55 protein-coding genes and 1 tRNA gene (1 of these 56 cut by a window edge) are annotated in these 56,920 nt (G+C 70.4%); 12 read left to right on the plus strand and 44 right to left on the minus strand.

What is annotated here, in order from left to right:
- Window positions 1–676, plus strand: a 676-nt coding sequence (locus tag VFV67_RS04670) for a thiamine pyrophosphate-dependent enzyme (protein ID WP_326467474.1), incomplete at its 5' end; no start/stop codon positions are given.
- A 10-nt stretch (window positions 677–686) separates the two neighbouring features.
- On the opposite strand, the gene VFV67_RS04675 is transcribed toward VFV67_RS04670, so the two are convergent.
- From VFV67_RS04675 to VFV67_RS04755, 17 genes are all read right to left on the minus strand, one after another.
- The gene (locus tag VFV67_RS04675; RefSeq protein ID WP_326467476.1) at window positions 687–2,027 is read right to left on the minus strand and encodes a hypothetical protein; all 1,341 of its coding nucleotides are present in this window, start codon (window positions 2,025–2,027) and stop codon (window positions 687–689) included.
- A 155-nt stretch (window positions 2,028–2,182) separates the two neighbouring features.
- Window positions 2,183–3,199 (minus strand): polyprenyl synthetase family protein, encoded by a 1,017-nt coding sequence (locus tag VFV67_RS04680; RefSeq protein ID WP_326467477.1) that lies wholly within the window; start codon window positions 3,197–3,199, stop codon window positions 2,183–2,185.
- 68 nt (window positions 3,200–3,267) lie between these two features.
- Window positions 3,268–4,860 carry an NADH-quinone oxidoreductase subunit NuoN gene (gene nuoN, locus VFV67_RS04685; protein WP_326467552.1) on the minus strand — a complete coding sequence of 531 codons (1,593 nt, stop codon included), beginning with the start codon at window positions 4,858–4,860 and terminating at the stop codon, window positions 3,268–3,270.
- Between the two features lie 10 nt (window positions 4,861–4,870).
- On the minus strand, window positions 4,871–6,457 hold the full coding sequence (locus VFV67_RS04690; RefSeq protein WP_326467478.1) for an NADH-quinone oxidoreductase subunit M: 1,587 nt from the start codon (window positions 6,455–6,457) through the stop codon (window positions 4,871–4,873).
- Window positions 6,454–8,409, minus strand: a complete 1,956-nt coding sequence (nuoL, locus tag VFV67_RS04695; RefSeq protein ID WP_414636178.1) for an NADH-quinone oxidoreductase subunit L — start codon at window positions 8,407–8,409, stop codon at window positions 6,454–6,456. Before nuoL ends, VFV67_RS04690 begins: the two co-directional genes overlap by 4 nt.
- 28 nt (window positions 8,410–8,437) lie before the next feature.
- Complete coding sequence (gene nuoK / locus VFV67_RS04700) at window positions 8,438–8,737, minus strand: NADH-quinone oxidoreductase subunit NuoK (RefSeq protein WP_326467480.1); 300 nt, start codon at window positions 8,735–8,737, stop codon at window positions 8,438–8,440.
- Entirely contained in the window at window positions 8,734–9,576 is an 843-nt protein-coding gene (locus VFV67_RS04705) for an NADH-quinone oxidoreductase subunit J (protein ID WP_326467481.1), read from the minus strand. The genes nuoK and VFV67_RS04705 overlap by 4 nt, the downstream gene beginning before the upstream one ends.
- On the minus strand, window positions 9,573–10,121 hold the full coding sequence (gene nuoI / locus VFV67_RS04710) for an NADH-quinone oxidoreductase subunit NuoI (protein ID WP_326467482.1): 549 nt from the start codon (window positions 10,119–10,121) through the stop codon (window positions 9,573–9,575). The genes VFV67_RS04705 and nuoI overlap by 4 nt, the downstream gene beginning before the upstream one ends.
- Window positions 10,121–11,431 carry an NADH-quinone oxidoreductase subunit NuoH gene (gene nuoH / locus VFV67_RS04715; RefSeq protein WP_326467483.1) on the minus strand — a complete coding sequence of 437 codons (1,311 nt, stop codon included), beginning with the start codon at window positions 11,429–11,431 and terminating at the stop codon, window positions 10,121–10,123. The genes nuoI and nuoH overlap by 1 nt, the downstream gene beginning before the upstream one ends.
- Window positions 11,428–13,908 carry an NADH-quinone oxidoreductase subunit G gene (locus VFV67_RS04720; protein ID WP_326467484.1) on the minus strand — a complete coding sequence of 827 codons (2,481 nt, stop codon included), beginning with the start codon at window positions 13,906–13,908 and terminating at the stop codon, window positions 11,428–11,430. Before VFV67_RS04720 ends, nuoH begins: the two co-directional genes overlap by 4 nt.
- Window positions 13,905–15,227 (minus strand): NADH-quinone oxidoreductase subunit NuoF, encoded by a 1,323-nt coding sequence (gene nuoF / locus VFV67_RS04725; RefSeq protein WP_326467485.1) that lies wholly within the window; start codon window positions 15,225–15,227, stop codon window positions 13,905–13,907. Before nuoF ends, VFV67_RS04720 begins: the two co-directional genes overlap by 4 nt.
- A 10-nt stretch (window positions 15,228–15,237) precedes the next feature.
- Entirely contained in the window at window positions 15,238–16,119 is an 882-nt protein-coding gene (nuoE, locus tag VFV67_RS04730) for an NADH-quinone oxidoreductase subunit NuoE (protein WP_414636174.1), read from the minus strand.
- 94 nt (window positions 16,120–16,213) lie between these two features.
- Complete coding sequence (locus VFV67_RS04735; protein ID WP_326467486.1) at window positions 16,214–17,581, minus strand: NADH-quinone oxidoreductase subunit D; 1,368 nt, start codon at window positions 17,579–17,581, stop codon at window positions 16,214–16,216.
- Entirely contained in the window at window positions 17,581–18,351 is a 771-nt protein-coding gene (locus tag VFV67_RS04740) for an NADH-quinone oxidoreductase subunit C (protein WP_326467487.1), read from the minus strand. Before VFV67_RS04740 ends, VFV67_RS04735 begins: the two co-directional genes overlap by 1 nt.
- 18 nt (window positions 18,352–18,369) lie before the next feature.
- The gene (locus VFV67_RS04745; RefSeq protein ID WP_326467488.1) at window positions 18,370–18,918 is read right to left on the minus strand and encodes an NADH-quinone oxidoreductase subunit B family protein; all 549 of its coding nucleotides are present in this window, start codon (window positions 18,916–18,918) and stop codon (window positions 18,370–18,372) included.
- Window positions 18,919–18,930: 12 nt separating this feature from the next.
- Complete coding sequence (locus VFV67_RS04750) at window positions 18,931–19,332, minus strand: NADH-quinone oxidoreductase subunit A (RefSeq protein WP_326467554.1); 402 nt, start codon at window positions 19,330–19,332, stop codon at window positions 18,931–18,933.
- 292 nt (window positions 19,333–19,624) lie between these two features.
- Complete coding sequence (locus VFV67_RS04755; protein ID WP_326467489.1) at window positions 19,625–20,425, minus strand: Bax inhibitor-1/YccA family protein; 801 nt, start codon at window positions 20,423–20,425, stop codon at window positions 19,625–19,627.
- 268 nt (window positions 20,426–20,693) lie between these two features.
- On the opposite strand from VFV67_RS04755, the gene VFV67_RS04760 reads away from it, so the two are divergent.
- From VFV67_RS04760 to VFV67_RS04775, 4 genes are read left to right on the plus strand one after another with little or no spacing between them, the layout of a single operon-like run.
- Complete coding sequence (locus VFV67_RS04760; RefSeq protein ID WP_326467490.1) at window positions 20,694–21,800, plus strand: polysaccharide deacetylase; 1,107 nt, start codon at window positions 20,694–20,696, stop codon at window positions 21,798–21,800.
- A gap of 60 nt (window positions 21,801–21,860) precedes the next feature.
- Window positions 21,861–23,855 carry an SDR family oxidoreductase gene (locus VFV67_RS04765; RefSeq protein WP_326467491.1) on the plus strand — a complete coding sequence of 665 codons (1,995 nt, stop codon included), beginning with the start codon at window positions 21,861–21,863 and terminating at the stop codon, window positions 23,853–23,855.
- Complete coding sequence (locus tag VFV67_RS04770; RefSeq protein ID WP_326467492.1) at window positions 23,852–24,202, plus strand: VOC family protein; 351 nt, start codon at window positions 23,852–23,854, stop codon at window positions 24,200–24,202. Before VFV67_RS04765 ends, VFV67_RS04770 begins: the two co-directional genes overlap by 4 nt.
- A gap of 50 nt (window positions 24,203–24,252) precedes the next feature.
- On the plus strand, window positions 24,253–25,209 hold the full coding sequence (locus VFV67_RS04775) for a hypothetical protein (protein WP_326467493.1): 957 nt from the start codon (window positions 24,253–24,255) through the stop codon (window positions 25,207–25,209).
- 168 nt (window positions 25,210–25,377) lie between these two features.
- Here the strand turns inward: VFV67_RS04775 and VFV67_RS04780 are convergent, their stop codons facing one another.
- Window positions 25,378–26,181 (minus strand): alpha/beta fold hydrolase, encoded by an 804-nt coding sequence (locus VFV67_RS04780; RefSeq protein ID WP_326467494.1) that lies wholly within the window; start codon window positions 26,179–26,181, stop codon window positions 25,378–25,380.
- A gap of 97 nt (window positions 26,182–26,278) precedes the next feature.
- Here VFV67_RS04780 and VFV67_RS04785 point away from each other — a divergent pair, with 97 nt between their 5' ends.
- Window positions 26,279–28,660 (plus strand): cation-translocating P-type ATPase, encoded by a 2,382-nt coding sequence (locus VFV67_RS04785; protein WP_326467495.1) that lies wholly within the window; start codon window positions 26,279–26,281, stop codon window positions 28,658–28,660.
- Between the two features lie 152 nt (window positions 28,661–28,812).
- Here VFV67_RS04785 and VFV67_RS04790 read toward each other — a convergent pair.
- The 7 genes from VFV67_RS04790 to VFV67_RS04820 form a co-directional block, all read right to left on the minus strand.
- Window positions 28,813–28,889, minus strand: a tRNA-Leu gene (locus VFV67_RS04790).
- Between the two features lie 143 nt (window positions 28,890–29,032).
- Window positions 29,033–30,355, minus strand: coding sequence for an NAD(P)/FAD-dependent oxidoreductase (locus tag VFV67_RS04795; protein ID WP_326467496.1), 1,323 nt, complete (start codon window positions 30,353–30,355; stop codon window positions 29,033–29,035).
- Between the two features lie 90 nt (window positions 30,356–30,445).
- Entirely contained in the window at window positions 30,446–30,964 is a 519-nt protein-coding gene (locus tag VFV67_RS04800; RefSeq protein ID WP_326467498.1) for a hypothetical protein, read from the minus strand.
- Window positions 30,961–32,325, minus strand: a complete 1,365-nt coding sequence (locus tag VFV67_RS04805) for a DUF58 domain-containing protein (RefSeq protein ID WP_326467500.1) — start codon at window positions 32,323–32,325, stop codon at window positions 30,961–30,963. Before VFV67_RS04805 ends, VFV67_RS04800 begins: the two co-directional genes overlap by 4 nt.
- Complete coding sequence (locus tag VFV67_RS04810; protein ID WP_326467502.1) at window positions 32,322–33,308, minus strand: MoxR family ATPase; 987 nt, start codon at window positions 33,306–33,308, stop codon at window positions 32,322–32,324. Before VFV67_RS04810 ends, VFV67_RS04805 begins: the two co-directional genes overlap by 4 nt.
- Window positions 33,305–33,772, minus strand: a complete 468-nt coding sequence (locus VFV67_RS04815) for a hypothetical protein (RefSeq protein ID WP_326467503.1) — start codon at window positions 33,770–33,772, stop codon at window positions 33,305–33,307. Before VFV67_RS04815 ends, VFV67_RS04810 begins: the two co-directional genes overlap by 4 nt.
- Window positions 33,769–34,446 (minus strand): DUF4129 domain-containing protein, encoded by a 678-nt coding sequence (locus VFV67_RS04820; protein WP_326467504.1) that lies wholly within the window; start codon window positions 34,444–34,446, stop codon window positions 33,769–33,771. Before VFV67_RS04820 ends, VFV67_RS04815 begins: the two co-directional genes overlap by 4 nt.
- A gap of 104 nt (window positions 34,447–34,550) precedes the next feature.
- Between VFV67_RS04820 and VFV67_RS04825 the strand changes: the two genes are divergently transcribed.
- Entirely contained in the window at window positions 34,551–35,561 is a 1,011-nt protein-coding gene (locus tag VFV67_RS04825) for a methyltransferase (RefSeq protein WP_326467505.1), read from the plus strand.
- A gap of 15 nt (window positions 35,562–35,576) precedes the next feature.
- On the opposite strand, the gene VFV67_RS04830 is transcribed toward VFV67_RS04825, so the two are convergent.
- From VFV67_RS04830 to VFV67_RS04840, 3 genes are all read right to left on the minus strand, one after another.
- The gene (locus VFV67_RS04830) at window positions 35,577–35,891 is read right to left on the minus strand and encodes a hypothetical protein (RefSeq protein WP_326467506.1); all 315 of its coding nucleotides are present in this window, start codon (window positions 35,889–35,891) and stop codon (window positions 35,577–35,579) included.
- Window positions 35,807–36,232, minus strand: a complete 426-nt coding sequence (locus VFV67_RS04835) for a hypothetical protein (RefSeq protein WP_326467507.1) — start codon at window positions 36,230–36,232, stop codon at window positions 35,807–35,809. Before VFV67_RS04835 ends, VFV67_RS04830 begins: the two co-directional genes overlap by 85 nt.
- Window positions 36,233–36,384: 152 nt before the next feature.
- A complete protein-coding gene (locus tag VFV67_RS04840) occupies window positions 36,385–36,765 on the minus strand; it encodes an NADAR family protein (RefSeq protein ID WP_326467508.1) in 381 nt (126 codons plus the stop codon).
- A 62-nt stretch (window positions 36,766–36,827) separates the two neighbouring features.
- Between VFV67_RS04840 and VFV67_RS04845 the strand changes: the two genes are divergently transcribed.
- The 3 genes from VFV67_RS04845 to VFV67_RS04855 all read left to right on the plus strand — a co-directional run bounded on the left by VFV67_RS04845 (window position 36,828) and on the right by VFV67_RS04855 (window position 38,188).
- Complete coding sequence (locus VFV67_RS04845; RefSeq protein WP_326467510.1) at window positions 36,828–37,373, plus strand: hypothetical protein; 546 nt, start codon at window positions 36,828–36,830, stop codon at window positions 37,371–37,373.
- 25 nt (window positions 37,374–37,398) lie between these two features.
- Complete coding sequence (locus VFV67_RS04850) at window positions 37,399–37,782, plus strand: VOC family protein (protein ID WP_326467511.1); 384 nt, start codon at window positions 37,399–37,401, stop codon at window positions 37,780–37,782.
- A 151-nt stretch (window positions 37,783–37,933) separates the two neighbouring features.
- Complete coding sequence (locus VFV67_RS04855) at window positions 37,934–38,188, plus strand: alpha/beta hydrolase (RefSeq protein WP_326467513.1); 255 nt, start codon at window positions 37,934–37,936, stop codon at window positions 38,186–38,188.
- Window positions 38,189–38,224: 36 nt separating this feature from the next.
- Here the strand turns inward: VFV67_RS04855 and VFV67_RS04860 are convergent, their stop codons facing one another.
- From VFV67_RS04860 to VFV67_RS04870, 3 genes are all read right to left on the minus strand, one after another.
- On the minus strand, window positions 38,225–39,121 hold the full coding sequence (locus tag VFV67_RS04860) for a hypothetical protein (protein WP_326467515.1): 897 nt from the start codon (window positions 39,119–39,121) through the stop codon (window positions 38,225–38,227).
- A gap of 194 nt (window positions 39,122–39,315) precedes the next feature.
- A complete protein-coding gene (locus tag VFV67_RS04865) occupies window positions 39,316–39,591 on the minus strand; it encodes a hypothetical protein (protein WP_326467516.1) in 276 nt (91 codons plus the stop codon).
- A 267-nt stretch (window positions 39,592–39,858) separates the two neighbouring features.
- Window positions 39,859–40,560 carry a uracil-DNA glycosylase gene (locus VFV67_RS04870; RefSeq protein WP_326467517.1) on the minus strand — a complete coding sequence of 234 codons (702 nt, stop codon included), beginning with the start codon at window positions 40,558–40,560 and terminating at the stop codon, window positions 39,859–39,861.
- A gap of 51 nt (window positions 40,561–40,611) precedes the next feature.
- On the opposite strand from VFV67_RS04870, the gene VFV67_RS04875 reads away from it, so the two are divergent.
- On the plus strand, window positions 40,612–42,093 hold the full coding sequence (locus VFV67_RS04875; RefSeq protein WP_326467519.1) for a S10 family peptidase: 1,482 nt from the start codon (window positions 40,612–40,614) through the stop codon (window positions 42,091–42,093).
- Between the two features lie 59 nt (window positions 42,094–42,152).
- On the opposite strand, the gene VFV67_RS04880 is transcribed toward VFV67_RS04875, so the two are convergent.
- From VFV67_RS04880 to eno, 11 genes are all read right to left on the minus strand, one after another.
- Window positions 42,153–43,844: a S8 family serine peptidase gene (locus VFV67_RS04880; protein WP_326467555.1), complete on the minus strand. Its 1,692-nt coding sequence runs from the start codon at window positions 43,842–43,844 to the stop codon at window positions 42,153–42,155.
- An 80-nt stretch (window positions 43,845–43,924) separates the two neighbouring features.
- Window positions 43,925–45,001, minus strand: a complete 1,077-nt coding sequence (locus tag VFV67_RS04885; RefSeq protein ID WP_414636175.1) for an ABC transporter ATP-binding protein — start codon at window positions 44,999–45,001, stop codon at window positions 43,925–43,927.
- Window positions 45,002–45,095: 94 nt separating this feature from the next.
- Window positions 45,096–46,097 carry an ABC transporter ATP-binding protein gene (locus tag VFV67_RS04890; RefSeq protein WP_326467520.1) on the minus strand — a complete coding sequence of 334 codons (1,002 nt, stop codon included), beginning with the start codon at window positions 46,095–46,097 and terminating at the stop codon, window positions 45,096–45,098.
- A 3-nt stretch (window positions 46,098–46,100) separates the two neighbouring features.
- Window positions 46,101–47,063 (minus strand): ABC transporter permease, encoded by a 963-nt coding sequence (locus VFV67_RS04895; RefSeq protein ID WP_326467521.1) that lies wholly within the window; start codon window positions 47,061–47,063, stop codon window positions 46,101–46,103.
- Entirely contained in the window at window positions 47,056–47,985 is a 930-nt protein-coding gene (locus VFV67_RS04900) for an ABC transporter permease (RefSeq protein WP_326467522.1), read from the minus strand. Before VFV67_RS04900 ends, VFV67_RS04895 begins: the two co-directional genes overlap by 8 nt.
- Before the next feature lie 83 nt (window positions 47,986–48,068).
- Complete coding sequence (locus VFV67_RS04905) at window positions 48,069–49,727, minus strand: ABC transporter substrate-binding protein (RefSeq protein ID WP_326467524.1); 1,659 nt, start codon at window positions 49,725–49,727, stop codon at window positions 48,069–48,071.
- 176 nt (window positions 49,728–49,903) lie between these two features.
- A complete protein-coding gene (locus VFV67_RS04910; protein ID WP_326467526.1) occupies window positions 49,904–50,857 on the minus strand; it encodes a Ppx/GppA phosphatase family protein in 954 nt (317 codons plus the stop codon).
- Between the two features lie 29 nt (window positions 50,858–50,886).
- On the minus strand, window positions 50,887–52,128 hold the full coding sequence (locus VFV67_RS04915) for a lytic murein transglycosylase (protein WP_326467527.1): 1,242 nt from the start codon (window positions 52,126–52,128) through the stop codon (window positions 50,887–50,889).
- Between the two features lie 167 nt (window positions 52,129–52,295).
- Window positions 52,296–52,808, minus strand: coding sequence for a DUF501 domain-containing protein (locus VFV67_RS04920; RefSeq protein ID WP_326467558.1), 513 nt, complete (start codon window positions 52,806–52,808; stop codon window positions 52,296–52,298).
- Window positions 52,808–53,359 (minus strand): FtsB family cell division protein, encoded by a 552-nt coding sequence (locus tag VFV67_RS04925; protein ID WP_414636176.1) that lies wholly within the window; start codon window positions 53,357–53,359, stop codon window positions 52,808–52,810. The genes VFV67_RS04920 and VFV67_RS04925 overlap by 1 nt, the downstream gene beginning before the upstream one ends.
- A 5-nt stretch (window positions 53,360–53,364) precedes the next feature.
- Window positions 53,365–54,651: a phosphopyruvate hydratase gene (gene eno / locus VFV67_RS04930; protein WP_326467528.1), complete on the minus strand. Its 1,287-nt coding sequence runs from the start codon at window positions 54,649–54,651 to the stop codon at window positions 53,365–53,367.
- A 157-nt stretch (window positions 54,652–54,808) separates the two neighbouring features.
- Between eno and VFV67_RS04935 the strand changes: the two genes are divergently transcribed.
- Window positions 54,809–55,195 carry a tetratricopeptide repeat protein gene (locus VFV67_RS04935; protein ID WP_326467530.1) on the plus strand — a complete coding sequence of 129 codons (387 nt, stop codon included), beginning with the start codon at window positions 54,809–54,811 and terminating at the stop codon, window positions 55,193–55,195.
- A 19-nt stretch (window positions 55,196–55,214) separates the two neighbouring features.
- Here VFV67_RS04935 and VFV67_RS04940 read toward each other — a convergent pair whose 3' ends face one another.
- Both VFV67_RS04940 and VFV67_RS04945 read right to left on the minus strand, forming a co-directional pair.
- Entirely contained in the window at window positions 55,215–56,012 is a 798-nt protein-coding gene (locus VFV67_RS04940) for a murein transglycosylase (protein ID WP_326467531.1), read from the minus strand.
- A 41-nt stretch (window positions 56,013–56,053) separates the two neighbouring features.
- Window positions 56,054–56,920: the 3' portion of a MazG family protein gene (locus VFV67_RS04945; protein WP_326467532.1), read on the minus strand. The gene runs 84 nt beyond the window's last position; the window shows 867 of its 951 coding nt (coding positions 85–951); its start codon lies beyond the right edge, outside the window — the gene reads right to left on this strand; its stop codon occupies window positions 56,054–56,056.

Here is a 56,920-nt window from a genome sequence, read left to right on the forward strand (position 1 = left end):
CAACGTCAACCTCAAGATCCTGCTGTTCAACAACCGGATCTACGGCCTGACCAAGGGCCAGTACTCGCCCACCTCCGAGGAGGGCAAGGTCACCAAGTCCACCCCGATGGGCTCACTGGACCACCCGTTCAACCCGATCTCGCTGGCCCTCGGTGCGGACGCCACGTTCGTCGCCCGCACCCTGGACAACGACCGGGCGCAGCTCACCGAGATCCTCACCGCCGCCGCGCAGCACCGGGGCAGCGCGTTCATCGAGATCTACCAGAACTGCCCGATCTTCAACGACGGCGCGTTCGACGTGCTCAAGGAGGCCGGCGAGAAGGAGCAGCGGCTGATCCCACTGGCGCACGGCGAGCCGATCCGGTTCGGCCCGAGCGGCGAGTACGGCGTGGTGCGCAGCGGGTTCGCCGGGCTCGAGGTGGCTAAGGTGTCCGAGGTCGGCGAGGACGCCCTCGTGGTGCACGACGCCCGCATCGCCGACCCCAGCTATGCGTTCGCCCTGTCCCGACTGTCCACACAGGACCTGTCGCACACGGTAACCGGGATCTTCCGCAACGTCACCCGGGCCACGTACGACGACACCGCACGGGACCAGGTCGACGCCGCCCGCACCCGCCGGACGGCGGACCTGCAGGGCCTGCTGCGCGGCAAGGACACCTGGACCGTCGCGTCCTGACGCGCTCCGCTCAGCCGACCGGTCGGAAGCCGACGCGTTCGGCATCGGCCGCGGTGCGGAACCAGACTTCGGCGACGGTGCGGCCGAACTGGGCGGACTCCGGGGTGCAGTAACGCAGCGCGGTGACGCTCGCCTTGATGGTGAACTCCGGGGAGGGCGAGGCGCCGCCGGGCAGCGGCATGGCGGAGCCCGGGCCGAACGGGCCGGGAGGGCTCGGTCGAGACGGGGCGGGTGCTGGGGTGGACGGCGCGGCCGTCGTCTGTAACTTGCGCGGGGGCGGCGGTAGGGAGTCGTCGCCGCCCTCGGCGGGAACGATCGGCTCGAACAGGGCCCGGGTCGGCTCGCCGCCACCGTCGACGGCCGGGGTCGCTGGGGACGAGACCGCCACGCCGAACGGGTGGCGGTGCTGCGGCTTGGCCGGGATGCGCTTGGGCAGGGCGGTCGGGGAGCGCTCCGGCTCCACGGCGATGCTGGGCGCGCTGCGGGACGACTCGAACGCGGTGGCCCGACTTGCCCGGCTGGGCCGCTTCGGCAGCGGCGGCGCGCTCGGCGGCGCCGGAGGTGGTGGGGGTGGCGGCGCGGGGGTGCCGGCGTCCACCGGAATGTCCACTTCGGACGATGCGGCCAGCACACCGTTGCCGGCGGCGGGCTCGTAGCGGTGCTCCGGCTCGGCGGGCTCGACGACGGTCGGCAGGAACGTGGTCGGATCGGCCGGGGGCTCCCGGTCCGGCACCGCGTCGTCCGGCCGGGCCTCGCCCAGCCGGTGCGCGGCGCGGGACGGCTGCCCTTCCGGTTCGGGCTCGGGTTCCGGCTCGGCGGCGGGCTCCTCGGCGCCGTCCAGCCTGCGGATCAGGTCCCGGGAGATCGGGGTGGTCCGCTGCGCGAAGATCGTGCCGCGTTCCTCCTCGTCGTAGTCCTCGTCCTCATCCCGCAGCGCGTGGGCGGGCTGGGCCGGGCGCCGGTCGTCGAACCAGTCGCTGCACTCCTCCGGCGGGACGGCCGGCTCCGGCTGGCCGGCCGGCACGGGCGGCACGGCGGGCAGCGAGGGAGCCGGATCCACCGGATAGGGCGTCGACGGAACGTTCGCCACCCCGGGCAGCGCATAGGCCCGGGTGAGCGTGTCCGGTCGGATCTCGTCCTCCGGCTCGCTTGGCGGGGCGTCCGGGCGCGCGGACAGCCGCGAACGCTCCGTCGCGGCGCTCACCTTCGCGTCGGCGCGCAGCGCGGCCAACCGGCTCTCCAGCACGGCGATCCGCCGCCGCACCGGAAGTACCACCAGCACCCAGCAGAGCACCGCGCCGAGCAGGAAGGCCAGCAGGCTCCATAACCAGACCTGCCCGAAGATCGGCATCGCCCAACTCCCTTCAGGGCGCACCACTCGGCACGTCCTTGCGGTACTACGCCGGTGAAAAGGCTACTGCTGGCGGCCAATCACGCGGCACCGGCACGCCAGTTCACCGACAGGGACACGGTCGGTAGCCAAGGGGCGGGCCACGTCGTGTCGGTCTAGCGGGTCCGAGCGATCACGTAGCGCGACAGTAGCTCCAGCGCATCGCGAGCCGGACAGGGTGGCAGCATATCCAGCTCGGCATGAGCCCGCGCGGCATAGTCGGCCAGTGTCTGGGCGGCGCTGGTCAATCCGCCGGAACGGCGCAGCAGGGCCAGCGCCTCGTCGACCGCGGCATCGTCGGTGATCGGCCCGGACAGCAGTTGGCGCAGCCGCCCGCTCTCCGGCCCGTCCTCGGCGAGCGCGTACAGCATCGGCAGCGTCCGCACGCCCTCGCGCAGGTCGGTGCCCTGGGTCTTGCCGGACTCCGTCGCCGGCGAGGCGATGTCGATGACGTCGTCGGAGATCTGGAACGCGGTGCCGATGATCTCGCCGTACCGGTGCAGCGCCCGCACCTGCTCGGGCCCGGCGCCGGAGAACATCCCGCCGTACCGGCCGGCCGTGGCGATCAGCGAGCCGGTCTTCTGCCCGATCACCGACAGGTAGTGCCGCACCGGGTCCTCGCCGTCCCGCGGGCCGATGGTCTCCCGCATCTGCCCGGTGACCAGCTCCCCCATGGTCTCGGCGATGATCCGGGCCGCGTCGCTGCCGAGGTCGGCGACCAGCCGCGAGGCGTGGGCGAACAGGAAGTCGCCGGTCAGGATGGCGATCGTGTTGTCCCAGCGGGCATTCACGCTCACCTCGCCGCGCCGCATGGTCGCCTCGTCCATCACGTCGTCGTGGTAGAGCGTGGCCAGGTGCACCATCTCGACCGCGGTGGCCGCGGTGATCACGGCATCGGTGTTGCCACCGGCGAACTGCGCCGACAGCAGGGTGAACAGCGGCCGGAACCGCTTGCCGCCGGCCTTGACCAGGTGCATCGCCGCCTGGTTGACGAAGTCGACGTCGCTGTGCGCGACGGTCAACAACAGATCCTCGACCCGAGCCAGCCCCCCGGTCACCGCGTCGAGCAGTGCCGGGTCCGCGTTGTCCAGCCCGAGTGCGGCGGGCAGGGAAGCTGCCGTCTGGTTGGCCACCCATGGAGCGTAACGGGCGGGCCGATCCGCCGTTCTACCTGTGTAACGGGGTTCTCACCGCGGATCGGTTAGCGCAACGCGAAATTGCCGGCGTTGGCCCAGTCGAGGGCGAATGCCGGCGCGATCCCGAGCAGCAGGGTCACCAGCACGCCCAACGTGATCGCCGCCGTGGTGAACGCGCCGGGCACGGTGACGGTCGGGCCGTCGGTCGCCGGCTCGCTGAAGTACATCAGCACGATCACCCGCAGGTAGAAGAAGGCCGCGACGGCGCTGGCCACCAGCGCGATCACCACGAGCACCTCCATCCCCTCCGCGAACGCCGCCGAGAACACCACGAACTTGCCGATGAACCCACTGGTCAGCGGCAATCCGGCGAGAGCGAGCAGCAGGAACGCGAACACCGCGGCGACCAGCGGCGAGCGCTTGGCCAGCCCGGCCCACTGGGACAGGTGCGTGGCCTCGCCGTCGGCGTCGCGCACCAGGCTGATCACGCCGAACGTGGCCAGCGTGGTGAAACCGTAGGTGAGCAGGTAGAACAGCGTGCTGGACAGGCCATCCGGGGTGAGCACGACCGCGCCGATGAGCAGGAACCCGGCGTGCGCGATCGACGAGTAGGCGATCATCCGCTTGATGTCGGTCTGGGTCAGCCCGAGCACCGCGCCGATCACCATGGAGATCACCGCGATCGCCCACAGCACGCCCCGCCACTCCCAGTTGGTCGACTCGAAGCCGACCGCGAGCACCCGCAGGATCCCGCCGAACGCGGCCACCTTGGTGCAGGCGGCCATGAACGCGGTCACCGGGGTCGGCGCGCCCTGGTAGACGTCCGGCGTCCAGGTGTGGAACGGGCCGACCGAACCCTTGAACAGCAGGCCGACCACGAGCAGGCCGAACCCGCCGAACAGCAACGTGTCCGAGCGGTCGGTGCCGGCCGCCGCGTTGGAGATGTCGGACAGCCGCACCGAACCGGCGTAGCCGTACAGCAGCGCCAGGCCGTACAGGAAGAACGCCGAGGCGAACGCGCCGAGCAGGAAGTACTTGACCGCCGCCTCCTGGGACAGCAGCCGGCGCCGCCGGGCCAGCCCCGCCATCAGGTACAGCGGCAGGCTCAGCACCTCGAGCGCGATGAACATGGTGAGCAGGTCGTTGGCCGCGCAGAAGATCATCATGCCGCCGAGCGAGAACAGCATCAGCGGGAAGACCTCGGTCTGCATCTGGAACCGGACGGCCTCGGTGCGGTGCGGCGTGGCGCCGAGGCGCTGCTCGCGGTCCTGCACCGTGCCGGGCCGGATGGCCGCGTTGGCCACCAGCGCGCCACCCGGCTCGACCGAGCGGTCGGCGATGAGCAGCACCGCTCCGACCGACAGCGCCAGCAGCGTGCCCCACAGGAACAGTGCCGGCCGGTCCACGGCCAGCGCGCTGGCCAGCGTGACCTCGCCCTCGGCCGGGGCGTCGGTGACGTAGGTCGCCAGCGCCACGCCGGCCGCGGCGATCGCCACCAGGGTGAGCCCGACCTGCCAGCCCCACCGCTGGTGGCGGGGCAGGAACGCCTCGAACAGCACGCCGATGCAGGCCGCGCCGAGCACGATCAACACCGGCATGATCGCCGAGTAGTTGATCGCCGGCAGAGCCTCCTTGGCCGGCTGGACCAGGGTCAGCAGCTGCGCCACCTCAGTTCCCTTCCACCGGGTCGGACAGTTGGACGGATTCCATCGTCTTCTCCACTGACGGCGTGATCACATCGAGGACCGGCTTGGGATAGAAGCCGATGCCGATGATCAGGACGACAAGCGGGATCAGGACGGCCTTCTCCCGGCCGTCCAGGTCCGGCAGCGCGCGCCGGCCGGTGGCGGTTTCCGGATCGGCCACCGCGCCCGGGCCGGACATCGCGCCGAGCAGGGCGTTGCCGCGCACCGGGCCGTGCATCACCCGCTGGTAGAACCAGAGCACGTAGAGCGCGGCCATGATCATGCCGATCGTGGCCAGGATCGTGTACACCGGCTCGCGCGGATAGGAGCCGATCAGCACCAGGAACTCGCTGATGAACGAGTTGGTGCCGGGCAGCGAGAGCGTGGTCAGCCCGGCCAGCAGCAACATCCCGCCGAGCAGCGGGGTCACCGCGAACATCCCGCCGTAGTCGGCGATCTGCGTCGAGCCGCCCCTGGCGATCACCATGCCGATCACCAGGATCAGCATCCCGGTCGCGATGCTGTGGTTGACCATGTAGGACACCGAGCCGACCTGGGACTGCGAGCTGAACGCGAAGATCCCGAGCGCGATGAATCCGAAGTGGGCGATCGAGACGTAGGCGATGAACCGCTTCATGTCCCGCTGCCCGGTGGCCAGCAATGCTCCATAGAGGACACCCGCGACGGCGAGCACCAGCACCAGCGGCGTCAGGGTCTTGCTGGCATCCGGGAACATCGGCAGCAGGTAGCGCAGGAAGCCGAACGTGCCGACCTTGTCCAGGATGCCGACCAGCAGCACCGTCACCACGATCGGCGACTCGGCGGCCGCGTCCGGCAGCCAGGTGTGCAGCGGCACCAGCGGCGCCTTGACCGCGAAGGCCAGGAAGAAGCCGAGGAACAGCCAGATCTGGTTGGTGAGCGGCGCGTCGCTGACCACCTGGACCAGGGTCGGCCAGTCGAACGTGCCCTGGCCCAGTTCCTCGGCGGCCATCACGTAGCACCCGATCGCCGAGGCCAGCATGATCAGGCCGCCGAGGAACGAGTACAGGAAGAACTTGACCGCCGCGTACTGCCGGCGAGCACCGCCGTAGGAGCCGATCAGGAAGTACATCGGCACCAGCATCAGCTCGAACAGCACGTAGAACACGAACACGTCGGTGGCGGCGAACACGCCGATGGTGAGCGCCTGCTCGACCAGGATCAGGGCGAGGAACCCGCCGGCCGAGCGGCCCTCGGGCAGCTTGTCCACCCAGCTGGCGCCGATCAGCAGCGGCACCAGCAGCGCGATGATCGCGATCATGACCAGCGCGATGCCGTCCACCCCGAAGGACAGGTGCACGCCGAAGGCCGGGATCCAGTCGACCGAGAAGTGCAGCTGCAGCCGCGCCTCCGCGCCCGGCTCGTAGGCGAACCAGGCAAGCATCGCGAGCACGAACTCGCCGAGGGAGAACAGCAGGGCGGTCTGCTTGGCCAGCCGGGCGTTGTCCCGCAGGAACGCGACGACCAGCGCGCCGGCCACGGGCACGAGCAGCAGCAGGACCAGCAGCACCGATCCGGACGAGGAGGTCATGCGAACCTCACCGCAAGCAGAGCCGCAACCACGAGGACCGAACCTCCGAGCATGGTCAGCGCATAGGAGCGCACGAAACCGGTCTGCAGCCGGCGCAATCGGCCGGAGGTGCCGCCGAACGCCGCGGCGATGCCGTTCACCATCCCGTCGACACCCTTGTTGTCCACGAAGACCAGCGCCCTGGTCAGCCAGGTGCCGGGCTTGGCCACCAGCGTCTCGTTGAGCGCGTTGCCGTACAGGTCGCTGCGGGCCGCCCGGACCACCGCGGACACCGGCTCCGGCCGCACCACCGGAACCGCCTTGCGGCCGACGAACAGCCACGCGGCGAGCGCGCCGACCAGCATCAGCCCGATCGACAGCACCAGCAGAACCCCGTGCGACAGCACGGTTTCGCCGCCCTCGGCCAGCTCACCGAGGGACGGCTCCAGCCAGCTCGCCAGCCGGCCGCCGGAGGCGAAGAAGGCGCCCGCGCCGATCGAACCGACCGCCAGGATGATCATCGGCACGGTCATCACCGCCGGCGACTCGTGCGGGTGATAGTCCTCGCCCTCCTCGGATTTCAGCTTCTCCCAGCGTTTCTCACCGAAGAACGTCATCAGCATCAGCCGGGTCATGTAGAAGGCGGTCAGCGCGACACCGAGCATCGCGGCACCGCCGAGCACCCAGGCCCGCCAGGGCTCCTGCTGGGCGAACGCGGCCTCGATGATCGCGTCCTTGGAGAAGTAGCCGGACAGGAACGGGAACCCGATCAGCGCCAGGTAGCCGAGCCCGAACGTGACGAAGGTGACCGGCATGATCCGCCACAGCCCGCCGTAGTGCCGCATGTCCACGTCGTCGTTCATGGCGTGCATGACCGACCCGGCGCCGAGGAACAGCCCGGCCTTGAAGAAGCCGTGCGTGAACAGGTGCGCGATGCCCAGCGCGTAGCCGGCCGGGCCGAGGCCGACGGCCAGCATCATGTAGCCGATCTGGCTGACCGTGGAGTACGCCAGCACCTTCTTGATGTCGTCGTAGGCGCACCCGATGACCGACCCGATCAGCAGCGTGATCGCGCCGATCAGGGCCACGGCCAGCCGGCCGTCCGGGGTCAGGTCGTAGATCGGGTTCGACCGGGCGATCAGGTAGACCCCGGCGGTGACCATGGTCGCGGCGTGGATCAGGGCGGAGACCGGGGTCGGGCCCTCCATCGCGTCCGGCAACCAGGCCTGCAGCGGGAACTGGCCGGACTTGCCGCACGCGCCGAGCAGCAGGAGCAGGGCGACGGCCAGTAGCGTGGCCGAGTCGAGCTGGCCGACGCCGGCGAACACCTCGGTGTACTGGGTACTGCCCAGCTTGGACCACAGGATGAAGATGGCCAGCGCGAGCCCGACATCGCCGACCCGGTTCATCAGGAACGCCTTCTTGGCCGCGGTCGCGGCGGACGGGCGCTCGGTGTACCAGCCGATCAGCAGGTACGAGGCCAGACCGACGCCCTCCCAGCCGAGGTAGAGCGTCACGAACCCGTTGCCGAGCACCAGAAGCAGCATGGCGGCGGCGAACAGGTTGAAGTAGGCGAAGAACCGGCGGCGGTTTCGGTCGGCGGCCATGTAGCCGACCGAGTAGATGTGGATCAGCCCGCCCACCCCGGTGATCAGCAGCGCGAAGCTGATCGACAGCGGGTCCACCCGGAGTCCGAAGTCGATCTGCAGCGCGTTGACCGGGATCCAGGCGAACAGGTGGACCTCGCTGACCCGCTCGACGGCGGGCCTGCCGATGGTGTCGAACAGCAGGACCAGGGCGTAGACCAGCGCGCCGAGGATCGTCGCGCAGCCGAGCAGGTGCCCCCAGCGGTCGGTTCGCCGGCCACCGACGAACAGCACCACCGCGCCGAGCGCGGGCAGGGCGAGCAGCAGCCAGGCGGCGCTGGCGACCCCGGTGGCCTGCTGCACCTGTTCCTGTGCCGCGACGGCCAGGGTTGCGGTTCCCGTCACCGATGTCCCCTTAGTACTTCAGCAGATTGGCGTCGTCCACAGAGGACGAACGACGGGTACGGAAGATGGACATGATGATGGCGAGGCCCACAACGACCTCGGCGGCGGCCACCACCATCACGAAGAACGCCATCACCTGGCCGTCGAGCGAACCGTTGATCCGGGCGAACGTGACCAGGGTGAGGTTGACCGCGTTCAGCATCAGCTCGATGCACATGAACACGACGATGGCGTTGCGCCGCACCAGAACCCCGACCGCGCCGATGGTGAACAGCAGCGCGGACAGCAGCAGGTAGTAGGTCGCCGTCATGATTTGTCCTCCTGGGCCTCGGAAGCGACCAGGGCGTGGGCGTCCGGGGTCGGGGCGGTGCCGGCGACCGCCGCGCGCTCCTCGACGAACTGCTCGGCCGCGGTCGCCTCGATGATCCCGGACAGCGACTCCGGCGCCACCGAGCCGTCCGGCAGCAGGGCGGGGGTGGCCACCGAGTTGGCGGTGGCGAACACGCCGGGACCGGGCAGCGGCGACGGGCGGTCGTGCTCGCCCCGGAACCGGGCGATGACCAGTTCCTTCTGGGTGCGCCGGCCGCGCGTGTGCCGATCCACGTAGCCGAGCACCATGCCGCCGACCGCCGCGGTGATCAGCAGGGCGGAGGTGAGCTCGAAGGCGAACAGGTAGTCGGTGAACAGCAGCCGGCCGATGTTGTAGACGTTGCCCCGCCCGGCATTGGCCTCCGGGGTGGCCAGGCCCAACGGGGTGACCAGGGTGATGCCCCGGGCGACCACGCCGACCACCAGCCCGGCCAGCCCGACGCCGAGGATCGCCGCCCACAGCCGCTGGCCACGCAGCACTTCGACCACCGAGTCGGAGGAGTCCCGGCCGACCAGCATCAGCACGAACAGGAACAGCATCATGATCGCGCCGGTGTAGACGATGATCTGGACGAAGCCCAGGAACGCCGCCTGCTGCACCAGGTACAGCACGCCGAGGCTGAACATGGTGAGCACCAGGAACAGCGCGGAGTGCACGGCGTTGCGCGCGAAGATCATGCCCAACCCGCCGCCGAGCGCCAGCGGTCCGAGCACCCAGAACGCGATCGCCTCGCCGGTGGAGGCCTCGACCGCGGTCTGCGCGAGAAGTACCGCGCTCACTTCGTCTCCTCCCCCACCGGGTCGGGATATCCCCACTTGCGGGCCAGCTGTTTGCCGCCCACGTAGTAGTCCTGTTCGGACTCGCCGAGGCGCATCGGGTGCGGCGGCTGCTCCATGCCCGGCAGCAGCGGGGCGAGCAGCTGCTCCTTGGTCCAGATCAGCTTGCGCCGGTCGTCGTCGGCCAGTTCGTAGTCGTTGAGCATGGTCAGCGACCGGGTCGGGCAGGCCTCGATGCACAGGCCGCAGCCGATGCAGCGCAGGTAGTTGATCTGGTAGTCCATGCCGTAGCGCTCACCGGGCGAGTACCGTTCCTCCTCGGTGTTGTCCCCGCCCTCGACGAAGATCGCGTCGGCCGGGCAGGCCCAGGCGCACAGCTCGCAGCCGACGCACTTCTCCAGCCCGTCCGGGTGCCGGTTGAGCTGGTGCCGGCCGTGGTAGCGGGGCGCGGCCGGCGCGCCGATCTCCGGGTACTCCTCGGTGACGACCTTCTTGAACATGGTCGAGAAGGTGACCCCGAAGCCCTTGAGCCCGTCGAACAGTCCCATCAGTCGGTTCCCTTGTCGTCGGAGGGCGAGCCGGATCCGGCGCCGACCCGGGACCGTTCCCGGCGCCCGCGGGTCCGCGCCGGGCGGCGCTTGGCCTTACCGGGGATCTCCAGGTCCAGCGGCGGGACCGGGTATCCGCCGCCGGTCACCGGCACCGCGTCCTCGTCCTCGTCGCGCACCTTGCGGTCGGGCATCAGTAGCGCGACGCCGATCACCAGCAGCAGCAGCAGGCCACCGAACAGCAGCGCCTGCTGGGTGTTGATGCCCTCGTTGCGGAACGCCCGGATCGCGACCACCGCGACGATCCACACCAGGTTCGCCGGGACCAGCGTCTTCCAGCCCAGCCGCATGAACTGGTCGTAGCGCAGCCGCGGCAGCGTGCCGCGCAACCAGATGTAGAGGAACAGGAACAGCAGCATCTTGGCGAAGAACCACAGCAGTGGCCACCAGCCGCTGTTGAAGTAGTTGTCGTTGATCAGCGAGATCGGCCACGGCGCGGCGTATCCGCCGAGGAACATGGTGGCCGCGAACGCCGAGACGATCACCATGTTGACGTACTCGGCCAGGAAGAACAGCGCGAACTTCATCGAGCTGTACTCGGTGTGGAAACCGCCGACCAGCTCGGACTCCGCCTCCGGCAGGTCGAACGGGGCCCGGTTGGTCTCGCCGACCATGGAGATCACGTAGATCACGAAGCTGGGCACCAGAGCGATGGCGAACCACAGGCCGTGCTGGGCGTCCACGATGTCCCCTGTGGACAGTGAGCCGGCGTAGAGCACCACCGCCACGATGGACAGCCCCATCGCGATCTCGTAGGAGATCACCTGGGCGGCCGAGCGCAACCCACCGAGCAGCGGGTAGGGCGAGCCGGACGACCAGCCGGCGAGCACGATGCCGTACACGCCCATGGACGAGCAGGCCAGGATCAGCAGCGCGCCGACCGGCAGGTCGACCAGCTGCAGCACGGTCTGCTCACCGAAGATCGACACCTGCGGCCCGAACGGGATCACCGAGAACGCCAGGATCGCCGGGATCGTGGAGATGATCGGGGCCAGCCAGTAGACCTTGCGGTCCGCGCTGACCGGGATGATCTGCTCCTTGAACGGCAGCTTGATCGCGTCCGCCACGGACTGCAGCCAGCCGTTCGGCCCGACCCGGTTGGGGCCGGGACGCTGCTGCATCCTGGCCACCACCTTGCGCTCCCAGATGATCATGAACATGGTCATGATCGGGCCGAGCAGCAGCAGCACCACGACCTTGATCAGGATCAGCCAGATCGGGTCGTCGGCGAGCAGTTCCGCTCTGGTCATTCCCCGCCTCCTGTGTGTCCCGGCAGCAGGTTCTCGGCCGTCACCGTCACCACGTCGCCGTGCTGCACGCCAAGGGTGCGGCGCACGGCGGCCGGGCCGGAGTTGGTGGGCAGCCACACCACGCCGTCCGGCAGGTCGGCGTACTCGGCCGGCACGCTGATCGCGCCGCGCTCGGTCTTCACCGTCAATGTGGCGGCACCGGCCACGCCGAGCACCTCGGCGGTGTGCGCGGACAACCTGGCCACCGCCGGACGCGCGGTGCCGGCCAGGTGCGGCTCGTCCACCTGCATCGACCCGTTGTCCAGCAACAGGTGCCAGGTGGCCAGCACCACCTGGGTGTCGGCGCGCGGCGCGACCGCATCCGTCTCGCGCACCGCGGGCGGCGCCGCCGAACGGGCCACCGGCGGCAGCTTGGCCAGGTCGGTCGCGGCCGCCTGCGGCGTCTGGGTGAACAGGTCCACGTCCATCTCGACGGCGAGCGTGTCCAGCACCCGGCAGTCGGGCAGCGCACCGGTCTGCTCCAGCGTCACCGCGAACGCCCGGCGCCGGCCCTCCCAGTTGACGAAGCTGCCGGAGCGCTCGGCCATCGGGGCGACCGGCAGCACCACGTCGGCGTGCGCGGTGGCCGCACTGGGCCGCAGCTCCAGGCTGACCACGAAACCGGCCCGGGACAGCGCCTGCTCGGCCAGCTCCGGGTCGGGCAGGTCGTGCGGGTCCACCCCGCCGACCACCAGACCGTCCAGCTCGCCCGCGGCCAGCGCGGTGAGGATGCCGGTGGTGTCCCGCCCGGGCGCCACCGGCAGCGCGCCCGGCGCCACCCCCCACAGCTGGCTCACCTCGGCGCGGGCCGCCTCGTCGTCGACCAACCGGCCGCCGGGCAACAGGTTCGGCGCGGCGCCGGCGTCCAGCGCGCCCCGTTCCCCGGCCCGGCGCGGAATCCAGGCCACCCGGGCGCCGGTCTCGCCGGCCACCCGCAGCAGGACGGTGAACAGGCCCGGAATCGACGCGGCCCGCTCCCCGACCAGGATCACCGAGCCGGACCCGGTCAGCGCCGCGTGCGCGTCCGGCGCCTCCTTGGCCAGCTTGCCGAGCACCATCGGCTCGGCGCCGGGCACGCAGGACAGCAGCGTGCCGAACGTGCGCTCCACGGCCGGGGACGTCCACTGTCCGATGTGGAACACCTTGGTCCGGCCGAGGCGGGCGGCCTTGCGCAGCCGCAGGAAGACGATCGGCGCCTCCTCCTCCGGCTCCAGTGCCACACACAGCACGGCCGGTGCGGCCTCGAGGTCGCGATGGGTCACCGCGCCGGTCTCCGGGGCGGCACCGGCCACGGTGGACGCAAGGAAGGCCAGTTCCTCGGCTGAGTGCGGCCGGGCCCGGAAGTCGATGTCGTTGGTGTGCAACGCGATCCGGGCGAACTTGGCGTAGGCGTATGCGTCCTCGACGGTCAGCCGGCCGCCGGTGAGCACCCCGACACCCTTGCCGGCCCTGGCCCCGGCCAGTCCCTCGGCGGCGATCCGCAGCGCGTCGGTCCAGGATGCCGGCGCCAGCTCACCGGTCGCGGCGTCGCGCACCATCGGCCGGGTGAACCGGTCCGCCGCGGCGGCGTACCGGAAGGCGAACCGGCCCTTGTCGCAGGTCCACTCCTCGTTCACCTCCGGGTCGTCCCCGGCCAGCCGGCGCATCACCTTGCCGCGCCGCCAGTCCGTACGGGTAGCGCAGCCCACCGCGCAGTGCTCGCACACGCCCGGGGTGGACACCAGGTCGAACGGCCGGGCCCGGAACCGGTACGCCGCGCTGGTCAGCGCGCCCACCGGGCAGATCTGGATGGTGTTGCCGGAGAAGTAGCTCTGGAACGGCTTGTCCGCGGCGATCCCGACCTGCTGCTGGGCGCCGCGCTCGAGCAGCTCGATGAACGGGTCGCCGGCGATCTGCGCGGAGAACCGGGTGCAGCGCTGGCAGAGCACGCACCGCTCGCGGTCCAGCAGCACCTGGGTGGACACCGGGATCGGCTTGACGAAGGTCCGCTTGGGCTCCAGGAACCGGGAGTCGGCCCGGCCGTGTTTCATGGCCTGGTTCTGCAGCGGGCACTCGCCGCCCTTGTCGCAGATCGGGCAGTCCAGCGGGTGGTTGATCAGCAGCAGCTCCATCACGCCCTGCTGCGCCTTGTCCGCCACCGGCGAGGTGACCTGGGTGCGCACCACCATGTCGTCGGCGACCGTGATCGTGCAGGACGCCTGCGGCTTGGGCATCGGCCGGCCGCCCAGCTCCACCTCGACCAGGCACTGCCGGCAGGCACCGGCCGGGTCCAGCAGCGGGTGGTCGCAGAACCGCGGGATCACGATGCCCAGCCGCTCCGCGGTGCGGATGATCAGCTCGCCCTTGGGCGCGACCACCTCGATGCCGTCGATGGTCAGCCGCACGTGGCCGGCCGGCACCGGGGCCTTCTCGGTCTTCTCTTCTGGCGCGATGGTCATGCGGTAGCTCCAGCCAGCGCAGGGTTGACGGCCTTGGCGCTCCGGTCGCACAGGGCGAGGAACTCGTCCCGGAAGTACTGGATGCCGCTCACGATCGGGCTCACCGCGCCGTCGGCGAGCGCGCAGAACGAGCGGCCGAGCACGTTGTCACAGATGTCCAGCATCGTCTCGATGTCGGACTCGGTTCCGTTGCCGGCCACCATCCGGTGCAGGATGCCGGCCAGCCAGTAGGTGCCCTCCCGGCACGGCGTGCACTTGCCGCACGACTCGTGCTCGTAGAACTCGGTCCACTTCATCACGGCCCAGGGCACCGACACGGTCTCGTTGAAGATCATCAGTGCGGTGGTGCCGAGCATCGAACCGGCCTCGGCGGCACCCTCGAAGTCCAGCGGGACATCCAGGTGCTCCGCGGTGAACAGCGGCGTGGACGAGCCGCCCGGAGTCCAGAACTTCAGCGGGATGCCGTCCTTCATGCCGCCGGCCATGTCCAGCAGCGTGCGCAGCGTGGTGCCCAGCGGCGCTTCGTACTGGCCGGGCCGTTCCACGTGACCGGACACCGAGAAGATCTTCGGGCCGGGCGAGCGCTCGGTGCCCATCGAGCGGAACCAGTCCGAGCCGCCGTTGACGATGAACGGCACGCTGGCGATGGTCTCCACGTTGTTGACCGTGGTCGGCGCCGCGTACAGACCCGACGCGGCCGGGAACGGCGGCTTGAGCCGGGGTTGGCCGCGCCGGCCCTCCAGGGAGTCCAGCAGCGCCGTCTCCTCGCCGCAGATGTACGCGCCGGCGCCGGCGTGCACCGTGATGTCCAGGTCGTAGCCGGACTTGAGAATGTTCCGGCCGAGGTAACCGGCCTGGTACGCCTCGCGGATCGCGGCGTTGAGCCGGCGGATGCAGTGCGGCACCTCGCCGCGCACGTAGATGAAGCAGTGGTGCGAACGCATGGCGTACGCGGCGATGACGCAGCCCTCGATCAGCGAGTGCGGGTCGGCCATCATCAGTGGGATGTCCTTGCAGGTTCCCGGTTCGCCCTCGTCCGCGTTGATCACGAGATAATGTGGTCGGTCCACTCCCGCACCCGGACCGGTGGGCATGAAGCTCCACTTGACCCCGGCCGGGAAGCCGGCGCCGCCGCGGCCGCGCAGCCCGGAGTCCTTGACCAACTGGACCAGCTGCTCGGGCGTGCCGGCCAGCGCCTTGCGCAGCGCCGTGTAGCCCTCCAGCTGCTCGTAGGTCTGCAGCGTCCAGGACCGGGGGGACAGCCAGCGCTTGGTGAGCACCGGTGTCAACGGGTCTGGCCGACTCGTCTGGTCTGGCATTTGGCGTCCCCTACTTCTTCGGTTCCACGGCCGGCAGCGGCGCGTCGTCCGGCATCGGCGGCGCGGTCCACCGCCGGTCGGCCGCGAGCTGGGCGCCGCGCAGCGTCTCCACCGCCGCCGACGGACCGTCCACTCTGGACCGATACTCCGCCTCGTCCTCCGGGTAGAACCCGGCCAGCTCCAGCTCGACCGTGCGCCAGTCGGACAGCGGCGCGCCCCTGGTCGGCGCCGGCCGCTCGCCGCGGCGCAGCGCGTCGACCACGGCGACCGCGGACTCCGGCGTCTGGTTGTCGTAGAACTCGTAGTTGACCTGCAGCACCGGGCCGAGGTCGCAGGCGGCCAGGCACTCGGCGTGCTCCAGGGTCACCGAACCCGGCTCGCCGGGCGTGCCGGCGGTTTCCTCGTGTCCGAGGGGCCGGTCCGGTGCACCCAGGTGCTCGCGCAGCTTCGCGTAGATCGCGTCGCCGCCGAGCACCGCGCACAGCGTGTTGGTGCACACGCTGACCAGGTGCTCGCCGCACGGCTTGCGCTTGTACATCGTGTAGAACGTGACCACCGCGCTGACCTCCGCCGTGGACAGGTTCAGTTGCCGGGCGCAGAACTCGATGCCGGCCGTGCTCACGTAGCCCTGCACGGACTGCACCAGATGCAGCATCGGCAGCAGCGCCGAGCGGGACTGCGGGTAGCGGGCGATGAGCAGCGCCGCCTTGGCCACGATGTCGGGCCCGAACACCGAAAGGTCCGAAGTGGACTCGGTGACCAGCCGCGCGGACTCTTCCCTGGTGAGCGCCGACATGTCGCCGGTCGTGGTCTCCCGCTCCGCCGCCGCCCAGGTCTGCCCGTCCCCCACGCTGGATCCCCCGTGGGTCAGGCCCGGCCCACTCTGACTCATCACCGGTCCACCTCGCAAGCTCGGTGTCGCCATGCCCCGCAGCCTCGCAAGCTCGGCGGCGGGGCGGTATCCATTGGCTCGCTCGCAAGCTCGCTCACCGGTCCACTCCTCCCATCACCGGGTCGATCGACGCGATCGCCGCGATCACGTCGGCCACCATGCCGCCCTCGGACATCGCCGGCATGGCTTGGAGGTTGACGAAGCTGGGGTCGCGCACGTGCACCCGCACCGGTCGGGTGCCGCCGTCGGAGACCACGTGGTAGCCCAACTCGCCGCGCGGCGACTCGACCGGCACGTAGACCTGACCGGCCGGCACGTCGAAGCCCTCGGTGACCAGCTTGAAGTGGTGGATCAACGCCTCCATCGACTGGCCCATGATCTTGCGCACGTGGTCCAGCGAGTTGCCCATGCCGTCCGCGCCGATGGACAGCTGCGCCGGCCAGGCGATCTTCTTGTCCGCCACCATGACCGGACCCGGCTCCAGCTTGTCCAGGCACTGCGCGATGATCCGCAGCGACTGGTGCATCTCCTCCACCCGCAGCAGATAGCGCGCGTAGGCGTCGGCGTCGGTGGAGGTCGGCACCTCGAACTTGTAGTCCTCGTAACCCAGGTACGGGTCGGTCTTGCGCAGGTCCCAGGCCAGGCCCGCGGAGCGCAGGATGGGGCCGGTGACGCCGAGCGCCAGACACGCGTCCACCGGCAGGTAGCCGATCCCGATCAGCCGGTTCTTCCAGATCGGCTGGCCGGTGAGCAGCTTGTCGTAGTCGGGCAGCCGGGAGTCCATCACCTTGATGAAGTCCCGGACCACCTGCTCGTAGCCGGTCGGCAGGTCCTGCGCCACCCCGCCCGGCCGGATGAACGCGTGGTTCATCCGCAGCCCGGTCAGCCACTCCAGCAGGTGCAGCACTTCCTCGCGCTCGCGGAACCCGGCGGTCATCGCGGTCAGCGCGCCCAGCTCCATGCCGCCGGTGGCCAGCGCCACCAGGTGCGAGCCGATCCGGTTGATCTCCATCAGCAGCACCCGGATCACCTGTGCGCGCTCCGGCACGGTGATTCCGAGCAGCTTCTCCACCGCCATGCAGTAGGCGGCCTCGTTGTACAGCGGGGCCAGGTAGTCCATCCGGGTCACGAACGTGACGCCCTGGGTCCAGGTGCGGTACTCGCAGTTCTTCTCGATCCCGGTGTGCAGGTACCCGATCACCGACCGGGCCTGGGTGACGGTCTCGCCCTCCAACTCGAGCACCAGACGCAGCACGCCGTGCGTGGACGGGTGCTGCGGACCCATGTTGATCACGATGCGCTCGTCGGCGATCGCGTCCTCGAGCATCTCGTCCCAGTCGCCGCCGGTGACGGTGTAGATCCGGCCCTCGGTGGTCTCCCGCGCGGTGGCGTAGGGATCGCTGGAACGCTCGGCCCCGCTGGTGGCGGTGCCGGTCTTGACGTCTGACAGGTGCTCGCTCATTACGAGTAGGCCCTCCGCTGGTCCGGCGGCGGAATCTCGGCGCCCTTGTACTCCACGGGAATCCCGCCGAGCGGATAGTCCTTGCGCTGCGGGTGGCCGTCCCAGTCGTCCGGCATCAGGATCCTGGTCAGCGCCGGGTGTCCGTCGTAGACGATGCCGAACATGTCCCAGGCCTCCCGCTCCTGCCAGTCGGCGGTCGGGTAGACGTCGACCACGCTGGGCACGTGCGGGTCGTCCACGTCGACGGCCACCTCGAGCCGGATCCGGCGCCGGAAGGTCATCGACGTGAGGTGGTACACCGTGTGCAGCCGCTGCGGCACGTCCACGCCGTAGTCGACGGCGGACACCGAGCTGCACAGCTCGAAGCGCAGCGCCGGATCGTCGCGCAGTGCCCGGCACACCGCCACCAGGTTCTCCCGGCGCAGATAGAACGTGATCTCGCCGCGGTCCACCGTGACCTGCTGCACCGCCTCCGCGGGGATTCCGCGCTCCCGGAAGGAGTTGGCCAGCTCGTCGGCGAACTCGTCGAACCAGCCGCCGTAGGGCCGCTCGGCCGGCGCCGGGTTGTAGGCCGGCAGCCGCAGGCCGCCGAACCCGGTGGTGTCACCGGAACCGGCGACCCGGAACATGCCCTGCCGCTCCCGGCCGGAGACCACCGGCGCCTGGAAGTCGGCGCTCTGCCGTTCGGCGGGTTCCGCCGCGACGCCTTCGGCCGGGCGGTCCACACTGGACTGCTCGCCGCCCGGCACGGGCGGAGTCTGGTCAGCCATCGGTGCTCACTTCTCGACTCACTTCTTGGCGAACTTCACGGAGGACGGGATCAGCTCGGTGGTGTCGCCGCGCTCCAGCCGGTCCGCCGCGCGCCGGGCGTTGATCGGCTCATCGGCGATCTTGGCGTGCAGCTTGAGGATCGCGTCGAGCAGCATCTCCGGTCGGGGCGGGCAGCCGGGCAGGTAGATGTCCACCGGGACGATGTGGTCGACGCCCTGCACCACCGCGTAGTTGTTGAACATCCCGCCGGAGGAGGCGCACACGCCCATCGCCAGCACCCAGCGCGGCTCGGCCATCTGGTCGTAGATCTGGCGCAGCACCGGGGCCATCTTGTTGCTGACCCGGCCGGCCACGATCATCAGGTCGGCCTGCCGGGGCGAGGCGCGGAACGCCTCCATGCCGAACCGGGCGATGTCGTAGCGCGGCCCACCGGTGGTCATCATCTCGATGGCACAGCAGGCCAGGCCGAAGGTGGCCGGCCAGAGCGAGTTCTTTCGGCCCCAGTTGACCAGCTTCTCCAAGCTGGCCAGCAGGATTCCGTTGGGGAGCTTCTCTTCAAGACCCATGATCGCCTCCCGTCAGTTCCAGTCGAGTCCGCCGCGCCGCCACACGTAGGCGTAGGCGAAGCCGACCGTCGCGATGAACAGGAAGATCTCCACCAGGCCGAAGATGCCAAGGGCGTCCGCCGCGACCGCGAACGGGTAGAGGAACACCATCTCGATGTCGAACAGGATGAACAGCATCGCGGTGATGTAGTAGGCGATCGGAACCCGGCCGCCGCCGATCACCGGCTGGGGCGACGGTTCGATGCCGCACTCGTACGGGTCGAGCTTCGCCTTGTTGTAGCGACGGGGGCCGACCAGCGGGCCGAGCAGCGCCGAGAACACGGCGAACGCGGCCGCCAGCACGAAGAGCAGCACCAGCGGCAGGTAGAGCCCGAGGTCCGACGCGACCTCGGCCGGGATCTGGGGTTGGTGCAGCGAAGTAGTGACGGTTTCGCCCAATGACACCTGCGTCGTCCTTTCCCCGAGCTTCGCTGGCACCCTATGGGTCGCATACCTGGACCGAATTAGTAAGGGGCACCTAACTTCGCCTGGTGAGAAGCTTGTGAAAATCTTCACAAGCTCGGACGCTCGCCTGTGAATCACTTCACAAGAAACCTGGCGCTCAGTGTAGGACTCGCCTCCGGGACGGCCGCCACCGGCCGGGGGCCTGACATGCGAAAGGGCACCCGGCCGGGTGGCCGGGTGCCCTTTTACGTTGGGGCGTGGACTAGTCGCTGTTGAGGTAGGAGAGCAGCCGCAGCATCTCCAGGTACAGCCAGACGAGCGTGACCAGCAGGCCGAACGCCACGTACCAGGCGAACCGCGCCGGCGTGCCGGACCGGATCATCTGGTCGGCCATGTCGAAGTCGAGCAGGAAGTTGAACGCCGCGATGCCGATGAACAGCAGGCTGATCGCGATGCCGAGCGGGGTGGCGTCGCGCAGGCCGGTGTTCACGCCGAACAGGCTGAGCAGCAGGTTGATCAGCATCAGGCCGGCGGCGCCCACGGTCGCGCCGATGATCCACCGGGTGAGCTTCGGGGTCACCTTGATCGCGCCGGTGCGGTAGACCACCAGCATCGTGATGAACACCAGCGTGGTGCCGAGGACGGCCTGGAGCGCGATACCCGGGAAGAAGGACTCGAACACACCGGTGATGCCGCCGAGGAACAGGCCCTCGGCCACCGCGTAGGACAGCACCAGAGCCGGGCTCGGGTTCTTCTTGAAGATGATGACCAGCGCGAGCCCCAGGCCGGCCAGCATGCCGATGATCGTCGGCGGCCACGGCTGGATGGTGCCGGACAGCACCGCGAAGGTGGTGATCACACCGATCACGGCGGCTGTGCCCAGCGTCGCGGCGGTCTTGGTCACCACGTCGTCGACCGTCATCGGGCGGTCGCCGGTGGTGGGCGGGGCGTAGCCCTGACCCGGCTGGACCGGGTAGCCCTGTTCCTGGGACTGGAAGCCCGCGTATCCGCCCGGTCCGCCGACCGGCAGGTTGCGGAAGGCGGGATTGCTCGTAGAACGCACCTGATCCTCCTGGGAGCCTGATGGCGCCTTCATTAGTGTCAACGACCATGCGAGCCGGTCGGTTCCCGGTTGGGTAAAGCCAACTTTACCCACTTCTGGTAACCCGCTCACAGTAGCCCGTCATCCCCGCGATCACAGGTTGATCGGTGGTTCCCTACTTGTGATGACACCGCATCGTGTCGTTACCGGCCGCTTGGCCGCGCTGCCACTACTTTCGATCAGGTTTCTTCCCTCGATCGAGGGCGACGACCACCGGTTCGAGGATGGCATGACGAGGCGCAGGAAATGGGGCCCGATCGGGGTCACCGCCGGGTTGACGCTGACCTTCGCCGTCCTGCTGGGCATCGGCACCGTCCGCCCGGACGCCGGCGGCACCCCGGCACCCACGATCAGCGCGGCCCAACCCGCCGCCGGCCCGCCCTGGCTGCGCCGCTACGCCCCGGACGAGCTTCCGCCTCAGTTCGTGCTGTTCTCCTTCGACGGCGCCGGTTCGCACGCGCACTGGGAACGGATCCGCACCGCGGCGAAGTCGTCGAACGCGCACGTCACCGCGTTCCTGTCCGGCGTGTATCTGCTCCCCGACGCCCGCGCCACCGAGTACACCGCGCCCGGCGGGCGCCCCGGCATGTCCGCCATCGGCTTCGGTGGCACGCCCGACGACGTCGACACCCTCGTCACCGACCTCAACCAGGCCCGCTCCGCCGGCCACGAGATCGCCAGCCACTACAACGGCCACTACTGCAAGGGCGTCGAGCCCGCCACCGCCTGGACCACGCCGGACTGGACCGCCGAGTTGGACCAGTTCCTGCGCCTGCTCGACACCGCCCCCGGCCTCGAGGTCGATCGCGAGCACATCAAGGGAGCCCGCACCCCGTGCCTGGACGCCCACCCGGGGGCGGTGCTTCCGGTCCTCGCCAAGCACGGCATGAGCTACGACGCCAGTCAGCTGTCCGAGGGCCTGGCCTGGCCGGTGCTCCGCGACGGCGTCTGGCAGTTCTGGGTCCCCCAGGTCCGCGTCCCGGCGCTGAAGAATCGGCGGGTCATCCTGATGGACTACAACCTGTCCCAGGCGATGAACCGCGCCAAGGACGAACCCGGCCGCGCCGAGGAGTTCGCCACCATCGCGCTGGACACCTACCGCTCCGCCTACCAGTCCGCCCTGGCCGGCAACCGCGCCCCGCTGGTCGTCGGCACTCACTTCACCGACTGGTCCGGCGACGCCTTCACCCTCGCCACCGAACGCTTCATGGCCGAGGTCTGCACCAAGCCCGAGACCGTCTGCGCCACCTACTCCGAGGTCATCGACTGGATGCTGCGCCAGAACCCCGCGGTCCTCGACGCCCTCCGCGCCCTCCCCCAACCCGAAGCCACCTGACCAGCCCTCCCGAATGCCGACCGGATGCCGGGTGGGGTTGATCGATGGGAGGCTCTGGGCATGGCGACGTATCTGGTGACCGGGGCGACCGGGCTGATCGGCCGGCACTTCCTGGCGGAGCTGCTGTCCAGGGCGGACACCGAGCGGGTCTGGCTGGTGGTCCGGGAGCAGTCGCGGGAACGGCTGGCCACGCTGGCCGAGCGGTGGCCGCACCCGGAGAGGATCAGAACCGTGGTCGCGGACATCCGCACCCCGGGCCTGGGGATCCCGCCGGAGCGGCTCGAGCCGCTCGGCGGGGTCGATCACGTCGTGCACCTGGCCGCGCACTACGACCTGACGGCGGACGACGAGACCGCTGCCGTGGCCAACATCGAGGGAACCGAGAACGTGATCGCGCTGGCGGCCACCCTCGGCGCCGGGTGCCTGCACCACATCTCCTCGGTCGCGGTGGCCGGCGACTTCCACGGCCGGTTCACCGAGGACATGTTCGACGCCGGGCAGCGGCTGGTGACCGCGTACCACCGCACCAAGTTCGAGGCCGAGCGGCTGGTCCGGGCCCAGTCCGCGGTGCCATGGCGGATCTACCGGCCCTCGGTCGTGGTCGGCCACTCGCAGACCGGCGAGATGTGCAAGACCGACGGTCCGTACTACCTGTTCCCCGCGCTGGCCCGACTGGCCGCGCTGCCCGCCGCGCCGGTCCTGGTCCTGCCCGACATCGGCGACACCAACATCGTCCCGGTCGACTACGTGGCCAAGGCACTTGCCCACCTGGTCGACCAACCCGGCCTGGACGGACGCACCTTCCACCTGGTCAACCCCGAACCGCAGCCGGTCCGCGAGGTCTACAACGCCTTCGCCAGGGCCGCGGGCGCACCGGTGTCCGCGGTCGGCCTCGGGCAACGGCTGAGCGGTCCGCTGGTCGGGCTGGCCCGGCTGGCCGAGCACGTGCCCGGGGTGACGATCGCCAGGGACGCCGTGCTCGACCGGCTCGGCATCCCGCCGGAGATCCTGCGCACGCTCACCTTCCGTCCGCGGTTCGACTCCGCCGAGACCCGCGCCGCGCTGGCCGGCAGCGGGCTGGAGGTGCCGGCGCTGCCCAGCTACGCCACCGCGCTCTGGCGGTACTGGCGCACGCACCTCGATCCGTTCCGGGCCCGCCGCAACGGCAGCCGTGGGCGGCTGGCCGGGCGCCGCATCGTGATCACCGGTGCCTCGTCGGGCATCGGCCGGGCGACCGCGCTCAAGGTGGCCGCGGCCGGCGCGGTGCCGCTGCTGGTCGCCCGCCGGGCCGCCGAGTTGGAGGAGGTCCGCGCGGAGATCGAGGCGGCCGGCGGGAATGCCGCGGTCTACCCGTGCGACCTTTCCGACGGCGAGTCGGTGGACAAGCTGGTCGAGCGGATGCTCACCGAGCAGCCCAGCGTGGACATGCTGGTGAACAACGCCGGCCGGTCCATCCGCCGCTCGGTGCTGGCCTCCTGCGACCGCATGCACGACTACGAGCGGTCCATGGCGATCAACTACTTCGGGCCGGTGCGGCTGATCCTCGGGCTGCTGCCGCACATGGTCGAACGGCGGTACGGGCACATCGTCAACGTCTCGTCCATGGGCGTGCAGGGCATCGCCCCCCGGTTCTCCGCCTACGTGGCGTCCAAGGCGGCGCTGGACTACTTCAGCCGGGTCGCCGCGACCGAGACGCACGGCGCCGGGATCACCTGGACCACCGTGCACATGCCGCTGGTGCGCACCCCGATGATCCGGCCGACGCCGATCTACGACGCGCTGCCGGCCCGGTCGCCCGAGCAGGGCGCGGAGCTGGTGCTGGCCGCGCTGCGCAGGCGACCCAAACAGATCGGCACGCCGACCGGGTACCTGATCCAGGCCGCGTACGCGCTGGCGCCCGGCATGGTGGACGCGGTCGCCTACCAGGGCTACCGGATCTTCCCCGACTCGCCCGCGGCCGGCGGCGCCGGCGGGGCCAGACTCGGCAAGGGTGAACGGCATCTGTCCGCGGCGGCCACGGCGCTGGCCCGCCTGACGAAAGGCTTCCACTGGTGATCACCGGCGCACACACGATCTTCTACGCCACCGACGCGGCGGCGGCCCGGGCGTTCCTGCGGGACACGCTCGGACTGTCCAACGTGGACGCCGGGGACGGGTGGCTGATCTTCAAGTCGCCGCCCGCCGAGCTGGCCGTGCACCCGTCCGGCGCGGTCACCCAGGAGTTCTACCTGATGTGCGACGACATCGAGAAGACCGTCGCGGAGCTGACCGCGAAGGGGGTGGAGTTCACCGGCGAGATCAGCGACCAGGGCTGGGGCCTGCTCACCACGCTGCGGGTGCCCGGCGCCGGCGAGATGGGTCTGTACCAGCCACGTCACCCCACCGCGTACAACCTGAGCTGAGGACCACCCGGGATCGTGTCGGGCTCACCGGTTCCGAGTACGGTCGCAGAATGGCACTCGGTGAGGATCCGACACCCGACGCAGCGACCACGTTTCCCGTGGTACGCCATGGTTACGACCGGCACCAGGTGAACAAGCATCTGCAGCGCTGCAAGGCCGAGCAGGATCAGCTGCGGGTGCGAAACCAGGAGCTGGGCACCCAGCTCGACGCGGCGCGGGGGGAGATCGCGGCGCTCAACAGGCGGCTGGCCACGCCGGCACCCGTGCCCGGGCCCCGGCCGGTGCCCCCGGGTTCGAACGCCCCCGCGCACCCCGGTCCGAACGCCCCGATGCCGGGACCGGACCACCGGGACGAGCGCACCGCCCGGACCGTGGCGGTGGCCAAGTCCCAGGCCACCGAGATCCTCGCCCGGGCCCAGGCGGCGGCCGAGGACACCTGGGCGGCCGCCGAGCAGGCATCGGCGGAGCTGCGCCAGCGCTACCAGGCGGTGCTGGCCGATGTGGACCGCCAGCACCAGGAGCTGCACGCCGCGCACGAGAGCATCATGGCCTCCGCCCGGACCAGGTCCGAGGAGATGACCACGGCCGCGGAGCGGCGCCGGATGGAGATCGACGCCGTGGCCGAGCGGGACCGGATCCGGATCGACCGGGAGTTCTCCGAGTCGATGAACGCCAAACGGGAGGCGCTGCGCAAGGAGCTCGATGCCCGGCGGTCGGCCGTCGAGGCGGACACCGAGCGCCGGGTCCGCGAGGCCGACGAGGAGGCCAAGCGCCGGGTCCGCGAGGCGAGCGAGGAGGCCGACCGCCGGCTCACCTCCGCCAACGCCGAGCTGGACCGGCTCACCGCGCTGCGCGACCAGCTCGCCACCCAGCTCCGGGAGATCCAGCAGCTGGTCGAGCAGGTCACCACCACCCTGGCCCCGGCAGACGCCGAGCTGAACTTCGAGGACACCCTGCTGTTCCCGCCCGCCGTCCCGGCCGACGACAAGCGCACCCCCAAACGCTGACCGGACGCCCCACACGCGAGCCCTGTCCAGTGGACCATCGCGTGAAGGTCTCGGCCCACCCAACGCAACCTCAGGGGCACCGTGACGCAACCCAGCCACGATCAACCCGCCAACCGCACCACCGGCTGGAACGCAACAACAGCAGTGAATCCCGGAGCGGCGGGACTGTCATGCCGCGGTGTCCATGGTGGACCGGCCGCAGGTGGCGATGATCAGCTCGGCGATCCGCTCCGGGTCGTCACCCATCGGGATGTGGCCGCACCCGGGCAGCAGCACATGTTCGGCGTCCGGGAGCAGGGTCGCGGCGCGCCGGGCCTGGCGCGGCCACAAGATCCGGTCCCGGCTGCCCCACGCCACGGTGACCGGCACGACCGGCGCCGGGCTGGCGTAGACGTACCGCCGGCCGGCCCGGGCGACCAGGTCGAACGCGGTCGAGCCGACGAACGAGTCCAGATCGGCCCGGACCATCTCGGCGGTGAGCCGGGACGGCCGGCCGAACAGCATGCCGGCGGCCAGCAGCCGGGTCAGCCGGACGTTGACGAACGCGGTGCGCAGCGCCGCCGGAGCCCGGCCGGACAGCCGCAGCGCGGTGAGCAGACCCAGCGCCCAGGCCCGGTCCCGCTGGTTCCAGAACCCGGCCGGGGCGAACGCGGTCGCCGAGCTGACCAGACCCTGCCAGGCGAGCTCCAGCGCCAGCACCCCGCCGAGCGAGTTCCCGGCCACGTGCGGCCGGTCCAACCCCAGCTCGGCGAACATCTCGGCGGCCATCGCGACCGCGGCCGGCATCGTGTAGTCCCGGTCCGGGAGCAACGGCGACCCACCGAACCCGGGCAGGTCGACGGCGATCACGTCGTGGTGCCCCGCCAGCAGGTCCAGCACCGGCTCCCAGGCTTGCCAGCGGTGGCCGATGCCGTGCATCAGCACCAGCGGGGCACCCCGGCCCCGGCGTTCGTAGACGACCTCGATCGGCATCGGCACTCCCTCGTGTCGGGCCCTACCCAACGGTAACAAGTCCGAACCGGAACAGCGCCCCACATCGGCCAGCTGGCTGCGCCTATCGTGAGGAACCATGTCATCAGGCCAAGTGCTCGCCGGACAGCTCGAGGCGGGACTGTCCCCCGACGAGGTCCGGCAACGGATCGCCGCCGGCCAGACCAACGACGTCCCCGCGCGGGCCAGCCGCAGCGTCGCCGAGATCGTCCGGGCCAACGTCTTCACCAGGATCAACGCCATCTTCGGCGTGCTGTTCGCGATCATCCTGGTGGTCGGCCCGATCCAGGACGGCCTGTTCGGCTGCCTGATCATCGTCAACAGCGCGATCGGCATGATCCAGGAGCTGCGCGCCAAGCGGACCCTGGAGCGGCTGGCCATCGTCGGGCAGGCCCGCCCCCGGGTCCGCCGCGTCTACGGCACCGAAACGGACACCCGCGAGCTGGCCCCCAACGAGGTCGTGCTGGACGACGTGATCGAGCTGGGCCCGGGCGACAAGGTCGTGGTGGACGGCACGGTGCTGGCCGCCGAGGCGCTCGAGATCGACGAGTCGCTGCTCACCGGCGAGTCCGACCCGGTGGTCAAGCAGCCCGGTGATCAGGTCCTGTCCGGCAGCTTCGTGGTCGCCGGCAGCGGCCTGTACCGCGCGACCAAGGTCGGCCGGGACGCCTACGCCGCCAAGCTCGCCGAGGAGGCCAGCAAGTTCACCCTGGTCAACTCCGAGCTGCGCAACGGCATCAACAAGATCCTCAAGTTCATCACCTACCTGCTGGTGCCGGCCGGCGCGCTGACCATCTACAACCAGCTCGCCGGCGACGAGGCGCTGCCCGACGCCCTGCGCGGCATGGTGGCCGCGCTGGTGCCGATGGTGCCGGAGGGCCTGGTGCTGCTCACCAGCATCGCGTTCGCGGTCGGGGTGATCCGGCTCGGCAAGCGCCAGTGCCTGGTGCAGGAGCTGCCGGCGATCGAGGGCCTGGCCCGGGTGGACACGGTGTGCGCGGACAAGACCGGCACGCTGACCGAGAACGGCATGCGGTTGGCCGAGGTGCTGCCGATCGCCGAGACCGAGCCGCCCGGGCCGGTGCTGGCCGCGCTCGGCGCGGTCGACCCGCGGCCCAACGCCAGCCTGCAGGCGATCATCGAGGCGTTCCCGGACGGTCCGGGCTGGACGCCGACCGCGGTCGCGCCGTTCTCCTCGGCCCGCAAGTGGAGCGGGGCCAGCTTCGACGGGCAGGGCAACTGGGTGCTCGGCGCCTCCGACGTACTGCTGCCCGACGGCGACCCGGAGCGCGAGCGGGCCGAGCGGATCGGCGCGGGCGGCCTGCGGGTGCTGCTGCTCGGCATGGTGCCGCGACCGGTGGACGACCCGGAGGCGCCGGGCACGGTGACGCCGGTGGCGCTGGTGGTGCTCGAGCAGAAGATCCGCCCGGACGCCAAGGACACCCTGGACTACTTCGCCGAGCAGGACGTCACCGTGAAGGTGATCTCCGGGGACAACGCCGTGTCGGTCGGCGCGGTGGCCGCGTCGCTGGACCTGCCCAACGCCACGTCACCGGTGGACGCCAGGGAGCTGCCCGACGGCGCGGACGGGCTCGCCGACGAGGTCGAGCGGGCGACCGTGTTCGGCCGGGTCACTCCGGCGCAGAAGCGGGCCATGGTCGGCGCGCTGCAGTCCCGCGGGCACACGGTGGCGATGACCGGCGACGGGGTCAACGACGTGCTCGCCCTCAAGGACGCCGACATCGGGGTGGCGATGGGCGCGGGCAGCCCGGCGACCCGGGCGGTGGCGCAGATCGTCCTGCTGGACAACAAGTTCGCCACGCTGCCGCACGTGGTGGCCGAGGGCCGCCGGGTGATCGGCAACATCGAGCGGGTCTCGAACCTGTTCCTCACCAAGACGGTCTACTCGGTACTGCTGGCCCTGATGATCGGTCTGGCCGGCGTGCCCTACCCGTTCCTGCCAAGGCACGTGTCGATCATCGGCTGGTTCACCATCGGCGTGCCGGCGTTCTTCCTGGCCCTGGCGCCCAACCACGAGCGGGCCCGGACCGGGTTCGTCGCCCGGGTGATGCGGATGGCGATCCCGGCCGGCGTCGTGGTCGCCGGCGCCACGTTCATCTCCTACCTGCTGGCCCGGCAGGACGCCGGCCCGGCCGAGGTGGAGCGGATCCAGGACTCGACCACGGCGTACATGACGCTGGTCGCGATCGCGCTGTGGGTGCTGGCCATCATCGCCCGGCCGTACGTGTGGTGGAAGGTGATCCTGCTGGTCGGGATGGTCGCGCTCTCGGCGCTGCCGCTGCTGGTCCCGTTCCTACGGGACTTCCTGGCGCTGGACCCGAGCGACTCCAGCCAGACCCTGATCGCGGCGATCTGCGCAGCGGTCGGGATCGTGATCATCGAGGTGATCTGGTGGCTGGACGGCGCGATCCGCCGCGAGAAACGGCAAGTGATCGGCTGATAACCATCCGTGCCGCAATTTTCGGCGGCGTTTGTTACCCGCGCGGAAATACTATGAGCACAGGATCGATTACCTTCCGTAAATGTCCAAATATGACTGTCCGAAACGGACCGAACGCGGGGTGTGATCGACCCCGTCCGGAACACCGGATATGGTGCCCCCGACCGGATTTGAACCGGCACTACACCCCTTTTAAGGGGGCTGCCTCTGCCAGTTGGGCTACGGGGGCAGGCGAATCCTAGGACGTGAACATGCTGCTCGGGGCCACTTTTGTGCAACTGCGCTCGGTGGCCCAGCGCACAATGGGCCGTTTAGCGCCGAATGCACTCGGTGACGTCCGTCGATTGGACCAGTCAGACAGTTCTAGAGGTATCAGCTTTCTGACACTCTGGCAAACTCCGCTCGGGGATTGCTGATCTGACCCATCGAGACCACCTCACGCCGGAACAGACCACCGAGTAACCAGTCGGCAACCACGCGTGCTTTCCGGTTGAAGGTGGGCACGCGGGCGACGTGGTATCCGCGGTGCGCCGCCCAGGCGAGGAAACCCTTCAACTTGATGTTGTAGATGTCCGCCACGCCCTTGTGCAGGCCCAGGCTCGCCACCGAGCCGGCGTTGCGGTGCCGGTACGGCTTGAGCGGATGGTCACGCAGCGACGCCACGATGTTCTTGGCCAGCCGGTGCGCCTGACGCACGGCGTGCTGGGCGTTGGGCTGGCAGAGCGCGTTCGGGTCCTCGGCGATCCGCGCCAGGTCGGGCACGGCGGCGTTGTCCCCCGCCGTCCACACGCCCGGCCGGTCCACGACCTGGAGCTCGGCGGTGGCCCTGACCCGGCCCCGCTCGTCCAGCGGCAGGTCCGACCCGGTGAGCACCGGGTTGGCCTTCACCCCGGCCGTCCAGACGATCGTGTCGCTGTCGAACTCGGTGCCGTCGGAGAGCACCACGTGCCCGTCCTCGAACGACTTCGCCAGCGTCGACAGGTAGACCTCGATGCCGCGCTGCTCCAGCTGCAGCACGGTGTAGACGCCGAGGCTCTCGCGCACCTCGGGCAGGATCCGCCCGGCGGCCTCGACCAGTACCCAGCGCAGATCCGACGGCTGGATGTTCTCGTAGTAGCGGGTGGCGAACCGGGCCATGTCCTCCAGCTCGCCGAGCGCCTCGATGCCGGCGAACCCGCCGCCGACGAAGGTGAAGGTGAGCAGCTTGCGGCGCCGCTCGGGGTCCTCGGTGACGGCCGCCTCGTCCAGCTTGGCCAGCACGTGGTTGCGCAGGTAGATCGCCTCGCCGATGGTGCGGAACGCGATGCCCCGCTCGGCCAGCCCCGGAACGGGCATCAGCCGGGCGACCGCGCCGAGCGCCACGACCAGCACGTCGTACTCGACCTCGTCGTGGGTCCCGTCCGGCCGCTCGACGGTCACGGTCCTGCGGTGGTCCTCGATCCGGGCGACCCGGACGTTGAGCACGTGGCAGCGCTTGAGCACGCGCCGCAGCGGAACCACCACGTGCCGCGGCTCGATCGCGCCGCCGGCCGCCTCGGGCAGGAACGGCTGGTAGGTCATGTGCGGCTGCGGCTCGATCACCGTCACGGACGCCTCACCGGCCCGCAACCTGCGCTGCAGGCCGAGTGCGGTGTACAGGCCGACGTATCCGCCGCCCAGGATCACGATCCGGGTGGGTGTCGACTTCTGCGCCATAACCCCATGGTCCCACCACGCAGCACGCATTGTGGTTGGGACGCGTGTGAGCCTGGTCGCCTTCCGGTCCAGACCATTTGCCTAATGAGTTCACTGTGGACGGTGCACCAACCAGGCTACCAGCAAAGCGATCCCGGCGACTCCGAGCAACGCGGCGAACTCCAGCACGGGCAGCGTCGTGCCGCCCGGAACCAGGGCCATCAGCCCGGCAAGAGCGAACACCGCGGCCTGCACGCCGACGAACCGCAGCGCCGGGACGCGCAGCGCCGCCAGGTGCACCCGGGCCCCGGGCGGCACCAGCCCGGCCAGCGCACAGCTGACGTGCATCAGGTGCAGCAGCGGGACCAGCACCAGCATCGGCCCGAGCACCCCCGTGCCGGTCGCGACCACCGACATCGCGGTGAGCAACAGCACCAGCATCGGGGCCGGCGAGGACGGCATCCCCACCGTGGCCGCGGCCGCAAGGCCGATCAGCCACAGCACCGGGCCGTGCAGGCCGGTGGCGGCCAGCACACCGACCACGCCCGCACCGGTCGCCGCCACCAGGACCCGCAGCGACCAACTCGGCAGGCCGCGGCCGATCTCGAGCACGTCCGGCCGCGTGGTCACCGGGCCACCCGGCGTCGCCGAAGCCGCCGCAGCATCACGCTCACCGCACTCTCGTTCCAGGTCAGGGCCGGGATCCCGGTCCCGAGCAGCGCCGCGCGACGGACCCGCTGCTCGGCCCGCAGCACCCGCAGCACCACCTCGCCCCACGGCGTGTCCCGCTGCGGCAGCAACGGACGGGGCAGCAGGTCGACCGCGATCACCGGGTTGCCCCGCCGGGCCGTGTGCACGGTGACGTCGACCGCCGCGTCGTCCAGGAACGTCGACAGCACCACCACCAGCGCGCCGGGCGGTGCCTGGGCCGGGCGCAGCACCGGCCGGGTGGTCCACCCGGCCAGCCGGCCGCAGACCACCAGCTGGTGCCGGATCCGTTCGAGCTGCCGGCGCCCGGACCCCGGTGGCACGCCCAGCCGTGGATTGCCCAGATCCACGAGGCCCACCCGGTCGCCCTGGCGCAGGAATCCGGCGGCCAGCGCGGTCACCGCCCGCACGCCGGTGTCCAGGCTGCCGCCGGCGCGCACCACGCCGGGCTCGTGGTCGGCCCAGGTGTGCAGGTCCGCGCCCACGTCCACCCGGGTGTCCAGCACCAGCACCAGGTCCGCGTCCGCCTCGGCGTGCCGCTCCCGCACGTGCAGCGTGCCGGGCACCAGCTGCCCGCCGGCGGCCGCGGCGGCGCGCAGCGAGACCCGCCAGTCCACCCGGCGCAGCCGGTCCCCCGGCTGGAACGGCCGGATGTCGCGGTGTTCGGAGCCGTCCCCGGCCCGCGGCGACCGGTGCACACCGACCAGCCCGGCCGCCCGGGGCGGCAGCGGACCCGGCTGGGCCGCCGACACCGGGGGCAGCACCAGGCGACGGGCCTCGGCGCCGACCACCGGCCCGTAGACCACCAGGCCGTCCGGCCCGGCCATCAGGTGGTCCGGTCGCAGCTCCAGGCCCTCGCCCCAGGCGTCGTACCGGACCCGCGCCAGCACCGTGGTCGCCGTGGCCGGCAGCAGGTGCACCGGCCCGATCCCCTTGCCCGGCACCGGCATCCGCAGCGCGACCAGCTCGGTGCCGCGGCCCGGGTCGACGGTCACCGCGAGCCGCCCGGCCTCGCCCGCCTCGCCAAGCCGGGTGCGCCGCCGCACCACCACCGCCGGGTCACCGGACACCGAGATCCCGAGCGCCGCGCTGATCAGCAGCGGCGCGCCGATCAGGAACAGCAGCGGTTGGTGCAGCACCAGACCGGCGACGACCAGACCCAACCCGCCGAGCACGCCACGGTGCAGCGCGTCGCTGACCCGCCACCCCGCCGTGCCCTGGCTGCGCCAGGCCTTGGCCCAGCGCAACATCCGGTGCTCGGGAAGGCCGAGCGGCCCGATCACGACTGAGCCCGGGCACTGGCCGGACCGGACACCGTGCCGAGCAGCTCGGTGACCACTTCGACACCGGTGATGCCGCTGCTCCAGGTCTCCGCGCGCAGGGTCAGCCGGTGGGCGAGCGCCGCCACCGCGCACTCCTTGACGTCCTCCGGCAGGACGAAGTCACGCCCGTCGAGCACCGCGAGCGCCCGGGCGACCAGCAGCAGCGCCTGCGAGCCGCGCGGCGAGGCGCCCACCTCGACGGCCCGGTGCGTACGGGTGGCCACGGCCAGGTCGACGCAGTAGCGGACCACGTCCGGATCGACGTCCAGCCGCTCGACGCCCTGCTGCAGGGCGCGCAGCCGGTCGGCGTCGATCACCGGCGCCAGCTCGACCTCCTCGGTGCGCCGGGCGAGTCTCCGCCGCAGCACCTCGACCTCCTCCTCCACCGGCGGGTAGCCGACGTCCAGCCGGAGCAGGAACCGGTCCAGCTGCGCCTCGGGCAGCGGGTAGGTGCCCTCGTACTCGATCGGGTTCGCGGTGGCCAGCACGTGGAACGGCGCGGGCAGCTCGAAGGTGCGGCCCTCCACGGTGACCTGCCGCTCCTGCATCGCCTCCAGCAGCGCCGACTGGGTCTTCGGCGGGGTGCGGTTGATCTCGTCGGCGAGCAGCAGCCCGGTGAACACCGGGCCGGGCCGGAAGGTGAACTCCCGCTTGTCCGGGTCGTAGAGGAACGAGCCGGTCACGTCGGCCGGCTGCAGGTCCGGCGTGCACTGCAACCGCCGGAAGTCCAGACCGAGCGCCTGGGCAAGGCCGCGCGCCATCCGGGTCTTGCCCAGTCCCGGCACGTCCTCGAGCAGCACGTTGCCGCCGGCGAGCAGCGCGGCCATGGCCAGCCGGGTGGTCCGCTGCCGGCCGACGATCACCGTCGCGAGCGCGTCGAGCACGGTGCCGGCCTCGGCTCCGATCTCGGCGGCGCTGGCCGTCCGTTGGTCGACGGGATTCATGACCCCTCCAGTCGATCGAGCAGCTCGGCGAGCCGGGCCGGCTCGGGCAGTGGCGTGCGGTCGTCGGTGAGCAACCGGTACAGCTCGGGATCGAGCGCGGCGCGCGCCCGCGGATCGTCCAGGCCGGTCAGGTCGGACGTTCCGGGCCGGGTGCGCAGCGTGGCCAGCGCCAGGCTGGCCAACCGGGGCCGCACCCGGGTGAGGTACCGCTGCTGGTCGCCCGCCGCCTCGGCGAGCCGGATGGCCAGCGTGCTCGCGCGCAGGTCGGTGGACGAGAACTCGCCGGAGGGCACCGGATCCCAGTTGGCATCCAGCGGGCCGGACAGCAGGCTGCCGAGCAGCACGAGGCCACCGGCCGGCAGGCTCAGCGCGACCGCCCAGAGCACCGGGATGGCGAACAGGTAGTTGATGACGAGCATGGTCACCGCGGCCGCGAACAGGGCCAGTGCCACAGCCTTGATCATGCGACCGGCTCCGGGGTCAGCGTGCGCACGATCTCGTCCAGCGCGGCCCGTGCCGCCTCGGCGTCGGCCTGGGTGACCGGATAGCCCGGCGCGAACCGGGCCCGGTGGTAGAGCCGGCGCAGCTCGTCGAGGGCCGCGGTCTCGGCGCCGAGCGCCGCGGTGAACTCGGTCGGCGTCTGGTGTGGCCGGCGCGGGGTGCCGGTGTCCTCGGCCGCCTCCTCCAGCCGCACCCAGGCCGCGATCACCGCGTCCCTCGGCGGGCCGCCGTAGTGCCTGATCAGCTCCGCCTGCGCCGCGCGGGCCGCGTCCAGCAACCGGTTCGGCCCCGGATCGACCGCGAACCCGGTGCTCTCCCGGTCGGTCCGGCCCGGCACCGGCAGCCGGAACCGGCGCCACCGGAGCACCGCGAGGGCAATCGTCAGCACCACGGACAGAACCAGCAGCAGCACCGGCATGAGCAGCAGCGCCCGGGCCAGCCACCCGCCCCACTCGTTCGGCTCCACGGATCCGGACTCGGGTTCCGGCGGCTCCGGCAGCTCGATGGTGGGAAAACCGAAGAAGGAGAACAACTTCTCGCCCTCGCCGGCCGGCACGGCCGACCCGCCCGCCGTCGCCACCGCGGCGAGCATCAGCAGCGCCCCGATCGCCACCAGCGCCGGCACCCGGCTCGTCATCCCCAGCAGCATGCCGCACCCCGCCGCACACGTCGCCCCCGTTACCCACTCGATATGTGGCGTATTGCCGCACCGAGGCAACGGTCGCCACCTAGCCTGAGCCAATGGATGTCCCCACCGCGACACCGTCGATTCGGGCAATGGCGGATCTGGCCACTCCCATGGCCATTCGGGTGGCCGCGACGCTCAGCCTGGTGGAGCGTGCGGGCAGCGCGGGAGCAACGGTGGAACGACTCGCCGCCGAGACCGGAACCTCCGCGCCGGCCCTGCATCGTCTGCTCGATCACCTGGTCACGATCGGCGTCTTCGACCGGGACCGGCAGTCCGGCCGCTATCGCCCGACGATCGTTGGCGCCCAGTTGGGCGCGGACGCCCCGGAAGGGGTCAAACCCCTACTCGACATCAATTGCGCCGGCGGACGCGCCGACCTCGCTTTCGTCGACCTCCTCGGCACGATCGTCACCGGCGCTCCCGCCTACCCGCACCGGTACGGGCGCGATTTCTGGGCCGACCTGGACGCCAGTCCGGAATTGCGCCGCTCGTTCGATGCCCAGATGAACTGGCGGTTCCGGGTGCAGGCCAGCCAGATCGCGGAAGGTTTCGACTGGACCCGCTTCCCGTCGATCGTGGACGTCGGCGGGGGCGATGGATTCGTGCTCGCCGCGATCCTGCACGCCCACCCCGAGCTTCGCGGGCGGGTCCTGGACCTGGCGCCAACCACCACCGCCGCCGCCGACCGGTTCGCCGCGGCCGGGCTCGACGATCGGGCCGGCACGGTGACCGGCAGCTTCTTCGACCCGCTGCCCGCGGGCGCCGACGCCTACCTGTTGTCCGACATCCTGCACGACTGGGACGACGACCATGCCCGGACGATCCTGACCGGGTGTCGCCGCGCCGCCGCACCGCACGGCACGGTGGTGGTGATCGAGCCGATCCGCGGCCAGGGCGCCGGCACCGACATGGACCTGTTCATGCTGATGTGCTTCGGCGGCCGGGAACGCACGGTCGACGAGCTGACCACCCTGGCCGCCGGCTGCGGCCTCCGACTCGACCGCAGCGGCCCGGTTTCGGATGAGCGCACCGCACTGGAGTTCCGCGTCGCGCCCCACGACTGACCGGGTGGATCCGTCTCACATCTGCGCGATGGCGATCTGTGTCGCCAGATCGCCCATCCGCTTCAGGCGCTCGTGCAGGAGGTCGGAGTAGAGCCAGTCGCGAACGGCGGCGAACGGGTCCTCCGGGAACCACCACAGCATCGGCTGGTGTCCGGGGGGGTCGTCGGCCCAGTACTGGGCGAGGCGCGCGATGCCGGCGTCCGCGTCCGGCCCGGTCAGCGTGTCGACGTAGTCCAGCCAGGGCTTCAGATCCTGGTCCGCATTGGCGGCGGCACCCAGGAAGGTGGAGGCGACCAGCGGGTCCTCCTCCTCGGTGACCGCCCGCGCCACCTCGCGCGGAGCGCACCCCGGACCGCGGACCGCTCCGGTTCCGGCCAGGTGCCGAACCGGGCGAAGGTCAGCCCCTTCAGCAGCATCTCGTCGCGCCAGCGTTCCAGTAGGCCGAGGATCCGGGGCGCCAGCCCGCGCCACAGCAGCCCGTACTGCTCCTCATTCCAGTGGCCGTCCGACTCCCGCGCGAACGCCATGACGAGGTCATCCGGCACTCCGGCCCGGTCCGCGCCCAACTGGTCCAACTCGGCCTGCGTGTAGCAGTACGTACAGCCCTCGACCGGGCCCACCCTGGGAACCCCGGCGAAGACCAGCTCCAACTCCGACTGGTTCAGTCCCACCACATCACCGTAGCCAACCGACGACGCGCGGCCCGCGGGGCGGGGACTCGAACGACTACTACTTCGGCTCCGACAGGAGCGTGCGCGCCTCGGTCAACGCGAAACCCAAGAGGTTCAGCCCGCGCCATTCCGCCGGCTCGGTGGCTCGCGGATCATCCGCGGTCAACCCGATGCCCCATATGCACGATCTCAAACCGACACTCCGCCCACCGCTGCTGATCGAACCCCCGCACACCACGCCCCAACTCCTTCGCCTGGCGTGGATGGGATGCCCGGACGACCTCGGCAGCGCTGGCCTCGTCTCCGAACAACTTCGCCTTCCGCCACATCATGAAATGCTCAGCGGTACGGAAGTTCACCCCATCCACGACGAACGGAGCCGGCCACCACTGGCTCAGGCAACCCTTCCCGACGCGTCCATCCCGCTCCGGCTGATGCCCCCAGAAGAAAAGAAACTTGATCCGCTCGCCCCGGCCCAGCCGGCTGACCAGCTCGGCGACGCTCCTCGGACTCCCAGCCACGGCGCGCAGCATGCCGCCCGCCGGAGCATCTGGCAACCGACTTGCGGCGCATGAGCCACTGTAGAGTCGGGCGCGTGCGGCTGGGCATCGCCCACCATCTCGGATGGGCAGTGGCGGTCACGGCATCGGGCGACCACCAGGTCGTGGACCGCAGGCGGATCGAGCTGATCGAACCCGGCATGCCGACGGCACCGATCGAACACGATGGCAAAGCTCTCGACGATGCCGCCGCGGCGGCGCTGGTGGCCAGGGTGCGCGCGTCGGCCGTCCGGGCGGCATCGGCGTCGCTGGACCAGTTGGCCACCGCACTGCCCGAACCGATCGTGTCGATGTCGCTGCGATCCTGGCCGCTGGACTTCCCCGACGACATCGCCGTTCAACGTCGCCCGCCCCATGATTCCCGCGCCGACTCCGTCATGTACCGCCAGGTGCTGGCCGAACTCGCCAACGCACGCGGCTGGGCGGTCCACCTTTATGACGCCAGAGATGTTGAGGGCCAAGCGATCCGAGTCCTCGGAGCGCGAGCCGACGAGGTGCTGCACGGCCCGAGGGCAACGCTCGGACCGCCGTGGACCAAGGATCATCGGATGGCGCTCGCGGCGACGATCATCGCCGGTTGAGGCGCGCGCCGATAGCCTTCGCACCATGCATCGCAGTCGGCTGGTCGGGATCCTCATCGACACGCCCGCTCCGCAGGCCGGCGCGGCAACGGACTTCTGGTCCGCGGCGCTGGGTGTCCCGGCTCGTCCCGCCCCGGGCGAGGAGCAGTACACCGTCCTGGTCGGCGCCGTCCCCGGCCTGCTGACCGTCGTCCAGGCGGTCGACGACGGCGCGCCGCGCTACCACGTCGACATCGAGACCGACGACCTGGACGCAGAGGTTGCCCGCCTCACGGCGCTGGGCGCGGAGCCGGTGGCCCGCTGGAAGGATGCCCACACGCTGCGCGCTCCAGGCGGCCACCTGCTCTGCGTGGTGCCCGTGCACAGCGATCCCGAGACGTTTGCCAGCTCAGCTCGAACCTGGCCGTGAGGCGTCGGCGGCGTTGGCTCCGAAAACGTAGTCCAGTTGCGCCGGCTCTCCAGGCCATCCGGTCGATGAGGAACACTGGCGCGCGGCTGGTCGCGTGGCCCACCAACGAGGCAGCTATGCGTCGGGAAGCCTCCGGCACACCGCTGCCCTCATGGGCGAGCGGGACCTCCGCGCGGAGCTTGCCACGCTGACCATGCCGGCACTGGTGGTGCACGGCGAAGCCGACCCGATCCAGTCCTGGCGCGCCGGGAAAGCGACGGCGGACGCCATCCCGGGTGCCCGGTTCCTGCTCCTGCCCGGAGTCGGCCACGACTTGCCCCGAGCGGTATGGCCCACCGTCATCGACGAGATCACCGCCCTCGCCACCCGCTCGACCGGGCAGCCGGACGTAGCGACACCCGCCTGACTCACAAGGCGTGTTCTGCTGCCAGAACTACCGGACTCACGGGGCCGCGGTTTCCCGAAGCTCGGCGATGACCCGCGCGACGGCGGCAAGCTCCTCGGCGCTGGGCACCACCTTGACGTGGTCGGAGACTTCGGGCGAGACGCGCACCTCGTGGCCTTCGGTCTCCAGCGCTCGCACCACGTTCAGCCAATCCGTGCCCGGGTCGCCGTCCCAGGCTCGCGAAAGTCGAAGACTCAGCTTGTCCAGCCCGGATCGGAGGTCCACCCGCGGTAGGACGACAGCCCCGGCACAGCGCTCGACCTGCTCCGGCCAACGATCCGCCCAGAACTCGACCCGCCAGCCGGGCCAGCGCGCGGCGAGTTCGACGCTCGTGCTTGGCAACCTGCCCATCGTCCAGAAGCCGGCGGTCCGCGTCGCAAGATCGATGTGTAGGCCGGACTCGGGATGCTCCAGACACTCGTCGACGCGCGCCCGCCGCGGAAGTGCCGCCACGAGGTCCGGACCCCGCCACGCGCACGAGAGAGAGCCACGCAGCGCGAAAGCGTCGACCCGCCCGGTCGTATCGCGAACGGTCACCAGACAGCCGATGTAGTCGGGATCACCGGGGAACAGTTGTGCATCCGTCCCGCGTTCCACCCGCACGACTGCCGGGTCGAGGTCCACATGAGCGACGATGTCACCCAATCCGCCGTATGCCCAGCGAATGTCCCAGCCGGGCCAGGTACGGGCCAGGACCGCGGCCAGCGCGGCACGATGCGCCGGGCCGTCGAGGTGCCAGGTGAAGTACAGCAGCACCCGCCGCCGATGATCGATCAGTGCCGCACCCTCACACCAGTCATCGTCCAGCCACCCCGCGACCGTGTCCTCGACCTGGCGTTGAACACTGGCGAATCTGGTCGTCGCATCGGGACCCACGATGAGATCGGTGTCCATTCGGACAGCTCCCCAGTGGGAGTAGTACAGGCGCCACCGACCGTCCCTCCCCACCACGACATAGTTCGCCCGGTCCCCCATGATCAGTCATCTCCCGGCCGTCACTTACGGAACCCGCCCAGCATCGCAGAACCCGAATCGCCCGTCGCGCGAGTTCGCGGCAGCCCTACCCGGATTCACGGACGCCGAGCGCGCTACCGCCACTTGTCTGGACGCTCGTGGATCTGGCCTTTGCTGCCCACCACCCGGGCCGGCAACAGCGATGCCGCGAGTTGGCGGCGACCGATCAGAAACGAGGTAACGCTTGGTGGGCGACGCACTTGGGGCGGCTGCCGCCCGGCCGGGCACGCCAAGTAGATCGGACGGTCCGGCGCGATCTCCGCCGTGGCATTGATCGCCGGAGTCAGATCGGTGTCAGTGGTGATCAGGACCGACAGATCGCCGTACCTCTGGGCCGCGTCCTCGACCATTGCAACCCCTAGGGCTACGTCAGTCAGCTTCTCCTCATAGGTCCGGTATTCGTGCGCGGGATCGCAGTCGCAGGTGTACCGACTTCCGCAGTCGAAACAGCGGAACTTCTTGACCTTGAACCTGACCTGTGGACATCACACGATGGTGGGCGTGTCGGCAGCCAATGCAGCCACAACCGCGCCGCCGTGATCGATTGATCGGGATAGGGCCGGGCGCGCAGCGCCCGGCCCTCATCCCGTCTGGGTGGGTGGCGGGGACAACCTCCGTCAGAGTTCGGCCGCTTTCTTGGCCTCGAGCAGCACGGCCTCCAGCATCGCCGGGGTCAGGCGGCCGGTGAAGGTGTTCTGTTGGCTGACGTGGTAGGAGCCGAGGAGGTGGAGGGCGGAGCCGGCGGGGTCGGTGGCGGGAAGGGTGATGTGGGTGGCGTGGGCGAAGCGGGGGCGGGGGGTTGGGATTTGCCAGGCGGTGGCGAGGACGGGGAGGAGGGCCTGCCAGCCGAAGGCGCCGAGGACGACGATGGCGCGGAGGGTGGGGCGGAGCAGGGTGAGTTCCTGGGTCAGCCAGACGCGGCAGCGGTCGCGTTCGTCGGGGGTGGGTTTGTTGGCGGGTGGGGCGCAGCGGACGGGGGCGGTGATGCGGGTGCGGTACAGGGTGAGGCCGTCGGCGATGTGCACCGAGTGGGGTTGGGAGGCCAGGCCGACGGCGTGCAGGGCGGCGTAGAGCACGTCGCCGGAGCGGTCGCCGGTGAACATGCGGCCGGTGCGGTTGGCGCCGTGGGCGGCGGGGGCGAGGCCGACGATGAGCAGGGCGGCGTCGGGCGGGCCGAAGCCGGGGACGGGACGGCCCCAGTATTCCTCGGCGGCGAAGGCGGCGCGCTTGGTGCGGGCCACCTCTTCGCGCCAGGCGACCAGGCGCGGGCAGGCGCGGCATTCGGTGACCTGGCGGTCCAGGTCCTCGAGATCGGTCACGAGAGGATTGTGGTTGGCCGGGGTGGAATGGCAGCACGTAGGGTGCCCTGCATGACCGCCGAGAATGGATCCGGTAAAGAAAACCCGGACAAGCCTGAGCCCAGCGACGATCTGGTCTCCAGCTCGCACACGCTGACCATCAGGCGGAGCAAGCTGAACTACACCGCTACGACCGGGCGGATCGTGCTGCGGCAGGAGGTGCTCACGAACGGGACGTTCGACGGGCACCTGCCCAAGGCCGAGGTGTTCCTGACCGCGTACACGCTGGACGGGGCGAACCCGCTCACCCGCCCGGTCACGTTCGCGTTCAACGGCGGGCCCGGGTCGTCGAGCGTGTGGCTGCATCTGGGACTGCTGGGGCCGCGCCGGGTGCTCTCCGGTGACGTCGGCAGCCTCACCCCGCCGCCGTACCAGTTGGTCGACAACACCGAGACACTGCTACAGCACAGCGATCTGGTGTTCATCGACCCGGTGTCGACCGGGTACTCGCGGGCCGCGGTAGGCGAAAAACCCGCCGAGTACCACGGATTCCAGGCCGACATCGAGTCGGTCGGCGAGGTGATCCGGTTGTGGACCTCGCGCAACGGCCGGTGGATGTCACCGAAGTTCCTGGCCGGCGAGTCCTACGGCACCACCCGGGCCGGCGGGCTGGCCCTGCACCTGCAGAACCGGTACGGCTTGTACCTCAACGGCCTGATGCTGATCTCCTCGGCGCTGGACTTCAGCGTGCTGGACTTCTCCGACGGCAACGACCTGCCCTTCGTCGTGTTCCTGCCGACCTACGCGGCCATCGCGCACTACCACGGTTTCCATGGCGACCGTCCGCTGCGCGAGGTGCTGACCGAGGCCGAGGAGTTCGTCGCCGCCGACTACCCGGTGGCGCTGTCCCGCGGCAGCCGACTGTCCACACCGGAACGTCGGGCCACCGCGGCCAGGATCGCCGCCCTGACCGGGCTTTCCGAGGACTACGTGTTCCGGGCGAACCTGCGGGTCGAGCACATCCGGTTCTACACCGAACTGTTGCGCGAGCGTGGCCAGGTCGTCGGACGGCTGGACGGCCGGTTCACCGGCTGGGACCCGGACGGCGCGCGCGAGCGGTGGGTGGACGACCCGACCAACATCGCGATCATGGGCGCCTACACCGCCGCGCTCAACCACTACCTGCACGCGGAGCTGAACTACACCAACGACCTGCCGTACGAGATCCTCAGCATCGGGGTCAACTCGTCCTGGTCGTACAAGGAGTTCGAGAACGCGCACGTAACCGTGGCGGACAAGCTCGCCACCGCCATGCGGGCCAACCCGCACCTGCGGCTGCACGTCGCGTCCGGCTACCACGACGGCGCGACCCCGTACTACGCCAGCGACCACGTGCTGGCCCATCTGTCCATTCCGGACGAGCTGCGGGACAACATCGAGACCTGCTACTACGAGGCCGGGCACATGATGTACGTGCACGAGCCGAGCCGGCTGCAGCAGGCCAAGGACCTGGCCGGGTTCATCGCGCGGGCGTTGCGCACCAAGGACAAGTGAACAAAACGATGGCCGCCGGTCCCGAAGGGATCGGCGGCCATCGTCAATGAATCAGCGGATCACAGGAACGGGCGGCCGCGGGTGACGGCGGCCCAGGCGTCCACGGAACCGTGCCCGTAGAAGCCGTTGAACTGCAGGTTGCCGGTGCAGGTGGCGGTGAAGCTGGCGTCGCGACCCTCGTCCAGGTAGTCGATGGTCGGCGGCACCGGGCACGGGATCTTGAAGGCGGTGCCCTCGAGCACCGACTGCACCGCGTCCGGGTTCATGCTCGCGTTGCCACGCTGGAACCTGCCGTACTGGCTGACGATCAGCGAGGCGACACCGGCGGCGTGCGGCGAGGCCATCGAGGTGCCCTGCAGGTACTGGTAGTAGCCGCAGGTGCCGTCGGACTTGCACGCCCGCTGCACACCCAGCGCCACACCCTGCGGGGTGATGTTGCCGGCCTCGTCGATGTTGCCCTCCTCGACACCCACATGCCGCGGGTAGGCCGAGAGGATCAGGTTCTCGTTCGTGCGGAACTGCGGAGTGCCGAAGTAGTCACGGAACCAGCCACCGGGGGCGGAAACCGAGATCTGCTCGACGCCGTAGTTGGAGTAGTCGGCCTTGGTCCGGGACGGGCCGTAGGACAGCACGCCGATCACGTGCGGGCCCTCGGTCGGCAACGACAGGCAGGTGGCGTTGTCGATGGTCCGCGGGTGCTCGGTGCCGACCGGGTAGTCCGGGCTGATCGTGTCGGGCTGCGGGTTGCCGAGGTCGGTGTGCTGGTTGCCCAGCGCGGCGACCTGGGTGACGCCCCTGCGGTGCGCGTAGTTCAGCGCCCGGGTCATCGCCCGGGTGATCAGCCGCTGCTCGGCCTGCTGCTCCGGCGTGTCGGCCGGGTTGTTCTGGCAGTTGTACAGCCACGGGTCGACGAAGAACGACATGTTGACCACGTCGATCCCGGCGTCGCCGGCATAGGTCAGCGCGTCGACGGTGGGCTGCAGGAAGAAGAATCCGGAGTCCTGGCCGGCCCGGATGTTCACCAGGGAAACGCCGGGCGCGACACCGGAGATGCCGAACCCGTCTGCGGCGGCGGCGATGGTGCCGGCAACGTGCGTGCCGTGCGCGCCGTCGTCCCAGTCGGCCGGGTCCACACAGCCACGGAACTCACACGGGCCGTCGACGACCTGGCCGAGCTCGTCGAACGGGATGTCCTGAGTGAAGTTGCGGGACAGCGCGCGGTCGAAGTTCGGCGCGATGTCCGGGTGGTTGCCGTCGATGCCGGTGTCGATCACGCCGACCTTGACCCGCCGGTCGCCCGGTTGCTTGGTACGGGCCAGATCCGAGCGCACCGAGGTCAGGCCCCAGAGCAGATTGTCGAGCGGGTCCATGCCGGCCGCGGCCCGCTGCGCCTTCTTGGCGGCCCCGGCGGCGCCGCTCTTGTTCTCCTTCTCCACCTCGGTGCGTGGTGCCTGCCGCAGCGCAGGCGCCCGGCCGATCACCTTGGCCTTGGCGGCGACCTCCACCGCGGGCGCGGTGGCAAGCCTTGCGGTGAAACCGTTCTCCGGCGCCTTCACGGTGAGCAGACCCGCCGCGCGGTTGGTCTTCACCACGGTGCCGCCCGAAGCCTTGACGGCGGCCACAGCCGCGTCCACCCCTCCGGACTCGGTGGCCAGTACGTTGTACTCCACCGTCTTGCCCGATAACGCCGGCTGCGCGGTGGCGCCCGGCGCAGCGGCGATAACCAGCCCGAAGACCAACGGTGTGGTCATCAGCGCCAGTACCGTCTTCCGTCGCTTCACGCGATCTCTCCTCGCTTTCTACTACCACTGCCCCAACTGTTGCCCCGACGTTAGGGCACGACTGAGCGTTCCTCGGCGTAATGACACGCGCTGGGATGATCGGCGACCCGGGTCACCAGCTCCGGCACCTCGTTGGCGCACCGCTCCGTGGCCTTCCAGCACCGGGTGCGGAACCGGCAGCCGGACGGCGGGTCGACCGGGCTCGGCACGTCGCCCTCCAGCCGGATCACCTGGCGCAGCCCGCGCACCGACGGGTCCGGCACCGGCACCGCGGACAGCAGCGCCTGGGTGTAGGGATGGGTCGGGTGCTCGTAGATCTGCTCCTCGGTGCCGATCTCGACGATCTTGCCGAGGTACATGACCGCCACCCGGTCGGACAGGTGCCGGACCACCGAAAGGTCGTGCGCGATGAACACGTACGAGAGGTGGAACTCGTCCTGCAGCTCGCCGAGCAGGTTCATCACCTGCGCCTGGATGGAGACGTCCAAGGCGGACACCGGCTCATCGCAGATGATCACCTTGGGCCGCAGGGCAAGCGCCCGGGCGATGCCGATGCGCTGCCGCTGTCCGCCGGAGAACTGGTGCGGATAGCGGTTGATGTGCTCGGGGTTGAGCCCGACCACGTCGAGCAGGTCGCGCACCTTCTCCCGGCGCGAGCGTTTGGGCGCCACCTCGGGGTGGATGTCGAACGGCTCGCCGACGATGTCGCCGACGGTCATCCTCGGGTTCAGCGACGTGTACGGATCCTGGAGCACGATCTGGATGTTGCGGCGCAACCGGCGCAGCTCTCGGCCGCGCATCTTGAACATGTTCCGGCCCTCGAACGTGGCCGAGCCACCGGTCGGCGGCTCCAGCCGCATCAGCACCTGCGCCAGGGTGGACTTTCCGCAACCCGACTCGCCCACCACGCCGAGCGTCTCCCCGGCGCGCAGGTCGAACGAGACGCCGTCCACGGCGCGGACGAAACCGACGGTGCGCTTGAACAGCACGCCGACCCGGACCGGGAAGTGCTTGACCAGATCGCGGACCTGAAGGATCGGTTCCCCGTCGGGCACCTCGCGGACTTGGTCGGCGCTCGACTCGCTCACGACCTCAGCCTCACTGCTTTCGCTCGCAAGCTCGCTCATCGGTCCACCACCTCGCAAGCTCGGTGCTGTCCCGGCCCGCCGCATCGCAGGCTCGGCGGCGGTGCAGTGCTGATGGATTCGCTCACAAGCTCGCTCATCTGGCAACCACCTCCTCGGCGAAATGGCAGGCACTGGTCCGGCCGAGGCCCAACCGGTGCTGCGGCGGAACCTCGGACCGGCAGACATCCTCCGCCCTCCTGCACCGCGGATGGAAGGGGCATCCGGAGGGTATCTTCAGCAGACTCGGCGGCAGACCCTTGATCGTGTTCAGCGTCTGGCCGCGCAGGTCCACCCGGGGCAGCGACTCCAGCAGCGCCTCGGTGTAGGGGTGGCCGGGTGCCCGGTACAGCTCCGGCGCGTCGGACTGCTCCACGATCCGGCCCGCGTACATCACCGCGATCCGGTCCGCCACTTCGGCGACCACGCCGAGGTCGTGGGTGATCAGGATCAGGCCCATCCGCCGCTCCGCCTGGATCTCGGCCAGCAGGTCCATGATCTGGGCCTGCACGGTCACGTCCAGCGCGGTGGTCGGTTCGTCGGCGATCAGCATCTCCGGGTCGAGAGCCAGCGACATCGCGATCATCGCGCGCTGCCGCATGCCGCCGGAGAACTCGTGCGGGTACTGCCGCACCCGCCGGGCGGCGTTGGGAATCCGGACCAGGTCAAGCAGTTCGACCGCCCGCTTGCGGGCCGCCTGCCGGCTCACGCCCAGCCGGATCCGCAGTTGCTCCTCGATCTGGTATCCCACGGTGAAAACCGGGTTGAGCGCCGACAACGCGTCCTGGAAGATCATCGCGATGCCCTCGCCACGAACCTCGCGCCGGCGATCGTCGGACGCCTTCAGCAGATCCTCGCCGTGATACTTGATCGAGCCGCCGGTGACCGCCGCGGGCGGTATGTCCAGGATGCCCATGATGGTCTGCGCGGTGACGCTCTTGCCGGAGCCGGACTCACCGAGCACCGCAAGGGTTTCCCCGGCGTTGACGTGATAGCTCACGCCGTTGAGGACCTTGGCCACACCGTCCCGGGTGCGGAACTCCACGAACAGGTCCTTGACTTCGAGCAGTGGCGCGCTGTTGTCGTCCACTGTGGTCATCTGCTACCTCAGCTTGGGGTCGAGGGCGTCGCGCACCGCGTCGCCGAGCATCACGAAGGACAACACGGTCAGCACCAGCGCACCGGCCGGGAAGAACAGCAGGTGCGGCGCGACCCTGATGTAGTTGCGTGCGTCGGCGATCATCACGCCCCACGACACGGCCGGGGCGCGCAACCCGATGCCAAGGAACGACAGCGTTGCCTCAACGCCGATGAACGCGCCGAGCGCGATCGTGGCGTACACCAGCACCGGTGCCAGGCAGTTGGGCAGCATGTGCCGGCGGAGCACCCGGCTGGTGCGGGCGCCGAGCGCCCGGGCCGCCCGCACGTAGTCCTGCTGCTTGGCGGTGATCGCCGCCGACCGCATGATCCGCATGGCCACCGGCCAGGACAGCAGCCCGATGGAGAGCACGACGGCACCGACGATGGCCGGGGCGCTGTTGACGTTCGCCGACCGGAACGCGCTCAGGATGACGATCGCGCCGAGCACGAACGGCAGTCCGAAGAACACGTCGGCGATCCGGGACAGCAGGCCGTCCAGCCAGCCGCCGAGATAGCCGCCCAGGATGCCGAGGACGCCACCGAGCAGCACGGTGAGCAGGCTGGCCAGCACGCCGACCATGATCGACCAGCGGGCGCCGTAGATCACCCGGGCGTACACGTCGCGACCCTGGACGTCATAACCGAACCAGGCCTCCGCGGACGGCGCCTGCCGGCTGCGGGACAGGTCGGTCGCGTTCGGGTCGACCGAGGTGAACAGGCCGGGGAACAGCGCCATCGTCAGGAAGAACACGATCAGCACGAGGGAAAGGATGAACAGTGGCCGGCGGCGCAGGTCGTGCCACGCGTCCGACCACAGGCTGCGCGGCTTGCCAGGCTTGGTCTCCACCTGCTCCGCGGCCGTCACGAAGGTGTCGACGTTCTCCGTGACGGCCGAGCCGGTAGCCGCTGTGGTGGGGTCAGTCATATCGGATCCTCGGGTCGAGTACGGCGTAGAGCAGGTCGATCGCCAGGTTCACCAACAGGAACACGATCACCAGCAACACCACCACGCCGGTGACGATGAACCCCTCCTTGGACAGGATGGCGTCGTAGACCAGGCCGCCAACGCCCTTGATGTTGAAGATGCCCTCGGTGACGATCGCACCGCCCATCAGGCCGCCGAGATCGGTGCCCAGGAAGGTGAGTACCGGGATCATCGAGTTGCGCATCAGGTGCACCCCGACGACCCGCCGCTTCGGCTGGCCCTTGGCCAGCGCCGTGCGCACGTAGTCGGCCCGCTTGTTCTCCGAGATCGACGTTCTGGTCAGTCGGGACACGTAGGCCATCGAGATGCTGCCCAGCACGAAGCCCGGCACGAGCAGCTCGTGCCAGTTCGCCTGGTCGGACACCGTGGGTGGGAAGAACTCCCATTCCCCGGCCAGCAGCACCTGCTGGAGCAGGAAGCCGGTGACGAACGTGGGCAGCGAGATCAGGAACAGCGTGGACACCAGCACCAGGTTGTCCAGGTAGCCGCGACCGCGCAGGCCGGTGAGCACGCCCGCGGTGATCCCGATGATCGCCTCGATGGCCACGGCCACGATGGCCAGCCGCACCGAGACCGGGAACCGCAGCGCGATCAGCTCCCCGACCGACTGGCCGGAGAACGTCTGGCCGAAGTCACCCTGCAGCAGCGCGCCCATGTACTTCGCGTACTGCACGAAGATGTTGTCGTCGAGGTTGTACTTCTCGGTCATGGTCGCGACGAACGCGTCCGGACACTTCCGGTCCCCGCACAGTCCGGCGAACGGGTCGCCGGGCACCGACCAGACCAGCACGTAGATCAGGAACGTCGTTCCGATGAACACCGGTATCAGCTGGAGCAACCGGCGCAGGATGTATCTCCCCATGGCCCCTCCTTATGGACAGGACGGGAACAGGCCGAGGGGGCTGGCCGCTCCGCGAACGGACGGCCAGCCCCACCCGGTCCTGCTCAGGCGATCTCGACGAAGGAAAGGTCGAGTTCCCGCTTCGGGGTCATCCGAACGTTCTTCACCTTCGTGGAATGGCCCCACTGCGCCGAAGTGTTCCACAGCGGGATGGCCGGCATGTCCTTGGCGATCATCTCTTCCGCTTCGTGGTACAGCTTGAACGCCTCTTCCTGGGACGTGGCCTTGTCGGCCTCGGCCAGCTTCGCGTCCACCGCCGGGTTGGTGTACAGGTTGTCGTTGGACGACGCACCCGTGCGGTACAGCGGGTTCAGGAAGTTCTCCACCAGCGGGTAGTCGGCCAGCCAGCCGGCCCGGTAGACCTGGGTCATCTCGTGGGCGTTGATCTTCCTGCGGATCTCACCGAAGGTCTGCACCGGCACGAACGTGCAGTCCAGGCCGAGGGTGTTCTTGATGTTGCCGCACGCGGCCTCGATCCACTCCTTGTGCCCGCCGTCGGCGTTGCTGGTGATCTCCAGCGGACCCTGGAAACCGGACTTGGCGAACAGCTCCTTGGCCTTCGTCGGGTCGAACTTGCAGAACTCACCGCAGGCACCGTCGGTCCAGCCCGGCAGCTTGGGCACGCCGTAGCCGTTCACCGGCACGCGGTTGCCTTCGAAGATCACCTTGGTGATCTCGTCCCGGTTGATGGCCATCGAGATGGCCTTGCGGAAGTCGGCGTTGCCGTACTTCGGGTCGTACAGCGGGAAGGCCAGCACCTGGATGGACAGGATCTCGGAGTTGCCGGAGCGACCCTTCAGGTCTTCCTTCCACACGTTGCCGGCAAGGCCGGACGGCGGGATCGTGTCCAGGAAGTCCAGCTGGTTGCCCTTCACCTGCGCGTACGCGGCGTCCACGCTCTCCGGGTAGGCGAACTTCACCATCTTGATCTTCGGCTTGTCCTCGCCGGCGTACTCCTCGAACCGCTCGACCTTGATCTCCTGCTTCGGCACCCGGGAAATGAACTTGAACGGCCCGTTGCCGATCGGCTTGGCCTCGAAGCCCGCCTTGTCACTGAAGAACAGGTCCGGCAGCGGCATGAAGGTGGTGTAGCCGACCTTGGTCGCGAAGATCGGGTGCGCCTCGGTGAACGTCACCTTGAAGGTCAGGTCGTCGACGACCTCGAGGCCGGACATCGTCTTGGCCGCGGGCTCGGGCGCCTGCTGCGGGCCGTCACCGTCCGGGTCCGCGGTGTTGACCTCCTCGAAGCCCTTGACCTGGGCGAAGAAGCTGGCACCCTGCTGGCCGTTCGGCGAGTACGCGGTGTAGTTCCACGCATCGACGTAGTTCTTCGCCTTGACGTCGGTGCCGTCGTGGAACTTCCAGCCCGACTTGAGCTTGAAAGTGATCGACTTGCCGTCCTGCGCGGTCTCGATGTTCTCGGCGTGCGCGTTCTTCGGCTCCCCGCTGACCGGGTCGTACTTGACCAGGCCGGTGAACAGCGCGTCGATGACCTTGCTACCACCGGTTTCGGTGGTGTTACCCGGCACCAGCGGGTTCTCCGGATCGGTGCCGAAGACGGTGATCTCCGTGCTGTCGTTCTTAGCCTGCTGGTCGCTGTTGTTGCCGCCGCCGCTGTCGTCGCCACTGGTGCCGCAACCGGACAGCACGAGGGCGAGGGTGAGCGGACCAGCCGCCCTCGCTAACCAGCGTGACCTACGCATTGGACTCCTCCCAAAGCTATGCACGATGCCGGGCGAGTGTGCCCGGAATGTGAGAGGAAGCTAAGCGCCTGATGAGTCGAACTCAGCAGCCTTGACATCACAAAGCCGTCACGATTGCACTTAATTGGTCCATCCGGGGGATATCGAGCTAGGTAATCATGGGGTACGCATACCCCCTAGACCAGCGACAACGCGATGCCGTCTAGAATGTCGTGCTCGCTGACCAGTAGTTGAGTGATATCGGCGCGCGCCCGCAGCTCCTCGGCCAACACCTGGGTGATCAACGCGCCGCCGCCGATCACGTCCACCCGGCCCGGATGGATGACCGGGTTGGCGGCCCGCTCGTCGTGGCTCTGCGCCAGCAGCCCCTGCGCGGTGCGGGCGATCTCGTCGGTGGACAGCCGGGACAGATGCGTGCGATCGGCGTCGTACTCGGCCAGTCCGAGCGCGACCGCGGACAGCGTGGTGATCGTGCCGGCCACGCCGACCCAGGTTCGCGCGTCGCCGACGGGCACCGCGGTGAACGCCTCGGCGAGGATCCGCGCGGTCAGCTCGCGGCCGGCGGCGATCTCCTCGGCGGTCGGCGGGTCGCCACGCAGGCAGCGCTCGGTGATCCGGACGCAGCCGATATCCACCGACCGCGCGGCCTTGATCGCGGCCTGGGTGCCGTCCCAGGTGCCCAACACCAGCTCGGTCGAGCCGCCGCCGACATCGGCGACCAGGAACGGCCCGTCGTCCGGCTCGAGGTCGCCGACCGCGCCGGTGAACGACAGCCGGGCCTCCTCGTCGCCGGTGATCACCTCGGCCCGCACCCCGAGCACGTTCTCGGTCATGGCGAAGAACTCGTCCCGGTTGCTCGCGTCCCGGGTGGCGCTGGTGGCCACCATGCGCACCCGCTGTGCCCCCTTGCGGCGCGCGATGAGGGCGTAGTCGGCCAGGGCGTCCCTGGTGCGCATCAGCGCCGCGACGGCCAGCCGGCCGGTGGCGTCCACCCCCTCGCCCAGCCGCACGATCCGCATCTCCCGGTGCACGTCGCGCAGCCAGCAGGAGCCGTCGTCGCGGCGGGTCAGGTCCGCGACGAGCAGCCGGATGGAGTTGGTCCCACAGTCGATCGCCGCAACCCGTGCCATGGGTCGCAGCCTAGTGGCGCGGTGATCGGTTACGCGCCGACCGCGGTGGTGGTCTCCACGAAGGACGTGCTGGAGGAGGTGTCGGCGGTCGAGGTCTCCTGACCGGTCGAGGTGCCGCCGCCCGGCGGCTCGGAGCTGCCGCCACCGCCGGGCGGAGTCGAGGAGTCGGTGTTCGGCGGCACCGTGCTGGTGCTGGGCGGAGTGGACGGCGTCGACGGCGCCTGCGTCACGGTCTGGCAGCCCGGCGGAGGCGGCGTCGGGGTGGTGGTGCCCGGGGCGCTGGTCGTCGGGGACGAGGTCGGCGTGCTCGGGCAGGTCGGCGTCGTCGTGGTGGTGGACGAACTGGTCGTCGTGGTGGTGGTCGTCGTGGTGGTCGTGGTGCCGGAGTCGACCGGGTCCGTCGAGCCGCCGCCACCGCCGCCACCGCCGGCCGGCAGGTCGTCGATCTGCTGGAAGTCCTGCAGCGGCGGCACCGGCGTGCTGGGCAGCGGGGTGACGCCCTTGGCGTAGGCCTCGGCCCAGACCAGCACCGTGCGCACGTAGCTGTCGGAGTGGTTGTAGCGGAACACCGCGGTAGCGCGCTGCTGCGGGTTGGCCATGTCCATCCCGCCCGAGCACAGGTACTTCCCGGCGGCCAGCGCGGAGTCGTAGACGTTGTGCGGGCTGCTCACCCGGTCGCCGTTGCCGTCCGAGGCGTAGCCGCGCCAGGTGGACGGGATGAACTGCATCGGCCCGACCGCGCGGTCCCACCGGTTGTCACCGTCCAGGATGCCGCCGTCGGTGTCGGAGATGGCCGCGAAGCCGCCGCCGTTGAGCACCGGGCCGAGAATCGCGCGCACGGTGTCGCCGTTGGCGAAGACCTGCCCGCCGCGCGCGTGGTTGGTCTCGATCCGGCCGATGCTGGCCAGCAAGGACCAGTGCATGTGGCAGTTGGGCATGGTCTGGTTCAGCGTGTCCGATGCCCGCTGGTAGGCCTGCAGCATCACGCCCGGGATGCCGAGCGGACCGCTGGGCACGTCGAGCGTCTCCTGGGAGAGTAGATCCGGGTTGCCGGCGTCGGCCAGCAGGTCGGCGCCGATCTGGTCGTCCTCGCCCAACTCGCCGTCCGCGCCGACCGAGTCCGGGTCGGTCAGGCCCATGAGCCCCCGGCCGACGTCCGCTAAGGCGCTCAGATCGCCACCGGTCACCGTGGCCGGCTCACCTGCGGCGACCGCCGGGATGAGCAGCATGCCGGCCGCGACCGCAGCCACCTTGCGGCGTCTGCGGCGCATACGCTGGCTCGCCCGCGTTGCCCGTATGTCCCTCTTCGCCGCACCCACCTGAATCCGCCTGTCCCTCGGTTTCGTGGTCCGTCGCAGTCCGTCCTCCAGACTGCCTCATTGGTCGCCGTAGGTCACCATTTCATGACCGACGCTCACCAAAAAGGGCCACTAGTCGGTCATCCTTGCCCTTTCGGACGACCGCTGTCGTCCGATTGGCCGGTCGAGCACGGTCCCGATGGCCATTCGTCGCTCAGCATCGCCAGGGTTTGGTCGCCGATCGGATTCACCCCCGGGCCGGCGGCCAGCGCGTGCGCCACGTGCACATGCAGGCACTTCACCCGGCCGGGCATTCCGCCCGCGCTGACCTCGGTGCCGAGCGGCTCGATCGCGTCCCGCTCGGCCAGGTAGGCCCGGTGCGCGGCGAGGTAGCCGGCCGCCAGCTCCGGGTCGGTGGCCAGCCGCTCGGTCATCTCCCGCATCACGCCGCCCGCCTCGAGCCGGCTGACCAGTGCGGTCAGCCGGGGACAGGTGAGGTAGTACAGCGTGGGGAACGGGGTTCCGTCGGCCAGCCGCGGGTTGGTCTGGACGACCGACGGATGTCCGCTCGGGCACCGGTGCGCCACCGCGCGCAGTGCCCTCGGCTCCCGGCCGAGCTGTTCGGCCACGATCCTGCGGTCCGCATCGGTGATCACCGCGCGCTACCCGCCACCGCTTCCCAGAGCGTCTCGTACCAGGGCTGCTCCTGCGGCGCAGGCGGCGGCGTCCCGGCCGGTCGCTCGTCGTGGTCGCCGGGCAGTTCGACGACGTAGGGCGTCTCGCCCGGTCGCACGTAGCGCAGCCGGCGCCGGGCCTCGGCCTCGACCTGCGCCGGGTCGCCCAGCTGGGCCTTGCGCGCTTCGAGCTGCTCCACCTGGGCGCGCAGCTCGGCCTCGCGCTGCTCCTGGACCGTGACGTCGGCGCGCTGCGCCAGATAGGTGCGCAGCGGCACGGCCACGCTCAGGGCCAGCGCGCACACCACGATGGCTAACATCGCCGCCCGTCGGGTCGTGGACAGCCCGAGCATGGCGGCCGCGTGCCGGCGCACCTTCTTCGGCACCGCCCGCTGCGAGCGCCGGGCTCTGCGGGGAATGCGACCGGCCCGCCGGCTGCGGACCGTCTCCGGCCGGGTCGTCCTGGCCGAGCCGGTCCGCCGCCGGTCGCCCCGGTTCCGGTCGGCCCGCTCGCCCCGGTCGGCCGCCATGCCGCTCAGCCCTCCGGAGTGAACCGCGGGAACGCGAGGTCCCCGGCGTAACGGGCCGCGTCGCCGAGCGTCTCCTCGATCCGCAGCAGCTGGTTGTACTTGGCCACCCGGTCGGTGCGGGCCGGGGCGCCGGCCTTGATCTGGCCGACCCCGGTGCCCACCGCAAGGTCGGCGATCGTGGTGTCCTCGGTCTCGCCGGACCGGTGGCTCATCATGCAGCGGTAGCCGTAGGAGGTGGCCAGCGCGACCGCGTCCAGGGTCTCGGACAGCGTGCCGATCTGGTTGACCTTGACCAGCAGCGCGTTGGCCGCCCGCCGGTCGATGCCTTCCTCCAGCCGGTCCGGGTTGGTGACGAACAGGTCGTCGCCGACCAGCTGGACCCGCTCGCCGATCTGGTCGGTCAGGCTCACCCAGCCGTCCCAGTCGTCCTCGGCGAGCGGATCCTCGATCGACACCAGCGGATAGTCCTTGATCAGCTGGGTGTAGTAGTCGTTGAGCCATTCCGAGCTGCGCCGCTCGCCCTCGAAGGTGTAGACGCCGTCGCCGAAGAACTCGGTGGCCGCCACGTCAAGGGCCAGCACGATGTCCCGGCCGAGCACGTAGCCGGCCTGCTCGATGGCGGTCACGATCAGGTCGAGCGCGTCCCGGTTGCTCGACAGGTTCGGTGCGAAGCCGCCCTCGTCGCCGAGGCCGGTGGCCAGCTTGCGGCTCTTGAGCACCGCCTTGAGCGAGTGATAGGTCTCCGCGCCCCAGCGCAGCGCCTGCCGGAACGACTCGGCGCCGATCGGCGCGATCATGAACTCCTGGACGTCGACGTCGGTGTCGGCGTGCGCGCCGCCGTTGAGGATGTTGAGCATCGGCACCGGCAGCACGTGCGCGTTGGGCCCGCCGATGTAGCGGAACAGCTCGAGGCCGCTGGATTCGGCGGCCGCCTTGGCCACGGCCAGCGACACGCCGAGGATGGCGTTGGCGCCGAGCCGGGACTTGTCCGGCGTGCCGTCCAGGTCGACCAGCTTCTGGTCGACGATCCGCTGGTCAACCGCGTCGACGCCGGTGAGCTCGGGCCCGATCTCGTCCAGCACGGCGGTGACCGCCTTCTCCACGCCCTTGCCGAGGTACCGGCTCGGGTCGCCGTCACGCAGCTCCACCGCCTCGTGCTCGCCGGTGGACGCGCCGGAGGGGACCGCCGCCCGGGCCAGGGTCCCGTCGTCGAGGGCCACCTCGACCTCGACCGTGGGGTTGCCGCGAGAGTCCAGAATCTCGCGCGCACCGACCTGCTCGATGACCGCCACCAGCTGCTCCTCAACCGCTTCGACCAGACACAACGCCCCGAGCCTAACCGGGGGCCGGTATCCCCCGGTGGAGGCACGCGCAGAGGGATTGGGAACGGAGCGTGAACGTCCTTGCGACTCCCCGGAACAGCCCCGACGGGGTAGCGTTGATCGGACCATGACCGAGGACGGGACAAGCACGTTCGAGGCGTTCCGCAAGGCCGAGTCGCTGGTCGCGCAACGCCGGCCGCTCGACGCCCTCGCGGCGCTCGCTCCCGTGCTCGACGCGGAGCCGGACAAGCCGAGCGTGCATCTACTCGCCGGCCGGGCCTACCTCGGCTCCGCCCAGCTGCGGCGGGCCGAGCAGGCGTTCCTCCGGGTGATCGAACTGGACCCGACCGATCATTACGCCCGGTTCGCGCTCGGCCGGACGCTGCAACGGCTCGGCCGCTACCAGGAGGCGCAGACGCAGCTGCGGATCGCGGCGGCGATGCACCCGGTGCCGGAGTACCAGGAGGCCCTCGGCGAGGTGAGCGCGCGCATCGCGGTCGACCGGGACCGCTGAGCGGGCACCGGGTTCGCGGTCAGGCCGTGGCGGCGCGGGCGTAGGCGTCGGCGGCGCTGAACACGGTGCGGCCGTAGGCATTGGACCGGTTGTAGGTGAGCACGGCGCGCCACCAGCCGTTCGGGCTGCCCAGGTCGCCGCCGGAGGCGCACAGGTAGCGGGCGGCCGACAGCGCCGCGTCGTCGACGTTCTGCGGGTCCGGGGTGGCGCCGTCGCCGTTGGCCCGGGCGGACCAGCGGGACCAGGTGACCGGAAGGAACTGCATGGCGCCGACGGCACGGTCCCACTGCACGTCGCCGTCGAGCCGGCCGCCGTCGGTGTCCCGGATCGCGCGGACGCCGGGGGAACCGTCCAGCGGGATCCCGATGACCGGTGGGGACAGCCGGCCGTCCGGGCCGATCACCGCGCCGCGGAACCGGCCGTGGCTGGACTCGGTCCGGCCGATGGCGGCGAGGGTGGCCCAGGTCAGCCGGCAGTCCGGGGTGCGGATCAGGGTCTCGGTCTCGGCGGCGACGTAGGCCCGCAGCATCCGCTCGGGGATGTCCGTCTTGTCCGCGACCCGGCCCATCCAGCCGGTGTCGGCGGAGCCGGGGACGGCCTGGTGCGGCACCACGGTGCCGGGCCGCACGTCCAGTTCGGGGACGTCGAAGCCCGGCGGCGCCGCCCGGCGGGGCGGCGGTTCGCCGGACGAGCCCAGCCAGGCGAACACCCCGGTCACCCCGGCGAGCAGGGCGAGGACCAGCAGAATCGGGGTCGCGAAACGGGGCGGACGCCGTCGGCGGATCGGTGGGTCCGGACGAGGAGTAGGGACGGCCACGGATCCAGGTTACGGAACGGCGGCGCGGGCCGACCGGGGAACTACCGAGCCGGCCAGAACCGGCGCCAGGTCTCGTGGTCCATGGGGCCGGGGGGGATCCCGGCCGCCCGGGCCGCGCGTTCGGCGGCGCGGACGTCGGCGGCGAACCGGCGGGCCACCGCGCGCAGCTCGCCCTCCGGGTCGGTGCCGGCGAGCTTGATCAGGGCGGCCAGCGCGAACAGCCGGGAGCCGGGGTCGGTGTGCGCCGGCAGCAGGTCCCCGGGCAGACCGGCGCGGGCGGTGCGGGCGGCGAGCTTGGCGGCGAGGGCGAGCGCCGGCTGACCCATCGCCACACCGTCCACACTGGACTCGCGGCGCTTCTCGGTGCTCTTCAGCTCCTCCCAGCGCTGCTGCTGGGTCTGCGCGTCCCGCACCGCCGGGTCGCCACCGGCGAACACGTGCGGGTGGCGGGAAACCAGCTTGGCGATCAGCTCCGCGGCGACGTCGTCGATAGTGAACGGGTCGTCCTGGTCCTCGGCCGCGATCCGGGCGTGGAACAGCACCTGGAGCAGCACGTCGCCCAGCTCCTCGCGCAGCGCCGGCCGGTCCCCCTCCTCGATCGCCTCCAGCAGCTCGAAGCACTCCTCGACCAGGTACTGGCGCAGCGACTCGTGGGTCTGCTCGGCGTCCCACGGGCACCCGTCCGGCGAGCGCAGCCGGTCCATCACGGCCACCGCGGCCGGCAGCACGCGGCCCGGCACCGCAGCGATCACCGTGGCGCCGGACTCGAACAGGGCCACCGCGGCCGGGTCGGACAGTGCGGCGGCGAACAGCACCACGGGCGCCGCGGCCAGCAGCTCGCCGGCCGGGGGCGCCGGATCGGCCGGCACGTCGACCCCGGGCGTGCGGTACACCGCCCGGGCCGACCG

It is taken from the genome of Actinophytocola sp. (assembly GCF_035762905.1).
In the GTDB taxonomy this organism is placed as follows: domain Bacteria; phylum Actinomycetota; class Actinomycetes; order Mycobacteriales; family Pseudonocardiaceae; genus DASYTH01.

Bases quoted from the DNA above. Each gene is read 5' to 3' on its own strand.
- VFV67_RS04795 (WP_326467496.1), bottom strand. From the start codon at position 30,355: ATGGCGCAGAAGTCGACACCCACCCGGATCGTGATCCTGGGCGGCGGA.
- VFV67_RS04720 (WP_326467484.1), bottom strand. From the start codon at position 13,908: ATGACCATCGCGCCAGAAGAGAAGACCGAGAAGGCCCCGGTGCCGGCC.
- VFV67_RS04935 (WP_326467530.1), top strand. From the start codon at position 54,809: ATGACCGAGGACGGGACAAGCACGTTCGAGGCGTTCCGCAAGGCCGAG.
- VFV67_RS04885 (WP_414636175.1), bottom strand. From the start codon at position 45,001: ATGAGCGAGCTTGCGAGCGAAAGCAGTGAGGCTGAGGTCGTGAGCGAG.
- nuoI (WP_326467482.1), bottom strand. From the start codon at position 10,121: ATGGGACTGTTCGACGGGCTCAAGGGCTTCGGGGTCACCTTCTCGACC.
- VFV67_RS04820 (WP_326467504.1), bottom strand. From the start codon at position 34,446: ATGACGAGCCGGGTGCCGGCGCTGGTGGCGATCGGGGCGCTGCTGATG.
- VFV67_RS04815 (WP_326467503.1), bottom strand. From the start codon at position 33,772: ATGATCAAGGCTGTGGCACTGGCCCTGTTCGCGGCCGCGGTGACCATG.
- VFV67_RS04735 (WP_326467486.1), bottom strand. From the start codon at position 17,581: ATGAGCGAGCACCTGTCAGACGTCAAGACCGGCACCGCCACCAGCGGG.
- VFV67_RS04690 (WP_326467478.1), bottom strand. From the start codon at position 6,457: ATGACCTCCTCGTCCGGATCGGTGCTGCTGGTCCTGCTGCTGCTCGTG.
- VFV67_RS04745 (WP_326467488.1), bottom strand. From the start codon at position 18,918: ATGGGTCTTGAAGAGAAGCTCCCCAACGGAATCCTGCTGGCCAGCTTG.
- VFV67_RS04880 (WP_326467555.1), bottom strand. From the start codon at position 43,844: ATGACCACACCGTTGGTCTTCGGGCTGGTTATCGCCGCTGCGCCGGGC.
- VFV67_RS04825 (WP_326467505.1), top strand. From the start codon at position 34,551: ATGGATGTCCCCACCGCGACACCGTCGATTCGGGCAATGGCGGATCTG.
- VFV67_RS04855 (WP_326467513.1), top strand. From the start codon at position 37,934: ATGGGCGAGCGGGACCTCCGCGCGGAGCTTGCCACGCTGACCATGCCG.
- nuoH (WP_326467483.1), bottom strand. From the start codon at position 11,431: ATGACCAGAGCGGAACTGCTCGCCGACGACCCGATCTGGCTGATCCTG.
- nuoE (WP_414636174.1), bottom strand. From the start codon at position 16,119: ATGAGTCAGAGTGGGCCGGGCCTGACCCACGGGGGATCCAGCGTGGGG.
- VFV67_RS04775 (WP_326467493.1), top strand. From the start codon at position 24,253: ATGGCACTCGGTGAGGATCCGACACCCGACGCAGCGACCACGTTTCCC.
- nuoK (WP_326467480.1), bottom strand. From the start codon at position 8,737: ATGACGGCGACCTACTACCTGCTGCTGTCCGCGCTGCTGTTCACCATC.
- VFV67_RS04865 (WP_326467516.1), bottom strand. From the start codon at position 39,591: ATGGTCGAGGACGCGGCCCAGAGGTACGGCGATCTGTCGGTCCTGATC.
- nuoF (WP_326467485.1), bottom strand. From the start codon at position 15,227: ATGCCAGACCAGACGAGTCGGCCAGACCCGTTGACACCGGTGCTCACC.
- VFV67_RS04780 (WP_326467494.1), bottom strand. From the start codon at position 26,181: ATGCCGATCGAGGTCGTCTACGAACGCCGGGGCCGGGGTGCCCCGCTG.
- VFV67_RS04895 (WP_326467521.1), bottom strand. From the start codon at position 47,063: ATGACTGACCCCACCACAGCGGCTACCGGCTCGGCCGTCACGGAGAAC.
- VFV67_RS04765 (WP_326467491.1), top strand. From the start codon at position 21,861: ATGGCGACGTATCTGGTGACCGGGGCGACCGGGCTGATCGGCCGGCAC.
- VFV67_RS04890 (WP_326467520.1), bottom strand. From the start codon at position 46,097: ATGACCACAGTGGACGACAACAGCGCGCCACTGCTCGAAGTCAAGGAC.
- VFV67_RS04785 (WP_326467495.1), top strand. From the start codon at position 26,279: ATGTCATCAGGCCAAGTGCTCGCCGGACAGCTCGAGGCGGGACTGTCC.
- VFV67_RS04875 (WP_326467519.1), top strand. From the start codon at position 40,612: ATGACCGCCGAGAATGGATCCGGTAAAGAAAACCCGGACAAGCCTGAG.
- VFV67_RS04910 (WP_326467526.1), bottom strand. From the start codon at position 50,857: ATGGCACGGGTTGCGGCGATCGACTGTGGGACCAACTCCATCCGGCTG.
- VFV67_RS04810 (WP_326467502.1), bottom strand. From the start codon at position 33,308: ATGAATCCCGTCGACCAACGGACGGCCAGCGCCGCCGAGATCGGAGCC.
- VFV67_RS04905 (WP_326467524.1), bottom strand. From the start codon at position 49,727: ATGCGTAGGTCACGCTGGTTAGCGAGGGCGGCTGGTCCGCTCACCCTC.
- VFV67_RS04840 (WP_326467508.1), bottom strand. From the start codon at position 36,765: ATGCTGCGCGCCGTGGCTGGGAGTCCGAGGAGCGTCGCCGAGCTGGTC.
- VFV67_RS04850 (WP_326467511.1), top strand. From the start codon at position 37,399: ATGCATCGCAGTCGGCTGGTCGGGATCCTCATCGACACGCCCGCTCCG.
- VFV67_RS04925 (WP_414636176.1), bottom strand. From the start codon at position 53,359: ATGGCGGCCGACCGGGGCGAGCGGGCCGACCGGAACCGGGGCGACCGG.
- VFV67_RS04915 (WP_326467527.1), bottom strand. From the start codon at position 52,128: ATGCGCCGCAGACGCCGCAAGGTGGCTGCGGTCGCGGCCGGCATGCTG.
- VFV67_RS04860 (WP_326467515.1), bottom strand. From the start codon at position 39,121: ATGGACACCGATCTCATCGTGGGTCCCGATGCGACGACCAGATTCGCC.
- VFV67_RS04900 (WP_326467522.1), bottom strand. From the start codon at position 47,985: ATGGGGAGATACATCCTGCGCCGGTTGCTCCAGCTGATACCGGTGTTC.
- VFV67_RS04740 (WP_326467487.1), bottom strand. From the start codon at position 18,351: ATGGCTGACCAGACTCCGCCCGTGCCGGGCGGCGAGCAGTCCAGTGTG.
- VFV67_RS04760 (WP_326467490.1), top strand. From the start codon at position 20,694: ATGACGAGGCGCAGGAAATGGGGCCCGATCGGGGTCACCGCCGGGTTG.
- VFV67_RS04675 (WP_326467476.1), bottom strand. From the start codon at position 2,027: ATGCCGATCTTCGGGCAGGTCTGGTTATGGAGCCTGCTGGCCTTCCTG.